Source organism: Paenibacillus naphthalenovorans, assembly GCF_001465255.1.
GTDB classification, from domain to species: domain Bacteria; phylum Bacillota; class Bacilli; order Paenibacillales; family NBRC-103111; genus Paenibacillus_G; species Paenibacillus_G naphthalenovorans.
Window position 1 is genome coordinate 1 of sequence record NZ_CP013652.1, and the last position, 57,671, is coordinate 57,671.

Below are 57,671 nucleotides of genomic sequence, written 5' to 3' on the forward strand. Positions count from 1 at the left end.
AGTTTTGAAAGGTGCAATGCCTTTCAAAACCGTTTGTTCCTTGAAAACTGGATATCGAAACAAAGCAAAATGCTGAATCATCCCGCTGCGATTTTTGTAAGAAAATCGTCAGCAGCCGATACGTAAGTGTCGGTACCGAATAACCAAATTGGTTAAGCTAATAAGAGCACACGGAGGATGCCTAGGCGCTAGGAGCCGATGAAGGACGTGGCGAACGACGAAATGCCTCGGGGAGCCGTAAGCAGGCTTTGATCCGGGGATGTCCGAATGGGGAAACCTGCGTATCGTAATAGATACGTACCATGCAGTGAATACATAGCTGCATTGGAGGCAGACGAGGGGAACTGAAACATCTAAGTACCCTCAGGAAAAGAAAACAAAAGTGATTCCGTCAGTAGCGGCGAGCGAAAGCGGATTAGCCCAAACCAGGGGGCAAGCCCCCTGGGGTTGTGGGACGTCAACGTGGGTTGAGCAGAGTAGGTGAAGCGGTCTGGAAAGGCCGGCCAGAGAAGGTAACAGCCCTGTAGCCGAAATTCTGCGAAAGCCCTAGACGGATCCCGAGTACCGCGAGACACGTGAAACCTCGTGGGAATCCGGCAGGACCATCTGCCAAGGCTAAATACTCCCTGGCGACCGATAGTGAAGCAGTACCGTGAGGGAAAGGTGAAAAGAACCGCGGGAGCGGAGTGAAAGAGAACCTGAAACCGTGTGCTTACAAGAAGTCAGAGCCCGTTAAAGGGTGATGGCGTGCCTTTTGTAGAATGAACCGGCGAGTTACGTTTGCAAGCGAGGTTAAGGTGAGAAGCCGAAGCCGCAGCGAAAGCGAGTCTGAATAGGGCGAATGAGTTTGCAGGCGTAGACCCGAAACCGTGTGATCTACCCCTGTCCAGGGTGAAGGTGCGGTAACACGCACTGGAGGCCCGAACCCACGAATGTTGAAAAATTCGGGGATGAGGTGGGGGTAGCGGAGAAATTCCAATCGAACTCGGAGATAGCTGGTTCTCCCCGAAATAGCTTTAGGGCTAGCCTCGGGAGATGCGTCGTGGAGGTAAAGCACTGATTGGGTGCGGGGCCCGCCAAGGGTTACCAAGTCCAGTCAAACTCTGAATGCCACAGACGTTAACCCGGGAGTCAGACAGTGAGTGCTAAGATCCATTGTCAAGAGGGAAACAGCCCAGATCATCAGCTAAGGTCCCCAAGTGTGTGTTAAGTGGGAAAGGATGTGGAGTTGCGCAGACAACCAGGATGTTGGCTTAGAAGCAGCCACCATTCAAAGAGTGCGTAATAGCTCACTGGTCGAGTGACTCTGCGCCGAAAATGTAACGGGGCTAAACACACCACCGAAGCTATGGGTCCAGCAATGGGCAGTAGGGGAGCGTTGTAATCGGGTTGAAGTCAGACCGTGAGGACTGGTGGACTGGTTACAAGTGAGAATGCCGGTATGAGTAACGAAAAGATCAGTGAGAATCTGATCCGCCGAAAGCCTAAGGGTTCCTGAGGAAGGTTCGTCCGCTCAGGGTAAGTCGGGACCTAAGGCGAGGCCGAAAGGCGTAGTCGAAGGACAACAGGTTGAAATTCCTGTACCACCGTGAACCGTTATGAGCGATGGGGTGACGCAGAAGGATAGTGACGCGAGCTGATGGATGCTCGTCCAAGCAGTGAGGCTGGTGTGCAGGCAAATCCGCACATCGAAAGGCTGGGCTGTGATGGGGAGGGAAAATTGGAGTACCGAAGGTCATGAGTTCAGGCTGCCAAGAAAAGCCTCTAGCCAGGGAGAAGGTGCCCGTACCGCAAACCGACACAGGTAGGCGAGCAGAGAATGCTAAGGCGCGCGGAAGAACTCTCGTTAAGGAACTCGGCAAAATGACCCCGTAACTTCGGGAGAAGGGGTGCCCCGGTAGGGTGAATAGCCCGAGGGGGCCGCAGTGAAAAGGCCCAAGCGACTGTTTAGCAAAAACACAGGTCTGTGCGAAGCCGCAAGGCGAAGTATACGGGCTGACGCCTGCCCGGTGCTGGAAGGTTAAGGGGAGCGGTTAGGGTAAGACCGAAGCTGTGAACCGAAGCCCCAGTAAACGGCGGCCGTAACTATAACGGTCCTAAGGTAGCGAAATTCCTTGTCAGGTAAATTCTGACCCGCACGAATGGCGTAACGACTTGGGCGCTGTCTCGACGAGAGATCCGGTGAAATTTTAATACCTGTGAAGATGCAGGTTACCCGCGACAAGACGGAAAGACCCCATGGAGCTTTACTGCAGCTTGATATTGGACTTTGGTACGATCTGTACAGGATAGGTGGGAGCCAGGGAAGCATGAGCGCCAGCTTGTGTGGAGGCGACGTTGGGATACCACCCTGATCGTATCGGAGTTCTAACCTGGTGCCCTAAGCGGGTATGGGGACAGTGTCAGGTGGGCAGTTTGACTGGGGCGGTCGCCTCCTAAAGCGTAACGGAGGCGCCCCAAGGTTCCCTCAGAATGGTTGGAAATCATTCGCAGAGTGCAAAGGCAAAAGGGAGCTTGACTGCGAGACAAACAGGTCGAGCAGGGACGAAAGTCGGGCTTAGTGATCCGGTGGTACCGAATGGAAGGGCCATCGCTCAACGGATAAAAGCTACCCTGGGGATAACAGGCTTATCTCCCCCAAGAGTCCACATCGACGGGGAGGTTTGGCACCTCGATGTCGGCTCATCGCATCCTGGGGCTGAAGTAGGTCCCAAGGGTTGGGCTGTTCGCCCATTAAAGCGGTACGCGAGCTGGGTTCAGAACGTCGTGAGACAGTTCGGTCCCTATCTGTCGCGGGCGCAGGAAATTTGAGAGGAGCTGTCCTTAGTACGAGAGGACCGGGATGGACGTACCGCTGGTGTACCAGTTGTCTCGCCAGAGGCACGGCTGGATAGCCAAGTACGGAAGGGATAAGCGCTGAAAGCATCTAAGCGTGAAGCCCCCCTCAAGATGAGATTTCCCAGTAAGTAAGACCCCTTGTAGACGACGAGGTAGATAGGTTCGGGGTGGAAGCACGGCAACGTGTGGAGCTGACGAATACTAATCGGTCGAGGGCTTATCCAAAAAGCACATGAAGATGATCAGCAGCTTGGTTTCGATCCAGTTTTCAGGGCGCAAGCCTTGAGAAATGAATACGTTTGGTGATGATGGCGGAAGGGAACCACGCGTACCCATACCGAACACGGCCGTTAAGCCTTCCAGCGTCGATGGTACTTGGACCGCAGGGTCCTGGGAGAGTAGAACGTCGCCAAGCGATATTCCCCGATAGCTCAGTTGGTAGAGCACTCGACTGTTAATCGAGTTGTCACAGGTTCGAGTCCTGTTCGGGGAGCCATCTATTCCATAAAGTAATCTCATAGAAATACATATTATCGGGGCCCGTTGGTCAAGGGGTTAAGACACCTCCCTTTCACGGAGGTAACAGGGGTTCGAATCCCCTACGGGTCATTATGTGAACGCTTAGCTCAGCTGGGAGAGCATTACCTTGACAGGGTAAGGGTCGGCGGTTCGATCCCGTCAGCGTTCACCATATCCTATCGCGGGGTGGAGCAGTCCGGTAGCTCGTCGGGCTCATAACCCGAAGGCCGCAGGTTCAAATCCTGCCCCCGCAACCAATACGCGGAAGTGGCTCAGGGGTAGAGCATCGCCTTGCCAAGGCGAGGGTCGCGGGTTCGAATCCCGTCTTCCGCTTCAGTAATGAATTTGGAGATCAGGATGAGAACCCAAATGGGTTCGTCGGAGCATCAACTTCGTTAAGAATACTCCGCAGTCTCGGAGTGTAACGGAGAGTATCCCGTCTTCCGCTCCATCGTCAATATGTGCCCTTAGCTCAGCTGGATAGAGCGTTTGACTACGAATCAAAAGGTCGGGAGTTCGAATCTCTCAGGGCACGTAGTGAAACAAAGTGAACTGAGATAGATGAGAAGGGTAAGAGTTCGTCGGAGCTCTGCTACGGTAGGAATCACATCACAGTCGGCCTGAAGGGCCGCATCTCTCAGGGCACGTAGTGAACTTAAGTATGATGAGAGTGTCGGTGCTGCAAGTTTTCGTAGAAAGCACATTGCTTCAGAAGGCTAGCGTTGCAATCTGTTGAAATGCTGCATTCTTAGGACACTAAGCGATCCATTTAAAATCGTGTGGAAAGCCGCAGCGGTACAAGTCCGTCTACCGGCATAAAATATATTATCGGGACGTAGCTCAGCTTGGTAGAGCACCTGGTTTGGGACCAGGGGGTCGCATGTTCGAATCGTGTCGTCCCGACCATTATTTTTAGATAAAAGATAAGCTGCGTATACACGCAGCTTTTATGTTTTTATATATGTCTGTTTATTCAGTCTTGATACAACATCTATTACTGTGTACTATACTGACCTCTATTGCGCTGATTTTCAAACTAACCGATGCCGCGCCCCCCTGGTTTCGCACCTGCCCGCTGGCTGCAGTCGCCCTCCCACAAAAAAGATGCCGTCCGAAGAGGACGGCATCTTCCATAGATATTAAGCTTTCTTCACTGACCATAAGGATTCGATTTTCTCGAGGGATTTGCCCTTTGTTTCGGGTACAATGCGCCAGGTGAAAATGAAAGTGAACAAAGACATCGCGCCAAAGATCCAGAAGGTAATCGCCGGCCCTGCGGAACTCAGCAGGGGTGGAAACGACTGGGATACAACGTAATCCGCCGCCCACAGCGCCATGGCCGCAATCGCCGTAGCTTTCCCGCGGATACGGTTCGGGAAAATTTCGGACATAATCACCCATACGACCGGCCCCAGAGAGATGGCGAAGGAGGCCACATAAAGCAAAATAAAGATCAATACCACTGGCCCGAAGGTATTACCCGTGTGAAAAGCCAAGCCTATAACAAGCAGGCACAGCGTCATTGAGGACGAACCGACCAGCAGCAGTACTTTGCGCCCAACTTTGTCAATCAGCCACAAGGCCAGAATGGTGGAAAGAAAATTGATCAAACCGACCAGAATGGTCTGGATCAGCGAGGCATTCGTACCTGCGCCTGTTGCTTTGAAAATTTCGGGGGCATAATACATAATGGCGTTAATTCCTGTGATCTGCTGAAGAATAGCCAGCCCTACCCCTACAATCAAGGCGATCCGCAGCCCGGGATTAAACAGCTGCCGGATCGATCCGCTTTCCTGCTTGAACGATTCCTTGATATCCAATACTTCCTGTCTGGCCAAATCTTCGCCATGAATCCTCAGCAGAATCGGCAGCGCTTCTACCGGTCTTCCCTGCTTGATTAGCCATCTGGGGCTTTCAGGTACGAAGAAGAGCAGAACCAGGAACAGGAATCCGGGAATGGCGCCTACGCCGAACATCCACCGCCAAGCTGTGGAGATTTGCCAAGCTTCGTCTCCGGATCCGGCAATCCACAAATTCACGAAATACGTAAGAAAAATGCCGGTAACGATGGCCAGCTGGTTCAGTGCGACCAGACGGCCCCGGTATTTGGCGGGTGCAATTTCCGCATTATAGAGCGGACATAAGGTGGATGTAATACCGATGCCGATTCCGCCGATGATCCGGGCAACAATATAACCGGTGAAAGTTGCCGGGATAGCGGAGCCGATCGAGCCGATGATAAAAAGAATCGCTGCGAAGATCAGCACTTTTTTCCGGCCAAAGCTGTCGCTCAGCACACCGGAGGCTGCAGCTCCGACAATACAACCGATAATTAGACTGGAAACGGCCCAGCCGACCTGCAGATTGTTTAAGTGAAATTTTTGTTCCATAAAACCAATCGCACCGGATACCACAGCCGTATCGAATCCGAATAATAAACCACCCAAGGCGGCAACCATGGAAACAAGCGTTACAAACTTTATGCTTACTTGTTCATTCGGTTTGTTGATCGTCAATTCCAAGTTTCTTATCTCCCTTCCAACATTCCGTTTTTTATATATCCCTTGGTTTGACTTTGACCTTGTCTCTTGTTCAGAAACGAACTTCATTATATCATGGGGAGCTTTGGACTAAGGGAGAAATCACCTTCACTAATCTGTGGTCTTTCCGCATTTAATTTGCACGAGCCGCTTTTTTTCGTGATTTGATGAAAAACTAGCACATTCTTGTCCTGCAAACATAAAAAAATCCATGCGTAATAGACATGGACGTTAAGATGAAGCCTTATCTGGATTGGCCGCGATACTCGGTCGGCGTAACGCCGGTGATTTTTTTGAAGACCCGGCTAAAATAGTTCGGGTCTTTATACCCTACCATAAAGCAGATTTCCTTAAGGCTCAAATGATCCGAAGCCATCAGCTCTTTGGCTTTAGCAATTCGCAAACCGGTGACAAAATCAATAAACGTTTCTCCAAACCGCTGTTTAAATATTTTGCTGAAATAATGGGGATTCAGATGGACGAAGTCCGCCACTTCTTCAAGGGATAGATCCTCGGTGTATTTTCCCTGTATATAGTTCTTGGCTCTTTCCAGAACGGTCAAGGTTTGCTGTTCGCGTTCTTCACGGATTCGCTGCAAAGCGGAAATGACGTAGGAGCGGTGAGGCGTTTCCATGGTTAAAGGCGACTTTTCCCGCTCGGAGATTCCATGGCCGTCTCCATGCTTCAACTCGTCAAAGTGGCATACCGTTCCGCCGTGTTCATAATAGGTAGATGCAAAAACCGCTTCAAAATAAGATTTGCGCAGTCCTTCCGCCCCGTTCCGGGCTGTTCCGATGCCGACTGAAACCGCCAAATCGAGCTGACGATCAGCCAAAGCACACAGCTTTTCTCCATACCGTTTCGTTTCCTCTTTCCATTGGTCATCCTGGATCCCGGGTGTTTTTCGCATGAAAATCGCCATATGACGGTCAATCAATGAGCTGACAATGCAGGTCGCTCCATGCGTCTTGGCGTAGCTGCGGATAATATCGTATATCTTCTTCTTGTCCAGAGTATAAACGTCCTCCGGAAAAGCGACCACGACCGCACAGCCTTGATCGAGAGGAAAGTCGAGCCAATCGGACAACTCCTCGACGCCCGTATCCAAAATTTGATCGACCATGAACATGAGCGCCAGCTCATTTTCTACCATCGGCAGCAGCTGCGATACTTTGTGCCTGAGTTCCAGTTCATCCGTTCGCTTGCGCTTCTCTAGCTCCAACTCCCCGACCAGCTGTTCGAGCGTTTTAACCACTTGTTCGCGCCGAACCGGTTTGACGAGGTATTCTTTGACGCCGAGCGAAAGCGCCTCTTTGGCATAAGCAAAATAATCATAGGCCGTGACCAGCACAAACTTCGTATCCGGAAGACGTTCCTTGATTTCCCGTATGGCCGCCAGCCCCTGGATACCGGGCATATTCACATCCATCATCACGATATGCGGACGATACTCCTCGGCCCGCTCTATAGCCATCCGGCCATTCTCGGCATGGATAACCTGGAATGTATCCGGCAGCATATGCTGAATGATCCATTCCAGTCCTTCCCGTTCCAAATCCTCGTCATCCGTGATCAATAGCCGATACATGTTTTGGAGCCACCTTCCTTTCGATAGGGAATGATCATCGTCACCGTTGTTCCTTTTCCCGGCTCGCTATCAATGTCGACAAGCGCTTGCTGTCCGTAAAATAACTGCAGCCGTTTGAACACATTTCGGGTTCCGATGCCTGCAGAGTTCTTTTTATCGCTCTCCGCTTCCATCCGCAGTAATGCCTGTCTGACTTCCTCACTCATTCCGCTCCCGTTGTCAGATACCGTGATGCGTATACCTTCCGGAGCACGCACAATGTGAAGACGGATGACGGCTCCTTTCTCCATGCCTCCAATCCCGTGTACGAACGCATTTTCTACAATGGGTTGAAGCGTCAGGGAGGGAATGGGCTCCTGCAGCACGGATTCGTCGATATCCATCTCGATGCGGATCCGGTCCCGAAAACGGGCCTTTTGAATCGTAATGTATTCCTTCACGTTTTCAAGCTCATCCTGAAGGGTGACCGGCTGATCGAGATTGCGCAAATTATAGCGCAGGAGATTCGACATGGAGATGATCAGATCACTTGTTTTTTCCGCACCTTCCAGCAGAGCCAGTTTGGAGAGCACGTTAAGCGAATTAAACAGAAAGTGGGGGTTTATCTGGCTTTGCAGCGCCTGCAGCTCTAATTCTTTGACCAACCGGTCTTTTTCCAGACTTTCTTTGTCTTTTTCGATCAACATTTTCAGATCGGTCGACATTTGCTTGAAGGCATTCGATAATAATCCCAGTTCATCGCTCGAGCGAATTGGCGCAGGATCTACAGGCAGGTTTCCCTTGGACATCTGTTTGGCCATATCGACAAGGCGGCCGACAGGAACGGTAATGCTGCGGGAAATCCAGACCGCAAGCACGATGCTCAACAGCGTATTGATGACGAAGACGGCCGCGCCCAAACGGTTCATGAGCGCATTCTCATTTTGAATTTGCTTGTAGACCGGCTGATAGTAGCCGAGCTCCAAATCGACGAGACGCTGCGCCTCCTCACGGATAAAACCGGTCGTCTTCTCCGCCTCCCCGTAGTGGTCCAGCGCGGCGCGCGGCGACTGGGCTTCCGCTGCGGTGAGTGCGGCCTGCTCCTGCTCCAGAAGTGTGTCCAGCATATGCACGTAGCCCGTCAGTGTCGAAGCAGGGAGAGAGGGGCTTGTTTTTGCGATAAAATCGGCGCGAATATGCTGCAGCTTGGTCCGCATTTGCCCCAGTTCGGCTCCGCTGCTTCCGCCGGGGTTGACCAGATAGCCGTAAAGCAGCCTGAGCGTGTCCTCGGACGTCTGAGCGGATTGTTTATATAACAGGATGCGGTCCATCATTACATCGTAGCTTTGCCGCACGATTTTTCCGCTCTCAAATAAAAAGAATGTGACCGAATTGGCCAGCAGCACCAGCAATGGAATAAACACCAGCAATTTTTGTCGAATGGTCATCGGCAGCTTCCTCCGGCTCCGTTACCGGCCGTATTCCGGTCGAGCACAGCGATCGCGGTATAATGCTGCCGTTGCAAATTATTTCCTTGGAAATAATCGTTCAGCATCGATACGGCATGATATCCCATTTCATGAGGCTGCTGTACAATCGTCGACACAATCCTGCACTGCCGGATGCCTTCCTTTGTTTCCTCCAAATCGTCGAATGCGAAAATACTCACTCCCTGCGGAATGACACGTTCGACAGCTTCCATCATTCCCGGTCCGTCCAGCGCGCTGAAACCGACCAGATACCGGATTTGGGGATGACTCAGAAGCATTTCTTCCGTTTGTCCCGCCGCCTGGAGCCGGGAGATATTCGACGAGCGCACATCGACAATGGCAAGCTCCGGATAGCGGCTGATGACCGAGCGGAAGCCTTCGAGCCGCATCCGCTGATTGTCCGCCTCCGCTTTACCGAGCAGTACACCTATACTGCCCTGACCTCCCGCCGCTTGTACAACAAGCTCGCCCATTTTTTTCCCTGCTTCCAGATTATCCGTGCCTACATAAGACAGTCTCCGACTTCCCGGTTCATCCGTATCCACGGTAATCACGGGAATTCCTTGGTTCATGGCCTTGTCAATCAGCGTCCGATAGTAAGGATCATTGATTCCCTGGATCAACACCGCGTCGGCTTTGGCGGCAATCGATTTCTCCAACAGCTTGATCTGCTCTGCCGGATTGATTCGGAACGGCCCCATATATTCGAGAGTCATTCCGTATGCCGCGGCCGCTTCCTTTGCTCCTTGCTCTACGGCCCGCCAGAACGGATTGTCCAGCTCTTGGGAGATTAACACGACATGCCGTGTGTCTATAACCACACCACCCGATTTTAAGGGCTGAACCAGCTCGCGGATGCGCAGCGCAGATAACAAAAAGCTCAAAAGCAGGCAGGCGAACAGGATAAAAAGAAGGAGAATTCCCAGATTCCATTTGCGATTCGACATTTGCAGCTCCTTTGGAACGTTCAGATATACGCTCATTATACAAAAACCTTGAAGCCAAACCAAAATGGCTTCGGCGGGACGAACCTTTTGTCTTATGAAGAATGGATTTGGAACCCATCCATGCTCAGAAGAGGCTTGGATCGTATTTTTTACTTTCTTTTTGGTAAATTAACGATAGGTTTACCCGAAAGTTACCGGGTCAGGTGAATCTGGTATAATGAAAGTATAGATTGAAGTGAAAAAGAGTGATCGGATGACCGGTTTCAGGAATAAATTAAGAAATGTAAGTTTAAGAAATAAACTTATTGCTGTTTTTTCATGCTTTATTGTGATTCCTTTTGTGATCATCGGCGGGACCTTGTCCTGGCTGTATGTGGATTCCAATCGGAGCATGATTTTGGACGCGGCAGTAGAAAATAACAAGCAAATTGTGAAAAATATGGACAGCTCTCTAAATCCATTATTACGGTTGGCGATGTATCCCGAGCATGATCCGAGCATCTTTCAAATTATGCGCAAGGATTATACCGCGTATCCTTATCCCCTGTATGAAAGGCAGAAGGATTTTGAAACGGTGGGCGGGATTATTAGAAACAGCATGCTGCTCTATACCGATTTGATTGAATCGGTTGTGATTTACCAAAGCAAAAATCATATCGTCATCGGCAGAAGCAACGACGATTACATGGATCATCATTATTTGGAGCATGAATTTTATCATGAACCGTTTGTACAAAACATTTTGCAGAACAAGGGACGATATGTTCCTGTCGGCATTCATCCCGAAAAATTGCTGTCTTTTCATGAAAAACCTGTTGTCTCGATCGGCCGGGCGATCATGGACCCTTATACGAAAGAAAATCTCGGGCTGATTCTGTTGAACGTCGGGGTCGATCAACTGAAAACATTATGGAGTGACATTCAATTTACGGAGCATACCCGTTTCTACCTGATCGATGAAAATGAAAATGTAGTGTACAGCAAAAACAGCAGCGAGATAGGCAAACCTTCAGCCGATGTACTGGGCCAGGATATGGCGGGCATCGGCGGAGAGGAACAAGAAACAAGAGAGAGCAAAGATCATTATTTAATCACTTCCACTTCCACCATCACCCCTTGGAAAGCCGTTACGCTGATTCCGAAGGATGAATTGTTTGGTTTTGTGGATATTATCGTAAGAACGATTGTTATTTCGTTGATCCTGCTGCTTGGATTGTCCATCGTTGCTTCGATTTATGTCGCTACGAGCATCACGAAGCCCCTTTCGGTTTTAAATGAGAAAATGAAGCTGGTCTCGCAGGGGAACCTGGACGTCGCCATCGACATTCAGCATGGGGAAGTAGGCAGAATCAGCATCACTATTGACCGCATGTTAAAGGAAATACGAAGGCTGATTCAGAGGATATATAAGGAAGAACAAGAAAAGCGGCAGCTTGAGCTTGTAGCGCTGCAATCGCAAATCCGGCCCCACTTTATGTACAACACCTTGAATGTTATCAAATGGATGGCCAAGATCCAGGGGGCAACCGGGATTGAAGAGGCGCTGACCGCGTTTTCCTCGGTGATTAAATTTACGGCCAAAACCGAGAGCGATTACGTCACCATCAGGGAGGAAGTCGAATTTATTCAAAACTACACGAAAATTCTGGACTTCCGTTATCTGAATAAATTTGAAGTTTTTTATGCCATCGATCCGAATGTACTTGAATACAAGACATTGAAGTTTCTTCTCCAGCCCTTGGTCGAAAATGCAATCTTTCACGGGTTCGATGAAATTCCGTATAAAGGGAAGCTGGAGATTCGAATCAATGAGGAAGCAGGCCGCATCATCATGCTCGTGACGGATAACGGAAGAGGGATGTCCAAGGCGGAGCAGCAGGAGCTTGAACAAGGAAGTGCGGCGGATCAGATGAATTCGATCGGCATCAAAAATATACGCAAAAGAATAGAGCTTCATTACGGGGAAGGCTATGGTTTATGGATCACAAGCGGGGAGAACAGCGGAACGACAGCAAAAATCGTGATTCCCGTCATTAAGAATGGAAAATCGGGTGAGTTTGAATGAGAGTCTTAATTGTGGATGATGAACCATTGGTCCGAATCGGACTTAAATCGGCCATCCGCTGGGAAGCGGGCGGAATGGAAATCGTGGGCGAAGCGGCTGACGGCGAAGAAGCCATGAAGCTGATTCTGGAACGAAAGCCGGATGCCATCATCCTGGATATCAAAATGCCGAAAAAAGACGGCCTTGAAGTGCTGGCTGAAATGAAAAAAATCGGAATTGAAGCCAAGGTGATCATCTTAAGCAGCTTTGATGACTTCACTTTGGTCAAAAAAGCCATGAAGCTGGGGGCATCGGATTATTTTCATAAGCCTGGTATGAATGAATTTGAAATCGAAAGCGCGCTGCAAAAAATAAAGGAGGAGATGGAAAGCCACCGGCATGCCGCAGATGACGTTCTAAACCGCTCGCCTCATGCCAAAGACGTCATCCTTCGAGCATGGCTTCATGAGAATACAGAGGGGATCCGGCAAACGAGATTAAAGGAAGGCAACATGTATGTTCTATTGTTTAGCATCAAAAAGTATGCGCAGGTCGTAAAACGATATACGAAAGATAATGCAGCTATACTGCCCAATACGATTTCGAATATTTTATCCGAGCTTCTGTCTAAAGAGAAAGAAGTGGAATTTGTACAGATCGAGGACAACTTGTTTGCCGTCTTCGTAAGCCATAGTGAAATCAAGAGCATGCAGGCCTCCTTTGCCCATGTGAACGATATCGTCTATCTGATCAGTTCTTCTCTGAAGCGGTTTGTGAATATCGATACGGTTTTTGGGGTTAGTGACATATTTCAAACCTATGATGAGGGTAAACAAGCAGCTGCACAAGCCAAGCAGGCATTGGAACGGAAGTTTTATCATCCAAGTGACCCGCTGTTTTATTATCAAAATCGAAACGAAGAGATGGAAGCATCCCTTGAACAGGTCAATCATTATATTGTAGCCATGAAAAACGGGCTAAAGGAAGAGAAGTACGATGAATTCGCGCTTAATTTAGCGGAATGGGAGCAGTATCTGCAAAATAAAGAGTGTATGAACGAAAAGGATGTCCATAAAATTTATCAGGGCTTGCTGTTTATGATGGAGGACGGCGAGGAATATTTGGAGAATGGAAACCTATTGGAGGAAATTGAGGATTTTAATGAACTGTCATCTTACTATCACGCGCGGTTTAATGAAAAACTGGAGGCCCGGATCTCCCAAAAAAATAAAGAGTACAGCCCGCTGATCCGCAATATCATGCAGTATATCGAAACCCATTATAAAGAAAATATATCCCTGAAAAGCCTCGGTGATCATTTCCATGTCAGCGCCAATTATATAAGCAGACTATTTAAACAAGAAGTGAACAGAGGGCTGTTTGATTATATTAATGAAATCCGCATTGAGAAAGCCAAAGAGCTGTTAAAGGATTACCGGTACAAAATATATGAGGTGGCGGAGCTGGTCGGCTTCAACAGTCAGGTTCATTTTGCGATCGTCTTTCATAAATACGTGGGGATGGCTCCGAAAGAATACAGGAAAGAAAAGGTTTGATTTTATTAAAGAAAAGTAAAAAATAATAATAAAAAGCCATCCTCCCGACAATGAACTACAATTGAAAGTACATTTTGTTAAATTAATCATCATTTGATTAATTTTTTTTTTGCCCCAATTTCGTTACCATCAAATTAGCATTAAGGATAAAACAATGATTTGGGGGAGTTGATATGATGAAAAGGCTTACGGGTATTATGCTGTTATCCTTCATATTGATCGCCGGTTTGGCGGCATGCGGCAGTGATGACAGCAGCAATCAAGCGGGAGATACTCCAAAGAAGACGACGATCACGATGGGATTTTGGGGAGCGGCCCAGGACCTGAAAGTATATCAGGATGCTGCGGCTTCCATCTCGGAAACCTATCCGAATATTGAGCTGAAAATTAAGCAGTATCCGAGCAGCGAGCAATTCTGGAACATCCTTCCCGGAGAAATTGCGGCCGGCGTAGCGCCGGATTTCATTAAAATCTCCAACGAAGGGGCCAATGAATATATCAGTAAAGATTTGTTCGCTTCATTGGATGAGCTGATTCCTGCCGCAGGCATCGATATGAATCGTTTCACGCCTGCTTCATTGGATATCTGGAAAAAAGACGGAAAACAATATGGCATTCCTAATATCAGTATGCCGGCCATGTTCTTTATTAACGAAGACCTGTGGAAAAAAGCAGGGCTTGGCGACTATCCGAAAACATGGGATGAAGTAGAAGCTGCCGCAAAAAAATTGAAGACCGACGATGTATATGGAATTACCATCAATCTGGACGCCTATCACATTACGAACTACGTGAAAAGCTACGGCGGCGATTGGGGCGGCGGAAAAACGATCAACTCCCCGGAAAACGTTCAAGCCTTGCAGAAGATCTTTGATATGTATAAAGAAGGCTTAGCCGTAACTCCGAAGTCGTTAGGTTACGGATGGGATGGAGAGGTATTTGCTAACGGCAAAGCGGCCATGACTACAGGCGGTTATTGGTACAAAGGATATTTGAAAGACGCGAATCCGAATCTGAAATATGCAGCCGTGCCGGTACCGAAAGGAACGGTGGAGGGCAGCACCATGATCTCGGATGCCTATGTGGTCTTAAAAGATGCCAAAAACAAGGAAGCGGCCCTGCAAGCTGCCTACTATTTGACGAATGACAAGACGCAGACGGAATTTTTGAAGCTTGGGTTTAACCCGGCCATTCCAAGTCTTTCTGCTCAATATTTTGAAGAAAATCCGGAGTTCAAAGCGGTGGAGCCTGCTCTAGAGTACAGCACCGATTTCAATTATCCGACAGAAACCAAGAAATTCATTGACGAGCTGGTTAAACAGCTGGAGGGATCGATTCTGGGCGGAACGAATAAATCGCCAAAAGAGATTCTCGACAGCGTTCAGCAACAATTTAAATAGTCCATCCGTTCCCGTTTCCGTCCGAGAAACGGGAACACTTTTATAATCGTTTTTTTTAACCAAATTTTGAGAATTCAGGAGGGTCATGATGGCTTCCTATGAGAATAGAAGCGTAAGTATAGGGCGAAATCGCCCCCCCAAGCAGTCATGGTTTCGTACGATTGCCGATTCGGATATGGTTGTCGGCTGGCTGTTCAGCTTACCGTTCCTGGTTCTGTGGGGATGGTGGTTTTTATATCCATTCGTGCAGTCCTTCGTAAGAAGTTTTCAGGAGGTAAGCTTCACGGCTTTAGACAAAGCCAAATTTATCGGATTACAAAACTATATTCAAATTTTGAACGATCCTGAATTTTACCGGGCGGTACTTCACTCCCTGCAGATCGTTGTGATCGCCGTACCGGTTCAAACGCTGCTGGGATTGCTCATGGCGATTCTGGTGAACCAGAAAATCAAAGGAAAAGGCATTTTTAGAACGGTCTTTTTTATCCCTTATATCACCTCTCAAATTGCGATTACGACCGTGTTTATGATGCTGTTTAAAAAAGGGACCTTCGTTACCGAATTTTTCTCTCTGTTTGGCTTCGGGAATGTGACCTGGTTTGCCGATACGAACTATGCCCTTCTATTCGTCAGTATTCTGTTTATATTTCAACAATGCGGATTCAGTATGATCGTTTATTTGTCCGCGCTCCAGGAAGTTCCTAAAGATTTATATGAAGCGGGTCAAATGGACGGCGCATCCAAATGGGCTCAATTTCGTTATATTACGGTTCCTTATTTAAAGCCGATCACGTTTTTCGTCGTTTCCGTCGCTACCATTCTAGGCTTTCAAATCTACGACCAGATTGCCGCGATTTCCAGATATGGGGCGTTAGGCTCGCCTGCCGGAGCAACCAGTACGGTCGTTACTTATTTCTATCAGCATGGTATCCGTTATATGAACATCGGCTACGGAAGCGCCGCGGTTGTCTTGTTCTTCTTCATTATTATGATCATTACCTTCCTTCAGAAAAAATGGTTGGACGATAAGGGGTGACACTGGTGCAGATCAATAAAAAATTCACTTTGCTGGGCATTTATGCCGTCATTACGATCGTTGGATGCATGTTCATCCTGCCTTTCGCCTATACGTTGTACACCTCTTTCGTTCCGATGCAGTACGTGAATAAAATAACGGGAATTTCGAACTGGACGTTGGATAATTACAAATTATTTTTTACGAATGAGGCTTACAACGTGCCCAAATGGTTCTTGAATACGGTCATTATGACGGGGATCGTCATTATCGGGAATTTGATGATTAATCCGATGGCCGGCTTTGCTCTTGCGAAGCTGGATTTTGCGGGAAAAAAAATCATCTATTGGATTGTCGTGGCCACCATGATGGTTCCCTATCACATGATCCTGATACCGGTATACGTTAATATGGCGCAGATTGGCTGGTTAAACTCTTTTGCGGCATTAACGGTTCCGTTTCTGTATCAATGTCTGTACATTTTCATGATGAGACAATTTTTTATCAGCGTACCGAACGAGTTCATTGAAGCGGCAAGGCTGGATGGATTGACGAAAATGGGGGCTTTCTGGCGCATTGTGTATCCTTTGGCCAAATCCCCGCTCATTACGATGTCGATCCTGGCGTTTGCAGGGACCTGGAACAGTTACCTGATCCCAAGCACCTTGGCTAACAGCCCGGATAAATATGTGCTCGTGGTGGGGCTCAACAGCGTGAAAGATATGTTTTTTGAAAATACGCCGCTGATCATGGCGGGGGTTGTTTTATCTATGCTGCCGATTTTGATCTTCTTCTTTTTCTTCCAGAAGCAATACATGGAGGGCATATCCAGCTCCGGGGTCAAAGGATAACCAGGGACAGGATCGGATGAAGGATTTCATAATCTGGTTATCATCGTCAATAAATTCATACGGAATGAGGCTTAGTCCATGGAATACAGTGTGATTAAAGAAGGCGACTTGTTTTTTCTGACGGATAAAAATGGAGAACTCACGGAAAATAATGAAAAGGGTTATGGCCTGTACACGAAAGATACCCGGTTCTTAAGCCGGATGGAACTGTTCGTCGATGGCGAGAAGCCTTCCCTGCTCTCATCATCGGCTAATCGAAGCTACTTCGCATCCATTCGGTTAATGAAGGATCGAAAGGATGAGGGAGCCATTGAAATTCATCGGGAGCGCTTTATATACGACGGGGTATTGTATGAAAGAGTGTCGTTAACGAACTTCTTTCCCCAAGCCGTCTCCTTTGATTTCTCGGCTGCCTTCGACGCCGATTTTCAGGATATGTTCATTGTCCGGAAGTACCGAACAGGGGAAGTCGGGAAGATCATCGGAAAGGTCACGGGTGAGCGGACCTTGTCGATCCGTTACCAAGGCGCGGATGACATGCTAAGAGAGACCTGCATCCGTTGGGATCAGAACGAGTCGGAAGTGGATGCCGACGGTATTGTCCATTATTCCATGACATTGGAACCCAAAGAAATAAAGCAGATTTGCTTCTTCATCATTCCCGTATTGGAGCAGAAATGGCCTGTTCTTCTTTCCTTTGAAGAAGGCTTGAAGCGTCTCGAAGCGTCATATGAACAATGGTACCGCGAGACGTCCCGTGTAACGACGAATGCCGATGTGTTTAACGGTTTATACCGGCGCGGGGTACAGGATTTGCGTATGTTAATGACCGACGTCGGATATGGAGAAACGCCTGTGGCCGGGCTGCCCTGGTTTGCGGTTCCCTTTGGAAGAGACAGTCTCATCACCTCTTTGTTCATGCTCCCGTTAAATCCGGAGAAGGTCAAGGGAACCCTGAGAACATTGGCCGCCTACCAAGGGGATTCTGTGGATGCTTGGCGGGACGAGCAGCCCGGAAAAATCATGCACGAAATCCGCTTTGGAGAACTGGTGAATACGCATCAGTCGCCTTTCGGCCCTTATTATGGATCGGTTGATTCCACACCTTTGTTTTTAGTATTATTAGGTGAATATGTCCGTTGGACGGGGGATCTTTCGATCGTTGAGGAATTAAAACCGAACGTTGCACGCGCGCTCGATTGGATTGACCGTGGAATCGAAGCGGGCTCGGGCTTTTTAACTTATCACCAGGAAGCGGAAAGGGGATTTCCTAACCAGGGCTGGAAGGATTCGAGCAACTCGATCGTTCACGCCTCCGGAGAGTATGCGAGATCGCCGATCGCTTTGGCCGAAGTGCAGGGCTACGTCTATCAGGCCAAGAAAAGCTTGGCGCCGATTTTTGAACGGATGGGTGAAATGGCGCTTGCAGAGAAGCTGGTCCAAGATGCCGAAGCGTTCCGGGCGAGGTTCGAACAGGCCTTTTGGATGGAGAATGAGAATTTCTACGCCATCGCACTCGACAAGGACCGGCGGCAAGTCCAATCCGTGACATCCAATCCGGGACATTTATTAATGACAGGTTTGCCGGCTGCCTCCCGTGCGGACCGGATCGCCAAGCGCCTGGTTGCCGATGACATGTTCAGCGGATTTGGCATTCGCACGATGAGTACGGAAGCCGCGGGCTATTATCCGATGAGCTACCACAATGGAAGCGTATGGCCGCATGATAACGGGATGATTCTGCTCGGGTTAAGCCGTTTGGGCTATAAGAAAGAAGCGGGAAAGGTCATCTCAAGCCTGCTTGCGGCATCCCGGTTCTTCGAATATCAGCGTCTGCCCGAATTGTTCTGCGGACATGGCTCGGAGCTCGGGTATCCCGTACCGTATCCAACCACTTGCTCTCCGCAAGCATGGGCGGCCGGGACCGCGATTGTTTTTATGCAGGCGTTGCTCGGATTACACCCGAACGCGCTGAAGAAGGAGATCCGTATCGATCCGTTTTTGCCTGAGATGATTGACGAGCTGCTGGCTGAGCATATTCCTATTGGCGCGGGGCATCTTTCTTTGAAGGTAACCCGAAGCCGGAGCGGTTCGGACCCGGTCAAGGTTGAGATTCTGGAGAATACGACCGGCTTTGAACTGATTCATTCATCGAAGTAAAACAAAGTGAGAGAGTGGGAGCATGAAAAAAACATGGTGGAAAGAAGCGGTCGTCTATCAGGTGTATTGGAGAAGCTTTTATGATACCGATGGAGACGGCTATGGGGATTTAGAGGGAGTCATTCAAAAGTTGGATTATATTCGCGAGCTTGGCGCCGATGTCATTTGGCTGAATCCGTGCTACGGCTCTCCTGATGTCGATAACGGTTACGATATTTCCGATTACCGGTCCATTATGCCCAAAGCAGGAACCATGGATACTTTCGACAGACTTCTCCAAGAGGTTCACGCCCGCGGTATGAAGCTCATTATGGATTTGGTCGTGAATCATACGTCCGACCGGCATCCGTGGTTTGTGGAATCGCGATCGTCCAAGGATCATCCGAAAAGAGACTATTATATCTGGCGGAAGGAGCCTAATAACTGGAGATCGTATTTTACGCCTTCGGCATGGGAATATGATGAAAAGACAGGGGAATATTATTTCCATTCTTTTGCCGTTGAACAGCCTGATTTAAACTGGGAAAACCCGAAGGTCAGGGAAGAAATTTACGACATGATGCGTTTTTGGCTGGATAAAGGAATCGACGGATTCCGGATGGATGTCATAAATCTTCTCGCCAAGCAGGCTGGTTTTCCTGATGCGGAGAATCCCGACAACATTTCTTATTTGGGAAATAATCCGGGGATCCATGAATATCTCCAAGAGATGCATGAGAAGGTTTTGAAGCATTACGATATTTTTACCGTGGGGGAAATTCCGTTTGTGACTCCGGAGGACGGGGTGCTTTACGTTGGAGAAGACCGCGGCGAGCTGCATACCTTGTTCCATTTTGAAGTGTGCGATTATATGGCGCATTGGGACATGCTGCGGTTCAAGGATATTCAGAAAAGATGGTACGATGACATGTGGGGAAAAGGCTGGAATTCGCAATTCTTAAATAACCATGACCACACCAGACTCGTTACCAGATTCGGCAACGATACGACGTATCGTGTGGAATCCGCCAAATGCTTCGCGACTCTGCTGCATACGCTGCCGGGGATGCCGTACATTTACCAAGGGGAAGAAATCGGGATGACCGGCGTCCGCTTCGATTCCATTGACGATTACAACGATATCGCGATGAAAAATAAATATAGGGAAGAAGTAGAGAAGGGAAGAGATCCCAAAGAAGTCTTTGAAAGTCTGCTTCATCTGTCAAGGGACAATTCAAGAACGCCCGTGCAGTGGGACGATTCGGAGAACGCCGGGTTTACGAGCGGCACGCCATGGATTAAGGTGAATCCCAATTATAAGGAAATTAACGTGGCTGCGGCTTTGGCCGATCCGAATTCGGTGTTTTATTACTACAAAAAGCTCATTCAGCTGAGAAAAGCTCATGAAGTGATGGTTTATGGAAGCTATGAGCCGCTGCTTGAGGATCATGAGCAAATATACGCTTACCTGCGCGAGCTCGGCGGCGAGAAATGGCTTGTCGTTCTGAATATCTCGGATCAGCCGGCCGTCTGTGAGCTTCCTGCATCCGTCATTTCATATCCAAGGGAGCTGTTGATCGCGAATTACCGGGAGCAGGCGAATCCAAGCGATGAATGGCAGCTGAGGCCCTATGAGTCCAGAGTATACCGTTTGAAATCATCTTAACGCAATAACCTTTATCGGGGATCTGAACGAATCGGTTCAATCCCGATGAAGGTTGGACAATCGCCGGCTATTCCGTTATCGGAATGGCCGGCGATCTTTTTGAGCGGGGAATAATTTTGCGGGGCAGGCTGTAAACGGGGAATTCGGCTTAGTTCAACTTCATGGCCGAAGCGAATATAGGCTTTGTAAAGCGAAGTTCGTTCGTGCGTTCGAATGCATATCCGGCCTTTAAAAGGGTACCTTCATCCAATGCCTTACCGATGAGCTGCAAGCCGACGGGAAGTCCATTGCTGAATCCGCAAGGGATTGTTAAGCTGGGCAGGCCGGTCAAGTTGCTCGGTGAAGTCAAACGAATCAAATCGTCGGTTACATCGGATTCGATTCCATTGACTATAGAAGTGTTGGCTCCGAAGCTTATACCCATCGGTCAAAGATTTTTATCAAAAGGTTGCTGCCTTACATGGGCATGAATAAAAGTGGAGAACGTGAAGAATCATCCGAGGCGCTGCAAACTTGCGGCGCTTCTTTGGGTTTTCAATGAATCTATCACGCAAAAAAACGTATTGTATTACTATTCAATTTGTATTACAATATGACTTAGTTGGTGGTGAAAACGCTTAAAAACCAAAACATTAGGGGGGTGATTGCGTGGTAAAAAATAATGCCAGCGTTTACATGGGCTTACTGATGCTGCTTTTTTCGGCCGTTATTTTTTGTCAGTCTCTTCAATTGGATTATTACACCGACACGGGTCCCGGTCCTGGGTTTTTTCCGCTTTGGTTAAGCGGAGGATTAGGCATTTTCTCTTTATCCTATATCGTAAGCTCTTTCAAGGAAAAAATTGCTTTTTCAGAAATTCTTCCGACGGGAAGCGGTTTATGGAATGTCGTCACTTTAGTGGGTTCACTTGTTTTTTTTCTTTTGACCGTTGAATATTTAGGTTTTCTTATGGCCTGTACGATCATGCTGTTTTTTATCCTGAGGAGATTATTTACATGGTATTCGGGTCTTATGATCTCCATAGCGATTTCCTTATGCTTATTTGTAGTATTTCACATATTTCTCGGGGTCCCGCTTCCGGTGAATGCCTTGGGATGGTAGGAGGATTCAATGGATTCATTGATGCAGTTATTACAAGGTTTTGAAACAGCGCTTACATGGTCGAACCTGCTGTATTGTTTACTCGGAGTTACCATCGGGATGCTGGTCGGCGTTTTGCCTGGATTGGGTCCGACTACAGGGACGGCGATCTTATTGCCGGTCACGTTCTCCATGGAGCCGGTTTCGGCCATCATTATGCTGGCGGGCATTTATTACGGCGCAATGTATGGCGGAACGATAACCTCCGTTCTGATCAATACACCGGGGGAAGCGGCTTCGGTAATTACGTGTCTGGACGGGCATCCTCTGGCCAAACAGGGAAGAGCGGGGACTGCCTTAGGGGTTGCCGGTATCGGTTCGTTTATCGGCGGAACCGTTTCCATCATTGGGCTCGTGGTGATCGGGCCGCCTTTAGCTCAATTCGCGTTAAGATTCGGTCCTCCGGAGTTTTTTGCCCTCATGCTGTTGGGACTGATCACGGTGGTTGGACTTATGGGAAAATCCATTGTGAAGGGAATCATTTCCGCGCTTTTGGGCCTGTGTCTGGCTCTCATAGGCATGGATGTCGTTTCAGGCGCCATCCGGTTTACCTTTGATGAGCCGAATTTAATGAACGGGATCGATTTTGTCATTATATCCATGGGATTGTTCGGTCTTTCCGAAATTATGATTGGCATGGAGAATATCACCAAACTGGAAGCTCCGCCGAAAGTAAAAGGGCTGCTTCCCCGCCGTGACGAATGGAGGCGGACGCTGTCCGCGATCGGAAGAGGAACCGGGTTAGGCTTCCTGGTAGGACTTGTACCGGGCTCGAACTCCGTCATACCGGCGATCCTGTCTTATTCTCTTGAGAAAAAAATGGCAAAAGATCCGTCGCGTTTCGGCAAAGGAGCCATCGAAGGGGTTGCCGGGCCGGAAACAGCGAACAATTCTTACAGCGGAGCGGCCTTAATTCCGCTGTTCACATTAGGAATCCCGAGCTCTCCTACGATTGCCGTATTGTTCGGAGCCTTTATCATGCATGGTTTAACTCCTGGCCCTACGTTATTCCAAAACAATCCCGACGTCGTATGGGGAATCATTGCCAGCATGTTCATCGGGAATCTGATTTTGCTGGTTTTAAATTTACCTTTGGCCGGCATGTGGGCCAAAATTGCCCTGATTCCCGCGAAGCTGTTATACCCGATTATTTTTGCAGTCGCCATTTTGGGCGCATTCAGTGTAAATAACAGCTTGTTTGATGTGTGGGTTATGCTGATTTTCGGAGTATTGGGTTATTTCATGAAAAAGCTCGATATCCCAATGGCGCCGATTGTTTTAACCTTTGTTCTTGGACAATTGCTGGAAAGCTCATTGCTGCAATCGATGATTTTATTTGAAGGCAGTTTTCTTGGATTTTTCTCCAGACCGATTTCACTTGTACTGCTGTCCATCTCTTTTATTATTCTTATTTTCAGCGTTTATGCAGGCATAAAGAATAAGAAGGGCATGCTGGCCAGCGACGTGGAAATGTAAAGAAATGTTTGTAATTTCATTTTATTTGTCATACAATTTTAAAATATGGCAAATAAAAAAGGAAGGTGGAATGAATTGATTAAGAAAAAACAAGAAATCGTGCTGGATTCTGTCCCTCGCAAAACATTGGCCAAAGAAGTGGCTGACAGGATCATTCAACTTCTTGCCTCCGGGCAATTAAAGCCCGGGGATAAGCTCTATCCCGAAACGGAACTGACGAAAATGCTGTCAGTCAGCAGACCTGTATTGCGTGAGGCTATGAGTTCCCTGGAATCTTTGGGGATTATTCACAGAAAAACGCGGGACGGCACGTATTTTTCTGAAAAAATCAGCAGTAAACCGTACACGAATATGCTGTCTCTGGCCGGGGATGATTTGCCGTCCATTATCGAGGCCAGGATGGCATTGGAGCTTGGTATGATTGCGATGGCTGCGGAGAAAATCACAGATCAGCAGCTTGATGAGCTCAACCAAACGATTAAGGCTCTTTCTGAACATCCGGGGGACTATTCTCAAGTGGATAAAGAGTTTCATCGAATTATTGCTTTTAGCGTAAACAATTACATTCTGGAAGGCATGATCGATTCCCTTTTGATGGCTTTTGACCGGATGAGTAAAAACATCCAATTTAGAGAACGGGATGTTGCGGTTGAACATCATAAAGCCATTTATGAGGCATTGAAAAAGAGATCGCCGTCCGAAGCTTTTGCACAAATGTACCGACATTTGGACTACGTAAGGAAAAAAATTTTAAAGCAAAGAAAAGAAAGCAAGGCCTAGAAAGTTAAGCTTTCACAAGAGCAGTGGCAATAAAAAAGCACCTCCTGTTACATGGTGTCCAGTCGTGCGGGCTGACACCATGTAACAGGAGGTGAAGAAGATATAAAAAAACAATTCCAAGTGAAGTATACACAAAAAAAGCGAATACTTCAAACCTGATGGGCAGACAGGAAACATGAAAAGGGAGGCCATTCCAAATGAAAAGCAGAAACAAAACGATTCTCTCCGCATTGTCTGTAGCAGCACTCGCAGGTTCCTTATTGGCAGGGTGCGGTACAGGAGCATCCTCGACTCAGGGTACGGATCCTGCGCCGGCCGCATCCAACAACACCGCTGAAGCTCCGAAGTCCAAGTTTCCTGAAAAACCGATTCAGCTGGTTGTTCCCTATGCCGCTGGCGGAGGTACGGATATCACGGCCCGCACACTTGCAAACGCCGTTTCTAAATATCTTCCGAACAAAGGTACCGTTGTAGTCGAAAATAAGCCGGGGGCCAGCGGCACGATCGGGTTGACCGGACTTACTCAAGCCAAGCCCGACGGCTATATGATCTCCATGGCGACGATCGGTAATTTGTCCATTCAGCCGAACTACGGTAAAACACCGTACTCCTTTGACAGCTTTGAACCGATCTTAATCGCAAACTCTGTACCTCACGTATTGGTTGTGAAAGCGGATGCGCCGTGGAAAACGATTGATGAGTGGTTTGATTATGTCAAAAATAACCCGAATGCATTTACTTATTCCACTCCGGGCGTAGGGAATACGCAGCATTTGAATTTGGAAGCCGTTGCACTCAAGGATAATCTTAAATTGAAGCATGTACCTTATGACGGTGCTGCGCCTGCCATTACGGCACTGCTTGGCGGACATGTGAAAGGCGCGGTTGTACAAGTTCATGAAGCCAAACCGCAAGTGGATTCCGGGGAACTGCGCATTCTGGCCAATATCGGAACCACCAAATCGGATGCGATTCCGGATGCACCTTTGCTTGCGGAAAGAGGTTATACCGGATACAACGCTTGGACCGGTATTGTCGCTCCGAAGGGGACGCCTAAAGAAGTCGTGACCATTTTGCATGACGCCTTCAAAAAGGCTTTGGAAGACCCTGAAGTCATTGAGGACTTCAAAAAGATCGGAATTTCGCCGGCCTATAGCGGTCCGGAGGATTTCAAGAAGATTGCCGAAGAAACGTATAAATCCACCGGGGATGTTGCGAAGAAGATCGGCCTGATCAAGTAATCGGCATGATAGGATACAGGGTATGTCATCTCCGGCATATGAGATGATATACCCTCATTATGTAACGGACGAAAGGGTGCAAACCAATGTTGACGGGTGAATTAAGCAATTTCGTTCCGCTTCCTAGAATGATCCCTGTACGTCAAGTTTTTGACGCGCCAACGATCAATGATATTGAAGGCGAACTGAGAAAGGAACTGAACAAAGAAGCGATAAGAAATTCAATTAAAGCCGGGTCCCGTGTGGCCGTAGGCGTTGGAAGCAGGGGAATTGCGAACCTTCCCAAACTGGTAGTTACACTGATTCATCAACTGAAGGAATGGGGAGCCCAACCGTTTATTGTTCCAGCCATGGGAAGCCATGGAGGAGGAACCACAGAAGGCCAGATCAAGATGCTGGCGGAGTTGGGCGTTACGGAAGAAAGCATGGGAGTACCCATCCTGAACTCCATGGATGTCGTTCAGATCGGCACCTTGGATGACGGCACCCCCATTTATCTGGATGAAGCCTCCTATCGTTCGGATGCCATTGTCTTCATCAATCGGGTGAAGCCTCATACGAGCTTTAAAGGGGATCATGAAAGCGGATTGCTGAAAATGATGGCGATCGGCTTGGGCCGGCACAAGGGGACGTTGGCAATCCATCAGCATCCGCTGGCTGAAATGCCCGTATTGCTGCCCAAAATAGCTGAGGTCTATCTGAAGCATGCCCCGATCGCCTTTGGGGTTGGAGTATTGGAGAATGCTTACGACAAGACCGCGCATATTGAAGCGGTCACGCCGGATGAGCTCATACTTAAAGATAAAGAACTGCTTATTCAAGCCAAAAAGTATATGCCCAGGATTGTACCGGAACAAGTCGATCTGCTTATGGTCAATGAAATAGGGAAAAACATCAGCGGTTCGGGAATGGATCCTAACATCACAGGACGGGCCGCATCGAAAGCACCGCAACAATTCAACGCGCCTCAAATTGAACGGATTTTCGTTCGCGGCCTGACAAAGGAAACGAAGGGGAATGCTTGCGGAATCGGGGTGGCCGATGTGATCACCAGACGGGTTTTTGAACAGATCAATCTGAGCTACACCTACGCCAACGTCATTACATCCAAAATTCTGGATTCCGCCAAAATTCCCGTCATTATGTCCAATGACCGGGAAGCCATAAGCACCGCTTTAAGGACGTGTTACCATATCGATCTTCAAAATCCGAGGGTGGTATGGATCAAAAATACATTGGAATTAGAAAATATTTTGATTTCCGAATCGGTTTTGGCGGATATGAAGGGAGATCCCCGCATACAAGTATTAGGCGAACCTTTGGAGATCGCCTTCGATTCAGACCATAACATAACAACAGATATATGGAGAGGAATGGAGCACGGATGAGTAAACCTGCCAATCAAATCAAAGGGATTCTGGGCTTTCCCGTCGCCCCCTTTAAAGACAACGATCAATTGGATGTACAAGCATTAGCCGCAAACATTACCTTTTTGATTGACGGAGGGCTGGATGCAATTTACGTTTCGGCCGGAGCGGGAGAGTTTCAGTCGCTGACACGCAGCGAGTATGAAGCGATTGTTGAGATCGCCGTTTCGCTGAGCAGGGGAAAAGTGCCCGTATACACGGGCGTCGGGGGAAACATCAAAGAGGCCGTCGAATTGGCGCGCATCACACAAGCCAAAGGGGCTGACGGATATTTAATTTTGCCTCCTTATTTAATCAACGGAGAACAATCCGGATTATACGAATACTTTAAGACCATTATCGAATCTACGGATCTGAATGCCATTGTTTATCAACGCGACAATGCCGTATTGTCTTTGGGTACCCTGACGAAATTAGCCGAGCTTCCCCAGTTCATCGGACTCAAAGACGGTGTCGGGAAGATGGAGAGCAACATCGAGTTCGTTCAGACCTTAGGAAACCGCCTGAGCTGGATCAATGGCATGCCGTTTGCCGAAGTGACGTACCCGGCTTATGTTCCGTTGGGCTTTACTTCCTATTCATCGGCGATTTCGAACTATATACCTCACATTTCGAGAATGTTTTATAGCGCAGTCCAAGAAAACAATCAAGCTTTACTGAACGAGCTGTATAAAGAAGTGATTTTCCCGATCAACAACATTCGCAAACAAAGAAAAGGCTATGCCGTTTCCCTAATCAAAGCCGGTATGGAGATCATGGGATTACCCGTCGGCGGCAGGGTACGTGCGCCCCTGATTCCCGTAGAGAAAGAGCATTACGCTCAGCTGGAGGTTATCTTGAAGCATGCGTTAGATCGGTTTCCCAAAAAAACAGCAATAGAATCCAGCAAATAAAGGAGTATGAGTATACCATGTCCGACATTCGAGTATCTCCGGAAAAATTGACGGCGTTTTGTAAACAAGTGTTGACCGCAGCCGGTATCCCCGAGCGCGATTCGGAAATTATCGCAGATTCTCTTGTTCACGCCAACCTGACAGGCGTTCATTCTCACGGTGTTTCCAAATTGAACGATTACCTGGTCAGACTGGACAATAACCTGGTGACGAAGGAAACGAACATCACCGTCGTTTCCGAAACGCCGACAACCGCACTGCTTGACGCGGGCAACGGCTGGGGCCAGATCGTATCCCAGAAAGCCGTCGACGTAGCGGTTAAGAAAGCGAAGGAGTACGGCAGCTCCTGGGTTGGCGTCCGGAATTCGAATCACTACGGGACAGCAGCCTATTGGACGGCTCAAATTGCAGCGCAGGGAATGATCGGCATCTCGATGACCAATACCTCTCCTGTCATGGTTCCGTTCGGTTCCAAGGTGCCTACTTTGGGAACGAATCCGATTTCCATTGCCGTGCCGTCTCCATCGGGCAAGCCGATTATGCTGGATATGGCTACAAGCAACCAGGCCAGAGGCAAAATCACCCTAGCCTCCAAGATGGGCAAACCGATTCCGACGGATTGGGCCATTACCGTCGACGGACGGGAAACAAGCGATCCTCATGAGGCGCTAAAAGGAAGTCTCCTGCCTTTCGGGGGAGCTAAAGGGTCCGGGTTGGCCATTATGGTTGATATTTTAACGGGCGTGTTGACCGGGGCTCTGTACGGATCGCAAATCCCGCGCTTTTATGATGATCCGGTTCCGCAAAATCTGGGACATATGTTTGCCGCCCTCGATGTCAGTGCAATGATGCCTCTTGATACCTTCCTTGAGCGCATGGCGGAAAAAGAGCGCGAAACCCGGGAGAGCGCACCAGCCAAAGGATTTGATAAAGTCTATATGCCGGGAGATCTGGAATATGCAAGAGCCGAGGAAGCCCGGAAAAACGGGATCGTATTGTCTAGTGAAATCCATAACGAGCTGTTAAGTGCGGCCCGGCGTTATGGTGCCAATGTGACTTTAGTGGACTGATAATTTCCAAAATTGCTCGTCATTACCTATGAACGCCATAGAAAGGATTGGAATACAGATGACTATAGGAGAGAAAACCACAACGAATACTTATTTGAATTATATAAATGGAAGCTGGACCGCTTCTTCGTCCGGTGAAGTGGATAAGAGTACGAATCCCGCCAATGCGCAGGAAATTGTAGGCTATATTCAAAAATCGACGGCAGCCGATTTGGATCGGGCAGTCCAAGCGGCGAAGGAAGCTCAGGTTCAATGGAGAAAGCTTTCAGGCGCCGCCAGAGGAGATTATCTTTTCAAAACGGCCAATATTCTTGAAGCCCGACTCAACGACATTGCCGAAACAATGACAAGAGAAATGGGCAAATCGCTTCCCGAAGCCAAAGGAGAAACGGCCAGAGGCGTGGCGATTCTCCGTTATTATGCGGGCGAAGGCATGCGCAAGGTAGGCGATGTGATTCCATCCACCGACAGTGAGGCGCTGATGTTTACGAATCGTGTTCCTCTCGGTGTGGTAGGCATTATTTCGCCTTGGAATTTCCCTGTTGCGATTCCGGTCTGGAAAATCGCGCCCGCACTGATTTATGGCAATGCCGTAGTGTTCAAGCCTGCGCAGGAAACCGCCGTAACGGCTGCTAAAGTGATAGAGTGCTTCGCCGAAGCGGGCCTACCGGCAGGCGTGCTCAATATGGTGACCGGCGCCGGCTCCGTGATTGGGCAGGGCATCATTGATCATAAGGATATTAAAGGGATCAGCTTCACGGGCTCCGATCAAGTCGGTAAGCTTGTAGCTCAGGGTGCGGTTGCCCGCGGAGCCAAGTATCAGCTTGAAATGGGAGGCAAAAACCCGGTGATCGTGGCAGAGGATGCGGATCTCGATCTGGCCGTCGAAGCCACCGTCAGCGGCGGTCTCCGCTCTACGGGACAAAAATGCACGGCCACCAGCCGTGTCATCGTACAAAGTAAAATTTATGACCTATTTAAAGAAAAGCTGCTGGCCAAAGTGAACGAAATCAAGGTTGGCGACGGATTAAACAGCGATACATGGATGGGGCCCTGCGCCAGTGAAAATCAATTAAACACCGTATTATCTTATATCGAGAAGGGGAAACAGGAAGGAGCCACACTGCTTGCAGGCGGAAAGCGGATCACCGGCGGCGGTCTGGAAAATGGCTTCTATGTTGAGCCTACCGTGTTTGAAAATGTGAATCGCAATATGGTCATTGCGCAGGAGGAGATTTTCGGTCCGGTGCTTGCTTTAATCAAGGTGGATACTATAGAAGAAGCGCTGGAAGTGGCGAATGATACAAAATATGGATTAAGCGCCTCTATTTTCACACAAAACATTGGAAATATGTTATCATTTATTCGAGAGATGGATGCGGGCCTGGTCCGCATTAATGCGGAATCGGCCGGGGTTGAGCTGCAAGCGCCGTTTGGCGGTATGAAACAATCCAGTTCCCATTCCAGGGAACAAGGTCAGGCGGCCATTGAATTTTATACGTCCATCAAAACCGTATTTGTGAAAGCATGATTCCTTTGAGTTAACACATATCACCGAAAGCCGGGATTCTTGACAGAAGAAACCGGCTTTTCTTAAGATATATGGAGCTTTTCTTACTGAAAGCCGGAGGCGAAATACCTGGTGCGAAGTTATTTGATTTTGGGCATGTGCGGACTATTCCTCATTCAATATTTTGTTCACGTTCAATGGCTGGAGTATCTGGTCATTTTTATGGCGCTTGCTGCCTTTATGGGAAGCGCTACCAAAGCGGATCCCGTGCCGCGATGGTTTGGGATCTGCATGCTGATGACCGGAATCGTTCTGGAGTTTCAAAAAGGGAGGGGGATCGACGGAGTCAGTGAAGGCGTATCGATGAATCTTCCTCTGCTTACGCTCGTCATTTTGGTGCCGCTGCTTTCGATTCCGTTAAAGCTCGGGGGATATTTTGATGCTATCGATACGCTGCTTCGGGGATTGCTGCATCATCCCCGTAAGCTTTTTGCGGGAATCACGAGCGTATTGTTTGTCCTGGGGCCGATTCTGAACCTCGGTTCGATCCGCATCGTCGATGAACTGCTTAAAGGCTTGAAGCTTCCTCCCGTGATGCTTGCCAAAAGCTATTTAGTGGGCTTCTCGACGACTATGCTGTGGTCGCCGTATTATGCATCCGTCGCTTTGATTCTCTATTACTTGAAAATTCCGACCATCGAATACATGGCCTATGGCATCGGGTTTGCCTTGCTCTTTATCTTGATTGGAAATGTGCTCTTTGCCTTTTGGTCCAAACGTCATCCCTTAAGCCCGGATTCTTTCGCCGAAGCGGCGTCCGCGGAAGAATCAAAAGACGGCACCTATCGCCGAAAGCTCGTTCGATTGGGTTTGATTGTCGCGGTTTTGATGAGTATGACCTTTCTGCTGGAAACGCTGACCCATTGGTCGATGCTTGTCATCGTGAGCCTTCTGTCCATTTCCTTTCCTTTATGCTGGGTAATCATAACCGGAAAATGGAGTCTATTGCGCACCCAGCTGGCTGATTTTCGAGACCGGTCCGTGCCCATTATGAATAATGAAATCCTATTGTTTACCAGCGCAGGATTATTAGGAAACGCTTTGCAGGGCACCGCCTTCGGAAGCGGGATGAAATGGGCCCTGATCAGCTTGGCCCAACAGTCGTTTTTTATTTTCGAGATATCGATTATTGTTACTGTCGTTGTCGTTGCCTTCATAGGCATTCATCCGATGGTGATCGTTACCGCGCTGGTTACCCAAATGGATGCCCAGGCATTGGGGACGACTCCCATTGCGCTTGCGATACTGCTGATGCTCGCCTGGTCCACCTCAGCCGTACTAAGTCCGGTTAACCCATTGAATTTGCTGGTAAGCCGGCTGTCCGGCATTACGGGGCTTGCCGCAGGGGTTCGCGCCAACGGGATTCACCTGTTAATTGTCGCCATCCTCGGATTATCGATTATCACGATCATTCAATAGAGCATCAAACCGAATGAGAGGCCTTCGAGGCCTCTTATTTTGTTGCCCCTCCTTTTCCATGGTTTAACAGTAATGATACTCAACAAAAAGGTGACACAATGTCATTCTGTGAGGAAATGACGGGATGAATCGCCTGAATGCATCTTTTCGGGGAAAAATGCCTGTATTTAAGGATTTCCAATGCCTGCTTTTTTTGATATAGTTCATGTATAAAAATTTAGTGACACGAAATATATAGTCTTAAAATATTTATAAGTATCATTTTTAATGATTTATGTAATATGAAAACGACAACTTAAATGGGGGTGTACCCATGGGTCTGGAGGGTGAGATCGTCAAGCTGCTGAAAGATTTAATTCGCAGCCACAATGAAATCTTAAGCAAGAAGATGAGAGATGACAGCATAACGCCTCCCCAATGGATGACACTGCATCAAATTTATCAGCAGCCCAAGACGATTGGACAGATTGTTGATGCGGTGCAGCTTTCCTACAGCACGGTTTCGGGCATTATTGACCGGCTGGAGCGGGACGGTTGGATTCGGCGCGAAAGGGATGAGCGGGACCGCCGCATCATTTGGATCTATAAAACGAATAAGCTTCAGGAAAGAATGGCGGGAAACACGATCTTTCAGGAAACGTTTTATACCGAGCTCCTGAGCGGGCTGCCGGAGCATGAACTGAACATGATTGTGAAATCTATCAGATTGCTGAACAAACAAATAGAAATGAAGGTTGGGGAGAAGACATGAAGCGCAAAGCGGTATTGTATGTTATTTTAACGTGCCTGGTGGTCGTTGGAGGGGGAATCGGCGGTTACTTCTGGTATGAAGGGCAAAATTATGTCTCAACCGAAGATTCAAGGCTTGCCGGAGATATTTATAAAGTCATGCCCCGCATTACGGGGAAGGTCATATCGCTGCAAGTGAATGAAGGGGATCATGTGATGGCCGATCAAATTATCGGACAGCAGGACAGCAATAATTTGCCTACGAGCAGCCTCGATCAAGCGGCACTAAGATCCCCTATTGAAGGCACGGTGATCAAAACCTTGGTCAAGGCGGGAGAAGTCGCCTCTCCGGGCCAAACCGTTGCTATGGTGGTGGATAAGAGACAATTGTACGTCACGGCCAATATCGAGGAGACAGAGATTTATAAAATCCATGAAGGGCAAAGGGTAGATATCCGCGTCGATACGTTTCCCGGCCAACCGTTGACGGGTCATGTGAAAGAAATAAGCAAGGCCACGGCTTCGACCTTTTCGCTGCTTCCTTCAACGAATACCAGCGGTAACTTTACCAAAGTAACCCAGCGCATTCCCGTCAAAATTTCAATTGATGATCAGCTGGGGCTGGATTTATCGCCTGGCATGAGTACTACGATCAAAATTCATTTGAAAAGCAACTGAAAAGGGGTTAGTTATCCATGAAAAAAATACATAAATGGCTTATTCCAACGGTTCTTACAACGGTTTTCGTTGGAATTTTGCCGGGATGCAGCGATACATCGGACGCAAGCGGTGCGAATCCCGCGAGTGTGCCGGTAAAGGTCATCAAGCTTGGTCAATTCACGGATCCGGGGTTAAGCGGTAAAATTATCCCCGATCAAGATATCAAAATCGTATCGAAGGTATCCGGCAAAGTGGCCGGGGTGAATGTGCAGGAAGGCGATAAAGTGAAAAAAGGCGACGTGCTGGTCCAATTGGAAACGGACGACTTGCTTCAGCAAGTGAGGCAGGCCCAATCCGGCGTGGCTGCGGCGGAGGCGAAGCTGGCCGATACGCAGGCAGGAGCCCGCACGCAGGAGATACAGGGGCTGGAGAGCGCCGTGAAAATGGCGCAGGGCGCTTATGAACAAGCCACGGCTGCCCTGCAGCAAGCCAGCGCTGCCTTGGACCTGAGCACCAAAACCTATAACCGCCTGCGGAACATGTTTGACAGCAGCTCAAGCGTGACGCAGGAGGAACTGGATAAGGGTACGCTCGATTATGAGAAAGCCAAAGCGGGCTACGAGCAGGCGCAGGCCGCGCAAAAATCGGCGGCGGCCCAGGTAGAGGCGGCCAAGGCCAAGCTCGAACAGGCCCGGATCGGGCCTACGGACAATACGCTCAAAGCGCTTCAGGCGGAGGTTGACCGGTTACACGCGGGATTGGAGCTGGCGAACAGCAGCCTGAACAATGCAACGATTACGGCACCGATCGACGGCGTCGTCGTGAAGAAAAGCATATCGCCGGGCGAGATGGCTCAGGCAGGGGTGCCGATCATCTCCCTGGTCAATATGGATCAGGTACAAGTGGAGTTGAGCGTAGCGGACAATCAAATTTCCAAGGTAAACGTAGGGACACCTGTACAAGTGAAGGTTCAAAGCATACCGGATCAATTGTTCCAGGGTACAATCTCGTTTGTCAGTCCCGTTTCTAACCCGAACAGCAATACATTCCCGGTCAAAGTAAAGGTGGATAACAAGGACGGCCTGCTGTTTGCCGGTATGGTGGCCGAAGTCCATATTGATGGTGCCGGGGATAACCGGATCGAGGTGCCGAAAAGCGCCATCGTGAAAAAAGAGAACAAGGAATATCTGTTCATTATGGATAACGATGCGGCTCGCCTCGTAGAAGTGAAAACGGAAGAAAAAAATCAGGATTGGGTTTATGTGCAGCCGAATGACAAGCTCAAGGGAGACCGACAAATTGTCGTGAACCCCGGGGATAAGCTGGCGGATGGCACCAAGGTGAAAGCTCAATAGGAGGTGCTTGCAGCTATGGCCGATGCATCGGCGGTCAATCAACAACAAAAATCGGGAGATAGCGGGATGTGGTTTGCACTGATCGCCATCGTGCTGGGCACCTTTGTCTCTGTACTTAACAGCAGCCTGATGAATGTAGCGATGAATAAATTCGTCGCGGTGTTCGGCTCCGATATCAATACGATCCAGTGGGTTATCACCGGATATACGCTGGCTTCCGCCATGGTCATTCCCATGTGCGGCTTTCTGGGGGCGCGATTCGGGAATAAAACCGTGTTTATCTATTCCGTTGCCGGTTTTACTCTGGGGTCGGTCGTTTGCGGGCTTGCGTGGAGCGACAGCACGCTCATTTTATTCCGTGTGCTTCAAGGCTTCGCCGGCGGATTTATTATGCCGATCGGGATGTCCATTATTTATTCGAACTTCCCTAGAGATAAGGTCGGTACCGCCATCGGGCTGTGGGGCGTGGCCGCCATGGTAGCTCCCGCACTCGGGCCGACGTTCGGCGGATATTTGATTCAATACTACAGCTGGCGTCTGCTGTTTTTCATCAATATTCCTATCGGTATCCTTGCCGTTATACTCGGAAAGATCCTGCTGAAAGACACACCGCGTGAAGAAGGGTTGAAATTCGATACGACCGGCGCGGTGCTTTCCATGATATTCTTTGGAACGCTGCTGCTGGCCTTAAGCAAGGGCCAAGCGGAAGGATGGACATCGTTGTACATCGTCAGCCTGCTGTTTATCGCCTTTTTCAGCTTTTTGCTGCTGCTCTGGGTCGAGCTTGGTGTGGAGCAGCCCGTGCTCGATTTGAGAATTTTCAAAAATGCCAAATTTACGATCAGCGTGATTTCGGGCAGTCTGGTCATGATGGGCATGATGGGCGGTACGTTCTTAACGCCGCTGTACCTGCAAAATATCCAGGGGCTTACCGCGATGCAGACCGGTATACTCATGATGCCCCAGTCGGTTGCCATGGCTTTGATGATGCCGCTCAGCGGGAAGCTGGCGGACCGGTTCGGTATTGTTCCATTAAGTGTCGTCGGACTGTCTATCCTGGGTATAATGACGATGGAGCTGCACCATTTGACGACAGATACACCGAATCATTGGTTGAATTTTATCTTAACAATACGCGGAATCGGGATCGGGCTTTGCATGATGCCGCTGACCACAGCCGGCATGATGGCTGTGGCTCCTCAGCAGGTCGGCAACGCTTCTCCGCTGTCCAACGTTTGCCGTCAGGTGGCCGGGTCTTTGGGGATCGCGCTTTTCGCCGCCATCATGAGCAACCGTCAAATTCTTCATTATCAGCATATTTCCGACAGTGTGTCTGTCGACTCCATTACGGCCAATGATACGCTTTCGATGCTCTCCGGAGCGATTTATTCCTGGGCGGTGGATATGGCGACAGCATCGGGAACCGCAGCCTCATACTTGGCCGGTTTTATGCAAAGAGAAGCCATGGTAAGGTCGATCGCCGATACATTTTACCTCTCGGCTATACCTGCTTTTCTCTGCATCCCGTTTGTGTTTTTCCTGAGCGGCAAGAAAAAATCCCCTGCTGCAAAAAAGTGAATGCAGCCGGCGGCCCAGTGATTTCGGGAGGTTTACAAAAATGAAAAAAAGGTTATCTATTCTATTGAGTGCGGCTATGGCGTTTTCGATGCTTTCAACCGCAGCATTCGGTGCCGGTACATCGAAGTCATCGGCTGACTTCAGCGATTTAAAGGATTTGGATGCTTCTGCGAAAGCGAAATTCGATACGATGATATCCGCAGGCATTTTCGATGGAGTCGGGGAAGGAAGATTTGGTTTAAAAGACAAAATGAACCGCGCTCAATTCGCGAAGGTCGCTGCGTTGATTTTCGGCTTGAAGGTGGACACTTCCTTGAAGGCTTCCAGCTTTAGCGACGTAAGTGCCGACGACCCTGCGAACGGCTACGCCCTTCCCTATATCGAAGCGCTCAGAGGGGCTAATCTCACGGACGGCTTTGCTCAGAATGCGTACAACCCGGCCGGTGAAGTGACAAAGGAGCAGCTCGCCGCCTTTTTGATCCGCGGTTTGAATAAAGATGCTGAAGCCAAATCGACAGCGGGCTTGAACGATCCGACCGTCTCGGATTGGGCCAAAGGCTACGCTGCTCTGGCTATCCGGCTAAAGCTTATGGACAGCGAAACGGACGGTACATTCGGAGGTACTTCTGCTGCCACCCGCGAGCTGTTGGTTACCTCTTCTTATGAAGCAAAGCAGCAATATATACCTGGCTCCAGAAATACGAATGAACCCGGCGGAGGAGCAGTTACGCTGACCATGGATATGCCAAGCTACGACATTACGGGCAGCACGCAAGCACAAGTTAAAAGCGTACTGCAGGAAAAGACTGATGAGGGTTGGAGAATCGGCGCTGTCGTGAAGCTGAAGAACACATCGGGCTCAGCGGTTCGGATTCCTGATTATGAGCTTCGGGCCAAAGCTTCGGACGGCACGGTATACGTTCTGCAATCAAGCGCAAGCAACCCGCATTCGATTCCGCCTCAGAGCTATGTGGAATTAAGCTATATGACCGTGATTGAAGTGAAAACGGAGCTGGATTTAACGGATTTGCTTTGGATTGATGTAGATCAGAATGTGTATCCGAAGCAGGAGACCCTGCTGGCTGATGCTCCAATCGGATCGATCGTATGGCGCGGCAAGGATGCAGTTATTGAGGATTCGGCTTTGTTGGGAAATTGGGGCGTAACGTTCTCCGTTCCGGGAGAGTCCTCTGCTTTGAAGTATACGGCTTCGCGATTGAACCGACAATTTACAGGACAAGCGCCGACCTATATCGTGCAGCTCATCGTGGAAAACCCGGGCAGCTATACGGAAACCGTTCCGGATTTTACCCTCGGGGGAAAAGCGGAGGGACAGACGTTTATCGGGAAGCGGATCGAACAGGAACCCGTTACTCTCCATCCCGGCGAGAGGAAGTATTTACATTACGCGGTCACTACCGACCTGAACACACAGCTTACTGCGTTCTATGTTCTATCGCCTGAAAGCTTCCTGAAGCAAGGGCAGAGCACGCCAATAGTGTACTATACCGGAAGGATCGGCTTCAGATTCCCGTCATCTTACGGAACGCCGATGGCATTGCCGGCTTATGAGTTTGGCAAACCTATTGCCATCGACTCGCTAAGTCAAGCCGTTAGTCCGCAGTTGGGCGTGTCGCTGATGAGTCTGGATTGGTTTGAAAATGAAGGACAAAGCTTCAAGACGGCGGTGGCACAGCTGAAATTCAAGAACCCGAGCGGCAGCCCGCTTTCGGTTCCTGATCTGACGGCCGAGCTGCAGAATGCCCAGGGCATCCTATACAGCGGCACCCGGACTGCGAGCTCCGTGAAAGAAGTGCTGCCTGGAATGGGGACGGTAGTCACGTTCACCTTTACCGTACCTTTATCCGAGGATGCGGCCCGGTTCACCTTCCGTCTTTTGGAGCAGCAGGGGCAGCAAACGTACAAATTTCCGGTTGCTGAAACCAGTGTGGCTGTAAATCCGCCTGCAGCCGATTCTACTTTGCTCACGTTCTATCCTTTTGAATTGAAGCTGTCTTCCTGGTCTTTATCCGCCGTTACGATGGCGAACCCTACGACCCGGGCATACACCTTTAATTATAAATTCAAGATGGACCTTGACGTTCATACGACCGATGAGGTGATCGTAGACCCTGGCAATCCGAAGCTGTATATGCAGCTGGAGAACAGTGAAGGCACGCGGATAGCCTCCAAGGTGTACACGTTGGCAGGAGAAAACCGGTTGATGAGCGGGAGCCAGATCATTAATTTTGATAATGTAAGCTCGGATCAGCTGGAAATTCCCGTGACGCTGAAAATTTATGAAACCATAAACACCCCTGCCGGCGATGCCAAACGGTTATTAGCTGTATTGAAGCAATGATCATCCCTTTGATTTTCAGGCTGTCTTATGAGCCCGTTTGTAAAAAAAGTGTTGACGATCCAATCATCCGATGGTACTGTTTAATTCATAGTAAGTATATATGAATGGTTGTTTTGGCGAATGCGGTAATTCGGCGGTAAACCCCGACACTCGGGGGCAGGCATGTCCGGCGCAAATCATAACACCGTTTTGCTGACCATATGTATGGAAGCCTTCTTCTCTCCTGTTCATGAGAGTTAAGAAGGCTTTTTTGATGAAGGAGATGCTTTCTCCTTGATGAGACAGGCAGGTATATGGGCAGAGCGGGACCCCGCAATGACCGGGAATGAGATGGATGGTTTCCAACCATGAGAGGGAGGTAAATATGGCAAATTCGGTAATCCTTTATCCGCTTGGTGTTGGAGATGCCTTCACTGCGCGACATTTTTTTGTGAACTGCTTCATCAGCGTGGACGGCCGTGAGTTTTTTATTGACTGCCCGGCTTATCTCGGAAAAATGTTTCATTCTAACAATAAGCACGGGGAACTGAAACTCGATCTTCACCGTTATCGCGAGCTTTTCATTACTCATATGCATGCAGACCATGTCGGCGGACTTGAGGAACTCGCATACTTTCAGTATTACAAAACCGAGAATCCGGTTAAACTCTATGGTCCCGAATGGCTGCTTCAAGACATCTGGACTCATTTGCGCCCGGCCCTTGAGCCATCTGTGCGCGAAGGAGGCGGGCTTGCTGCCTTTGACTGGTATTTTGACCCGGTTCCGATTCCGCATTTCCATGATTTCGGAGACTTCAAAGTCAGCTATAAAACCACTCGCCACATCCCGCGCACGCTCGCCTTCCGGTTCGACTTTGGCAATTTCAGGCTTGGTTATGCCCCGGATACGGGATTTGATCCTGATTTGATCGCATGGCTTAATGAATGCGATTTAATCATACACGATGCATGGTTCGGCAAAACCGAAGCATTAGGAGGAGATATTCGCAGCCTACACACGCCCATTGCCGATTTGTTGACGCTGCCGGAGGATTTTCAACGTAAAACGCTCTTATGCCATTATGCGGACACGGCATATCGTGACAGTCCGGAGAATCCAAGTGAAAACATTGGCGCCTATCGTTTATTGCAGCAAGGAAAAGTATACCGGTTGGTATAGGCCGGAAATTTGCAGAGCGGCGGGCAACCTCCGCGAAGAAACGGCTTATTCGGAAATTGACATAACATCCGCACGAAAATGTTCGAAATGCAAAAAAACAAACAAAAGAAACCGAACAATAGCTTGCCAAACTTTACTTATTTAGGTAATATGGTGATATGCTGGTTTAGAAGGTGATAGCGTGCTTCCGATAGATTCTAATGAAAGTAAGAAGAAGCTTGCCCATCTTTATAACGAAGTATCCAAGAGTTTGTTCGGATTCGGTACGATTTCGCTTAAAGTATCGATTGATGGCAATATAATCACTTTCAAAGCCAAACATCGCCGGTCTCCGCGTTCGGAAGCTTTGGAGGGAGAAGCCCCCAATTTGAAGTATGAAGTTGACTTTTATATGTCGAACATTTACAAGAAGAAGATGAGGGAACGGTTGGAGGAAAGATTCGAATTGGACATTGAGGCGGTGCTGCGGGACTATGATCCTGCCACCCAGTGGGCCATCACGAATGTTATTTTGGCCGAATCCTGACGGAATATCCGGTACGTTCCCTTTTTGATATATCTTAAGGGGAGCTACCCCACGGAAACCAACGGATAACGCCTGACTTTGTTTACGAAGGGAAAGCGCTTTGGTTAGAAGATTTTTTCTAGCTGAAGCGCTTTCCTTTTTTTTTATTTAACCACATAAAACAAGGGGAGGAATAGGATGTGAAGAAAAAATGGATTAGCGGCCTGGTTTCAGTATCTCTTTTGGGACTGGCTCTGGCCGGGTGCGGAACGGAAAAGCAAGAACCAAGCGGTACGGCGTCGGAGGGCGGTGGGGAACCGACCAAACTCGTTATTTCCACCTGGGGCTTCTCGGAGGATTTTTTCAAGAAAGAAGTCTATGAACCGTTCGAAAAACGGCATCATGCCCGAATCGTCGTTGAAATTGGTAACAATGCGGAACGTTTGAGCAAAGTAAAGCAGGGCAGCTCTCAAGTGGACCTCATTTATTTGTCGGATTACTATGCGCAGCAGGCGATTGAAGCCGGCTTGTTCGAGAAGATCGACCGGAGCAGAATACCTAATATCGAGCAGATTTACGATATAGCCAAAGCGCCGCTCGGCGAGGAGTACGGTCCGGCGTATACGATCGGCCAACTGGGCATTGCATACAATCCGAAAACGGCGGGCAAGGAGCTGAAATCCTGGAGTGATCTATGGAGTCCTGAGCTGGCCAAGAAGCTGACGCTGCCGTCGATCACCTCGACGAGCGGCCCGATGGTTCTTGATGCCGCATCGCATGTGGCCGGCTCCTCCTCATTCGATGAAGAGCAGGCGTTCGCCAAGCTGAAAGAGCTGAACCCCCATGTAGTCAAGTATTACAGCAAGACGTCCGAATTCGTGAATATGTTCGCCCAAGGTGAAATCGTCGCGGGACCGATTTTGGAGATGTACGTGAAAGATCTGAAGGCCGCTGTTCCGGACGCGAAGTTCATCGCCCCGCAGGAAGGGGCTTACGCTGTAATCAACACCGTGAATGTAGTGAAGGGCAGCAAGAACAAACCGTTGGCCGAAGAGTTCATTAACTGGCATCTGAGCAAGGAAGTTCAGGAGAAGGCGGCCAAAGCGGCTGTCGATTCTCCGGTGAATAAAACATTGCAGCTGAAACCGGAGGAAGTACAAGGAATCACCTATGGTATAGAGGTTGTGGAGAAACTGCGTATGCTGGATATGAAATTCGTCAATGAACGCTTGAAAGCCTGGACCGACCGTTGGAACCGGGAAATCACGCAATAAGGCGAATGAACGGATAAACAAGGATATGCGGTTTTCCAGTGTATCCTTGTTTTTTCTTGACGGGAGCTTATGCGGAAGAAAGGGGACGGTTATGCAAAAGAAAGTTATCCTGGATGTGGATACCGGTATTGATGACGCGCTCGGGATTGTGCTTGCGGTTCGCAGCCGGCAGCTCGATATTCTGGGGATTACCACAGTGAGCGGAAACGTTTCTTTAGCCAAAGCGACCGAGAATACATGCAAAATCTTGGAGCTGCTGGATGCGGCAGAGCGGATTCCCGTCATCCGGGGGGCGGACCGGCCTTTGTTCCGGCCGGCCGTGTTTGAACACAGAGTGCATGGGGAAGACGGTCTAGGCGGCGCGTTATCCGCAATGCAGCTTGAGAAAACGGCTGCGGACGGCTTTGCTCCCGATTTCATGATCGCGAGTGCGGTTCGGTTTCCGGGCGAGGTTACGCTGGTCATGACGGGGCCTCTCACCAATCTGGCCCATGCCGTCAGGAAAGATCCGGGCTTGGTCCATCGCGTGAAGGAGGTGATCTTCATGGGAGGAGCAGTCCAAAGCTTCGGCAACGTGACGCCCACCGCCGAGTACAACATGTACGTCGATCCGGAAGCAGCGAAGATCGTTATGCATGCGGGCTTTCGTTCATTAACGCTGGTCGGGCTGGACGTCACACGCCGTGCGCTGCTGACAGAAGAGCACATCGGGCAACTGGCCGGCTCTCCCTTAGGTGATTATGTCCGGCAGAGCACGGCAGATTATATGAAGCGTTACTATGAACGGTACGGAGTGCGTGCTTGCGCCATGCACGATCCGCTGGCCGTCGGCGTAGCCATAAACCGCGACCTGGTCACAACCGGATATTATTACGTGGATGTGGAGACCCGAAGCGACTTGTGCGACGGGCAGACGGTCTGCGATTTTCAGAACCGGCTTCACAAGCAGCCGAACGTCCATGTATGCCTGGAAGTCGATACCGGCGCTTTCTTCCGGCTGTTTATCCGTGCTCTTCGCAGCATCTAGTACCGGCGAAACAAGGAACGGAACAGGGGATTGCTTTTTATGAAAAAAAAGTATACTTATCTGCTGCTGCTGCCCGGCCTATTGTTTTTGGCGGTATTTATGCTCATGCCTATCCTGCTGACGATCGGTTCGACCTTCTTTCCGGAAGGGAGCTTTACGCTCGGCGGGTATATGCAGTTTTTCAAGGATCCGTATTTTCTCAAAATATTGCTCACGACGCTGCGGGTGAGTCTTGTGACAACCGCAATGTGCGTTATTGTGGGATTCCCGGTGGCGTATTACATCTCCAGGCAGTCTCCCCGTACAAAAGCAGTGCTGCTGGCTTTGGCCATCTTTCCGCTGCTGACGAGCCCGGTCGTCCGCTCGTTCAGCTGGATGATCATTCTAGGCAAGAACGGACTTCTGAATCGTTCTCTGTCGGCTCTGGGCATGATCGATCAGCCGCTCGAAATTCTGTATACTCCTGCGGCGATGATGATCGGCATGGTTCATCTGTTTCTGCCGCTGATTGTGATCACTCTCGTCGGCGTGCTGGAGAACATCGATCCCGATTTGTTGAAGGCCGCGGAGAGCCTGGGGGCATCCAGGCTGAAAGCCTTTTTCAGAGTCGTCGTGCCGCTGAGCGTGCCCGGTCTGATCGTAGGGAGCATTCTGGTGTTCGTAGGCAGCCTGACGGCTTATACGACGCCTGCCCTGCTCGGAGGCAAGCAGCTTGTCGTCTCCACCTTTTTGTACCAAAATGCAATTACGCTGAATGATTGGTATTCGGCATCGGTGATCGCCGCGATTATGATTGTCGTGACATTGGCTGTCATCGTCCTGATGAATGCCGTCGCCAATAAATTGAATCCGAAGGGGTAGCTTGATGTGCGGGAGAACCATCGCGGACTGGGTTTGTTTACGCTGCTGGTCTATATCTTTCTGCTCGGGCCCCTGCTGATTATCGGGGTGGCTTCCTTTGAACCGGGCACAATTCTGAAATTTCCTCCCCAGGGATTTTCATTCAAATGGTATCAACATATCTTTGAAGTCGAGATGTTCATGAAGACCTTCTGGACATCCGTGCTTGTTTCGTTTGTCGGCAACGTATTGGCGCTTCTGCTGGGCATTCCCGCGGCGTACGCGTTAAGCCGGTTTAGCTTCAAAGGCAGGGACACCTGGAATGCGGTCTTTATTTTGCCGGTGCTCATCCCCGGCATTGTGCTCGGCTTTATCATGCTGAAGTATTTGATCGTCGCTTATCAACTGCCGATTTATACGGCCTTGTTCGCGGGGCATACCGTCATTATGCTTCCGTTTATGATCCGCGTCATCGCTTCCAGCTTGTCCAATTTCGATTTTGCCGTCGAGGAAGCGGCGCATAGTCTTGGGGCGGGGCCTCTCCGCACCTTTTTCACCATCGTGCTGCCCAATATCAAGTCGGGCCTTATCGCAGCTGTACTCATTGCGTTTTTGGAGTCGTTCAACAATGTGGACATTTCCGTCTTTATGACGGGACCGGGCGTCAGCACGCTGCCGATCCAGATGCTGACTTATGTGGAAAATAACTTTGACCCGACGATCGCGGCGATTTCCGTGCTGCTCATGATCTTTACGGCCATGCTGATGTTTGTGATCGAGCGATTGATGGGATTATCTTATTTTACCAAAAAATAACGGAGGCTATTATCATGGCATTGCTTATGCTGGACAACGTATCGGTCGCTTACGATCAGCAAAATATATTGCAAAATTTCAGTCTGGACATAGACAAGGGGCAGTTTGTGTCGCTGCTCGGTCCGAGCGGCTGCGGGAAAACGACGACCTTGAGATTGATCGCCGGATTCCTGGAAGCCAGGGCTGGGCGATTCATATTTAACGGAAAAGACTACACCCGGGTTCCGGTCAGCAAACGGAATTTTGGCTTTGTGTTTCAAAGCTATGCTTTATTCCCGCACCTGAACGTTTACGATAATGTCGCTTTTGGCCTGCAGATGCGCAAGGTTCCCAGGGAAGACATCGACCGGCGGGTCAAAAAAATATTGGACATTGTCAGTCTCGGAGGCCTAGACAAGCGAATGCCCAAAGCTTTATCGGGAGGGCAGAGGCAGAGGGTAGCGATCGCCCGCGCGCTGGTGATCGAGCCCGACCTGCTACTGTTTGACGAGCCGCTCAGCAACCTCGACGCCAATCTCCGGATCAACATGAGGGTGGAAATCCGCCGCATTCAGCAGGAGCTCGGCATTACTACCGTCTATGTTTCGCATGATCAGGAGGAGTGCTTTTCGATTTCGGATCAGGTGGCCATTATGAACAAAGGGTTAATCGAACAGCTCGATACACCGGCCGCCATATTTAAATACCCTAAAACCGAATTTGTCGCCAAGTTCACCGGCTTTACCAACTTTATCGATTTCGAAGCGCGCAGAGACCGCGGCGGAGACATTGAGCTGAAGCACCGGGACGGGCATACATTCACGGTCGCTCCGAATCCGAAGTATGCGCAGCATGCCGGCCGGAAAGGCGCCATACGTCCTGACGATATCGTCCTTCACGGCGTTGGCGAGGCTTACTCCTCCGGCGGGAACAGCCTGACGGGAACCGTCAAGGTGAGCACATTCCTGGGACGAAGCTACCAATATATCGTTGAAACGGAGCTCGGGAATTTTACGGTCAACAAAGAAATGGATTTACCTTATGTCAACGGGCGGCAGGTTCATCTGCATTTCCCTAAGGACAAGCTGGTATTGGTTAAATAATGAACTTGGAGGTGCCCGGCATGCGAGCGGATCTGCTGATCCAAAACATTCATATCTACAACAGTTATTTTAAATCATTCATTCAGGGAAACGCGGCTGTCGCGGACGGCAGGTTTTTGTACATCGGCCCCCGCGGAGCGGAAGACCTTGAAAGCGATGAAGTGATGGACGGGAGCGGACGCTATCTGATTCCGGGACTGATTGACATTCATCTTCATATCGAAAGCACGATGGTGACGCCCCGGACGTTCTCTTACGGGCTCCTCCCGAACGGCGTCACGACCATTGTGCCCGAGCCCCATGAGATGGCCAATGTATTCGGGATGGACGGCGTGAAGCAGATGATCCGGGCGAGTGAAGGCTGTATGGTCGATATGTTCTATGCCGTCCCCAGCTCGGTTCCTGCAACTTCGCTGGAAACGTCGGGAGGCTCTCTGGACATTCCCGAATTGGACGAGCTGCTGCAATCGGAGAACATCATTTGCTTGGGCGAAATCATGAACTACGTCGATGTCGTGACCGCTCCCGACAGCAAGACGAATCGGATTCTGAAGCATGTCCGCAGCCATTATCCCGATTTGATCATTGAGGGGCACTGCCCGAGGCTGCTGGATCTGGATTTGCAGCGCGTCATTTATGCCGGAGTCGATTCGGACCATACGCATCAGACCGTGGAAGGGTTGAAAGCGCGTATCGGCGCAGGGATGTTTATCGAAATTCAGGAAAAATCGATGAGCGAAGAGGTGATGGACTTTTTGATTGCCAACGACGTCTCGGAGCATTTTTGCTTTGTAACCGACGACGTCATGGCCGATTCCCTTCAGCGGCGGGGCCATTTGAACCATCTGGTGCGCAAAGCGATCTGTATGGGCATGAGCCCCGAGCGGGCCATTTACGCGAGTACATTCACCCCGTCCAGGAGGATGCGGCTTCACGATCGGGGGGCGATCGCCCCAGGGAAGATCGCAGATTTCCTGGTCGTATCCGATATCCGGGAGTTCGCCATTGATCAGGTGTACAAGAACGGGCGGCTAGCGTTCGATGTTAACGATGATTACCGGCAGCAGGAGTTTCCGCCGGCATTCCCGGCCCATTATTACGAAAGCGTCAAACTTCCTCTGCTGACCGAAGCCGATTTCGCGATCCGCACGGAGGAGGCCGACGGCCGGTATGCCTGCCGGGTGATGATGGTCAATAAAGATTCGACGTTCACCCGGGAGCACCGCGGGGAGGTGGACATCCGGGGCGGGGAGCTCCTATGGCAGGAAAGCCCCTATGGCCTGATCGCTACCTTCGAGCGCTACGGCAAGACTGGCAATCGGGCGTACGGTTTGATCGGCGGAGATACGATCCAGCGCGGCGCGGTGGCGACGACTTACTCCCACGATAACCACAACCTGCTTGTCGTCGGTCATCATCCGCAGGACATGATGCTGGCGGCCAATGAGGTGATCCGTTGCCACGGAGGCTTCTGTGTAGTGGAGGACGGCCGTGTGCTGGCCCATCTCCGGCTGTCCGTCGGCGGCATCTTGACCGAGGCCCCGCTGGAGCAGGTGGCTAAGGAAGTGGAGCGGCTGTGCCAAGCGATGGAATCGCTCGGATACCGCCATTATAATCCGATTATGTCGATCAGCACGCACTCGCTGCCTGTCAGCCCGCATTTGAAAATAACCGACCGGGGTTTGATCGATGTAAACGCGGGAAAGATCGTATCATTGATAACAGGAAAATAAGGAATTGACAAAAAAACGGATCAATTTTATAATTTAAATTATTCCAATTGAATTAATATGATTTGACCGGTACGCCGGAAAATCCATTCTCGCTGCGAGAATGGATTTTTTTATTCTTATGAGAAGATAGGAGGATGTAAAATATGATTCGAATTGCAGGTCCTAGGTTTGGAGTATGGACACCGGTTTATGGAACATGGGGGGCTACGACGCATCCGGAGGACCCCTTTGACGCTTCCTGGGAAAGAGCTAAACGGCTGGTGCTGTCCGCCGAAAAGCTCGGCTACGATTCAACGCTTATAGCCCAGCATATCGTCAATCCGTACGGGCATGAATTTGATATTTTGGAGACCTGGACCGCAGCCGCCGGTCTGGCCTCATTAACCTCAAGCATTGAAATTATCGCCGCGATAAAGCCGACGCTCTTCCACCCGGTGGTGCTCGCCAAGCAAGCTCTCGGCATCGAGGAGATCAGCGGCGGACGGTTCTCGATCAATGTGGTCAATGCCTGGTACAAACCGGAGCTGCTCCAATCGGGCATTCCTTTTGCCGAACATGACGAGCGTTATATTTACGGAACCGAATGGCTCACGATTGTCCGTTCGCTGCTGTCCGGGGAGAAAACCAGCTTTGAAGGCAAGTACTTCCACGTGGATGGAATTGAATTGAACCCGAAACCGAAAACAAGGCAGCGTCCTGCCATTTATGTGGGTGGAGAGTCGGAGCCGGCGAGAGATTTGGCTGCGGGTCTGGGCGACGTCTGGTTTATTAACGGGCAGCCGCTTGAGAATGTCGAGAGGCTCATCCGTTCCGTTGCCGGGCGGAAACGGGAAGGCGTCCCCGTCCGCTTTGGGCTGTCCGCTTTTGTCATTGCGCGTGAGACGGAGGAGGAAGCGCAGGCCGAGCTGGCTAAAGCCTGGGAATATGCCAAGGCCGACCAGCCTCTGAATGAACAGCTTTTCGGACATGCAGACCAGAAAGCAGTCATGTTTCAAACGATTGCCAAGTATCCGGCTATAGGTACGAACGGGGGCACGGCAGCGGGGCTGGTCGGTTCATATGACCAGGTAGCCGAGCGGATCGCAGCGTTTCACGAGATTGGCGTCGAACTGTTTATGCTGCAGTTCCAACCGCTTGAATCCGAGCTGGAACGCTTTGCGAGGGAGGTTTTCCCGCGTGTTCGCAGCTTGAACCCGGTCGCGCTTTAATCTGAATGGGAATGTACAACAAATAAAAATCCTTGAAGCGGCCTTGGTCCTGAATTTTTTTGGACTAAGGCCGTTTCATTTTGCCCGTAATGTTATTGTCAAAGCCTTTTTGGCGGGGATTTTTTTGTAATAAAAATATATTGATATCAGTTCAAAAATGTAGTAAAACTACATTATACTGAAAGAGAGGACTGCAGGTATGGCTACTTTTCAGCATCGCGTCAAAGCCATTGAAAAGGAGATGACCAATTCCGAGAAAAAGATTTACAGCATTTTGTCCCAAACGGAGAAGCCTTTTCTGCTTTCCATGAATGAGCTGTCCAAATTGAGCGAAGTCAGCGAGCCCAGCGTAGTCCGGTTTTACCGAAGACTCGGGTATGCCAGTTATCAAGAGCTCAAGGTGGCGCTGGTTCAGGAAAATGCAAACGATAACGCGGCCGGCAGCATTTATGAAGAGATCGATTTATCGGATTCCGCCGATCAAATTTTTCATAAAATTATCGATCAAACCATGGTCGCTCTGCATACAACCAAGGAATTGATTAACTATGAAGCCGTTGAGCGTGCAGGCGCCATGATGGCCGCGGCCAAACGTCTTTTCTTTTTCGGACAAGGGGTTTCGGGGATTATGGCCAGCGATGCGGCTCACAAATTTCTCAGGCTTGGGGAGACGGTGATGCCGATTATCGACCTTCATATGGAAGCCATTGCGGCCTCCCATATGAACGAGGGCGATGTCATTGTCGCCATATCGCACTCCGGCGAAAGCGAAGGGCTGCTCAAGGTGCTCCAATTGGCTAAAGAAAAACAAGCCCGCATTATCGTCATTACGGGCTTCAGCAAGTCGTCGATCGCCCAGATCGCAGACGAGTTGCTGGTCACCAGTGCGAATGAGACCAACTACCGGCCGGACGCCATGGTAAGCCGAATCGTGCAAATGACGATTATCGATTGCCTTTACGTGATTACGGTGCTGCATAAAGGAAATCATGCGATTGAAGCCGTGAACCTTTCCCGCCTTGCGGTGGCCAAATTAAAAACATAATGGAGGGTGCAACATGAAGATACTTACTTTTGGAGACGCGATGATCAGCGGCAAGCAGTTTACGGAGGCCGCACGCTTATTGGGGGACCATGAAATCGTTACGACGGATTGGGAAACCGATTGGGGACGGCTGCAGAACAGACGGCTTGTCATCGAGCAGCAGGGGCCGGCGGTGGAGGAAGTTCCCGCGGTGTTTCGAGAGAACAAGGACGCCGATATGGTGCTCGGTTTGTTCGGACCCTTCTCTGCCGACGGGATGGATGCCTTTGATCATTTAAAGCTGATCGGCGTGGCAAGGGCGGGAACGGAGAACGTCGATGTGAAAGCGGCTACGCAGCGCGGGATTATCGTCGTCCATGTCATGGGCAGAAATGCACAGGCCGTTTCGGATTTTACCATAGGCTTGATGCTGAGCGAGTCGAGAAACATCGCCCGTGCGCATCTGTCGATCAAGAATGGGGAATGGCGGAAGGTGTTCAGCAACTCGGATTACATTCCGGAGCTGAAAGGCAAAAAAATCGGTATCGTCGGCTTCGGTTATATCGGACGCCTGGTGGCAAAGAAGCTGGCCGGATTCGATGTTCAAATCCTGGTGTATGATCCATACGTCAAAGCGGAATCCGTCGATATGCCGGGCGTGACTTTGGTCGGGAAGGAAACGCTGTTTGCCGAATCCGATTTTATCTCCATCCACGCGAGATTGACCGAGGAAAACCATCATTTCGTCAGCCATGCGGAGCTGTCCATGATGAAGCCTACGGCCTATTTGATCAATTGCGCCCGATCCGGGCTGATCGATACGGAGGCGTTGGTTCAAGCGCTGTCCGAGAAGAAGATTGCCGGCGCCGGACTCGATGTGTTCGATATCGAACCGATTCCTGCGGATCATCCGCTGCTTGCGCTCGATAACGTAACGCTGACCACGCATATTGCCGGAACGACTTCGGACGCTTTGACTCAATCGCCTTATTTGCTGGCAGAAGAAGTGAAAAAGGTGCTTGACGGGGAGAAAGCCAACTGGATCAAAAACCCCGAGGTTCTGGAGCATCCCAAAGTGAAGGAATGGCTTACCCTACTGAAATCATAAACGTATGGTGATCATGAAACCGGGAGCAGACGAGGTCATGACCCTTTTTGTCCGCTCTCCGGTGTATGCAGATGATTATCATCATCGGTTCACCTTGCAGCCATCGCTTCCGGCAATACCTGCACGTTGAACTATAGCATAAGCGGAGGAGACCCGTATGACCCATCACATGACCGACGGTCCATTGGTGCTCGTCTTGGATATCGGAACAACCGGCGGGCGCGTCATTCTTATAGACCAGGCCGGGGAAATCCTTGGTATGGCCTATCGTGAATATCAGAGTGTGTTTCATGCTCCGACCGTGATTGACCATGATCCTGCGACCTGGCTGCTGGCGATCGAGCAGGGGATTGCCGAATTGCGGCAAACGGCCGCGCAGCTATGGAACAAGGTTCGGGCAATCTCCATTGCCACGCAGCGGGCGACGATCGTTCCGGTTGACGAGAACGGCATCCCTTTGGCTCATGCGATTCTGTGGCAGGATAAGCGTCCGATCGAGGAAAGCAAACAAATTGAAGAACGCTTGGGACAAAAGATGATTTATGAGCGGACGGGACTCAAGATCGATCCGTACTTTTCACTGCCCAAAATCATGTGGTTCCGGAATCATAAACCGGAGATATACGCCCGGACGGCCTGCTTCCTAACGGTCCACGATTATCTTGTCCACGCCTTGACCGGCGAATTTAAGACCGATTGGACCCAGGCGTCCCGCACGATGCTGTTCAATATTCACGAGTTCGCCTGGGATCGGACCATTGCCGAGGCGATGAATGTGGATCTTCACAAGATGCCGGAAGCTTATCCGACGGGTACCATTGCCGGCAATGTAACGAACGCGGCGGCGGACCGGTTCGGCCTGCAGGCGGGAACGCCGGTTGTAATGGCAGGCGGGGATCAGCAGTGCGCGGCGGTCGGGCTTGGCGCGATCCGTCCCGGCATCGTGAAAGTAACGACAGGCACCGGATCTTTTGTCGTCGCCCCGACAGCCCGGCCGATTCGCAGCGCCGATCAGAAGGTCGTGTGCAGCGCATCCGCGGTTTTGGGCCAGTGGGTCATTGAAGCGGGCATCTTTACGACCGGCTCCACCTATCGCTGGCTGAGGGATTTCCTTGGGACGGACGGATCTTACGATGCCCTGAATCAGCAGGCGGAGATGTCCGCCCCCGGGGCGAACGGTCTGTTTCATATTCCGCATTATGCAGGCAGCGCCGCACCATATTGGAATGCCAACGCCTCGGGAATTTTGTTCAATTTGTCGCTGGGGACTAAGAAGAGCGATGTCGTTCGCGCCTATCTGGAGGGCATCTGCTTTGAAATTCAAAAAAATCTGAATGTGATCGATTCCCTGCTTTCGCAGGATCAGAAGGCGGACCATATCCGGCTCACGGCGGTTCATGTCAGCGGGGGGTTGGCCCGGTTGGACTTATTCAATCAAATTCAGGCGGATATTTACGGTCTGGTCGTCATTCCCGACCAAACGGAGCAGGCGACCTCCCTCGGAGCTGCCATGATCGCCTTCACCGCATTGGGCCTGTTTCCCGACTTGAACGAGGCGCATAAAAAGATGGGCAGGCTCGATCTGCAAAGGATGAAAACGGCGAACCGCGAGATGAAAGACATCTACCGGGAAATGGCCGAGCTTCATCATGCCATCTACGAGACTTTGAATAAAGAGCGAATTTATGAACGGGCAAGACGCGTGACGGAAAAGCTGAATGCTTTGCATAAACGGGAATAAACGAAAAAAGCCCCGAACGCCCCCGGGGCTTTTCCGCTTTGCGAAAAAGTGTGTTATAATAGGGGCTAATTATGACGTGAGGGGACTGCTATGGACTTTATAAGCACACGAGGCAAAGTGGAAAAAACGGGTTTTATCCGAACCTTTTTGATGGGGCTTGGAGATGACGGGGGGCTCATGCTTCCGACGGATATTCCGGCCGTTCCGCAAGAAGTGTTCAAACAATGGGAGCAATTAAGCTATCGGGACCTGATGCTCGAAATTTTCTCCTATTTCACCAACGGTGAGATTCCGCGGGAAGAGCTGAAGCAATTAATTGACGAAAGCTACTCGGGCTTCCGCAGCCCTGAAGTGACGCCGGTGAAACAAATTCACGATTCGCTGTATGTGCTTGAGCTGTTTCACGGACCGACGTTCGCATTCAAGGATATCGCCCTGCAATTTATGGGCAACCTGTATTCGTACGTCTCCCGCAAGGAGAACGAAATCATTAACATTCTGGGGGCAACATCCGGGGATACGGGGGCTGCCGCCATTCAAGGGGTCAGGGGGAAAGAAGGCATCCGCATCTGCATTCTGCATCCGCATCAAAAGGTAAGCAAGGTGCAGGAGCTGCAAATGACCACGGTCGACGACGAGAACGTCCTGAACTTATCGGTTCATGGCAATTTCGACGATTGTCAGCGGATCATTAAAGAGCTGTTCGCCGATGTGGAGTATAAAAACAAATATCATCTGCGGGCGATCAATTCGATTAATTTCGTTCGCATATTGGCGCAGACGGTATATTATTTTTACGCCTATTTCCAAATTTCCAGGAGGACCCAAGCGGAGAAAATCAGCTTTAGCGTTCCTACCGGTAATTTCGGCAATATTTTCTCGGCCTATCTGGCGAAGCGGATGGGACTTCCGATTCACCGCCTCGTGCTGGCTACCAACGAGAACAATATTTTGGAGCGTTTTGTAAAAGAGGGCGTGTATCGTCCGGGAGATTTCCGGGTTACTCACAGCCCGTCTATGGATATTCAGATTGCAAGCAATTTCGAGCGATATTTGTATTACCTGCTGGATCAAAATCAGGAGAAGGTTACGTCTCTCATGCAGCAGTTCCAGTCGGAAGGCCAAATCGTCATCGACCCGCAGCTGCTGAAGAAAGTACAGTCGGACTTCTCGGCTCACGGGGTGAAGAACGAGGAATGCCTGCAAATCATCAGCAAATATTCCGGGGAATACGACTATTTGGCCGATCCGCATACGGCCTGCGGCATCGCGGCTTACGAGGCCTGCTGCGACAAGGATGAGGTGTGCGTAACGCTGGCTACCGCTCACCCGGCCAAGTTTAACGAATCCATTCAGCTTTGCGATATCTCCCAGAAGTTCCCTGCCGAAATTCAAGCGCTTTTCGACAAGCCCCAGCATATGACTGTGGTTGAAAACTCGAAGCAGGAAGTAGCCGAACAACTGAAACGTTTCTTTTAATATCTGATCAAGCCACCGTCCGGGAAGTTCCGGGCGGTTTTATTTTGTTTTGAGTCACGAGTCGGGATAAATCATCGGCCGATCAAAAAAATAGTTGTAAAAAATTCTGCAACTGGTTATTATGGCATTAAGAGCAGTATACACTACTGTAGTAGTAACTATTGTTGGAATTAGAAATGAGGGAGAGGGATGGAGGATCTGCTGCAAAAGATTCAATCGACGGGATTGACCCAGTACGAGGCCAAGGTGTACCTGACGCTGGTTTCCCGCGGACCTTCGAATGCCTATCAGGTAAGCAAAGCCTCGGGTGTGCCGCGGGCACGCGTGTATGAAGTATTGGACGGCTTGGTGCAGCATGGACTGGTGATGAAGGAAGACGTGGACGGAGGAGCCCATTATTCCTCCTTGCCGGTCGAGGTTTTCCTGGAGTCGATGAAAACGAAATGGGAAGCGACCTACAGCCGTTTGGAAACCGAATTGAAGCTTCTTGAAAAACAAAGCCCCGAACCGGAAGTCTATGTGACGACGATTAAAGGAGAGGACAACATCTTATCCTTTTGCCGCGTTCTTATCCGGCGTGCGGAGAAGCGAATTCTGCTGTCTTTGTGGGAGCCCATGTATCGGAGGCTTAAGGAGGATCTGGAGGCCAAGCGGGATCAATGTCTGCTGAGCGGGCTTCTGTTCCAGGTAAAGGACCCGTTGCCGGGCCTGGAGGTTCACCGTAAAACCCATTACGTGGAGCATGTGGACCATCCGTGGTTTATTCTGTCCATAGATGGCAAGGAGCTGTTCTATGGCCATTCTCCTGAACAGAGCGGCGGCGCCTTCTATACCGACGACCCGGTTCATATTTACCTGCTGGAGGATTATATTTGGCACGATGTGCTGGTCAACCGGTTGGTCACGGAAGATAAGCGGGAAGAAATGGATCAATGGATCACTCCGGCAAGGAAGCGCTTTTTCGGGGAACAATGAATCGGCGCCCTGACCTGATCACATGTGCTCTTGAAGCAAATCAAATGAGAGAGGATAGATGACCATGAGAACCGTTCATGTCGATCAAATTCGTGATTCTATCGCCGTTTTGTGCTGGGAAGCCTGTTATTATCTGCCTGATGATATCCTTGCAGGCTTTCATAGGGCCAGTGAAAGCGAGAAATCGCCCCTGGGCAAAAGTATTTTGGATCAGTTGATTGAAAACGCTCAATTGGCTGCTGAAGAAAATCGGCCTTATTGTCATGATACGGGACTTACGGTGGTTTTTGCCGAAGTGGGCCAGGATGTTCATATTCAAGGCGGCAGCTTCACCGACGCGATTCATGAGGGCATTCGCAAAGGATACAAAGAAGGGTATCTGCGTAATTCCATTGTAGGCGATCCGCTGCTGCGCAATAATACGAACGATAACACACCCGGCGTGATTCATACCAAGATTGTGCCCGGGGATAAAATCCAATTCACCGTTCTTCCGAAAGGAGGCGGAAGCGAGAACATGAGCGCCATGAAGTTTTTGCTTCCCGGAGACGGCGTCGCCGGCGTGAAGAAGTTCGTCCTGGATACGATCCAGGCCGCGGGAGGAAGGGCATGCCCGCCATTGGTCGTAGGTGTAGGTATTGGCGGAAGCTTCGATAAGGTCACTGAAATCGCGAAGGAAGCCGTTTTGCGGGAAGTGGGGGTTTATCATCATGAGCCCCATATCGCTCAGCTGGAGAAAGAGCTGCTGGAGGATATCAACAAGACGGGCATCGGACCTCAAGGACTGGGAGGCACGAGTACGGCTCTATGGGTTGCCGTGGAAACCTACGGCTGTCATATTACCGCTCTTCCGGTGGCCGTGAATCTTCAATGTCATGCTGCGCGCAAAAAAACGTGTATCATCTAAACTAGATCGGGAAGGTGATTGGTTATGGCAAAAGTTCGTCTGGAAACTCCTCTGACCCGAGAGGCGGTAATCCAGCTTAAAGCGGGCGACGAAGTGCTCCTCAATGGAACGATTTATGTGGCCCGGGATGCGGCACATAAGAGGCTGTTGGAATTGCTGGCTCAACACCGCGATTTTCCGGTCGATTTAAAAAATGAAATTGTATTTTATGCCGGCCCCACCCCTCCGAAGCCGGGACAAATTATAGGATCGATTGCGCCGACGACAGCGTCGCGTATGGATCCTTATACACCCGCAATGTATAAGTACGGAGTCAAAGGCACCATCGGGAAAGGGCCGCGGAGCAAGGAAGTCAAGGAGGCCTGCATAAAGGAACAAGCCGTATGCTTCTCGGCGATCGGCGGTTTATCCGCGCTGTTGGCGCAGAGAGTCAAATCGGCTGAAATTATCGCTTACGAAGATCTGGGGCCGGAAGCCATCCGTAAGCTGACGGTAGAGGATTTTCCGGTACTGGTGGTGTACGATGCACATGGAGGAGACCTGTACGAGCAGGAGATAGCCAAATATAGAACGCTCGATTCTTGATGGACAAACAAGCTGATGCCTGTACAAACAGACAATCAGCTTGTTTGATTTATGCATTAAGAGGCCGCGACTGGGGCTTCTTCCTTACGCTGAACACAAATAAAGTCGCTACAATGCACAGGAGTCCGGCAAAGATAAAGGAAAGCGTATAGCTATGGTATTGCTCGTAAATGTATCCTCCTAAGTAAGCGGCTGCGCCGGAACCTAACTGATGTGCGGCGAACAGCCAGCCATAGATGACAATGCCGCGCTCTTTGCCGAAATGATCCGCAGCCAAGCGGACGGTAGGAGGAACGGTGGCGATCCAATCCAGACCGTAAAATACAGCGAAAACCATAAAAAGAACATACGATTTCAGGTCAAAAAGATAGGGCAGCAAAAGCAGGGACAAGCCTCTCAATCCATAAAACCAAAACAGAAGCCAGCGGTTGTCAAACCGGTCGGACAGCCATCCGGAAAAGATCGTTCCGATAATATTAAAAATACCCATGAAAGCAAATAGACCGGCAGCCTGAACCTCCGGAATACCGTGATGGGAGGATGCGGGTATGAAATGAGTGCCGATGAGACCTGTCGATGATGCGCCGCAAATAAAAAAGCTTGCTGCCAGCAGCCAAAAGGGCACGGAGCGAACCCCGGCCCATAAACCTTCAAAAGCCGCAGAAACGGGGTCTTTCTTCCTTGTATCCGATGGCATTGGCGGTTTGTCATCCGCTGCTCCATAGGGCAGAAGCCCTTTATCCGAAGGACGCTCCCTCATCCAAAATGCGATAAGCGGAATCATCAAAACCCCTAAACCAAGAAATAGGGATAAAGCGATACGCCAGGAATAGGCTTGAATCAGATAGGAGAGCAGAGGAAGAAACACCATTTGCCCCGCGGCCGTACTTGCCATCAGCAGCCCCAGCACCATCCCCCGCTTTTGCTCGAACCAGCGGTTGGCCACGGTTGCCGAAAGGACGGTGAGAAATACACCGGAGCCCAGGCTTATAATGATCCCCCATATCAGGTGAAGCTGCCAGATGTGCGTCATGACAAGGCTTGCAGCAATACTGGAAACCAAAAGGATCATGCCGTACACCATCATCTTGCGGACGCCGAACCGTTCCATTCCTGCCGCAATAAAGGGACCGGAGAATCCGTATAACGTCAAATTGACCGCAAAAGCGAGAGAAATGGCTGAACGGCTCCATTCGAATTCTTGTTCCAACGGAATGATTAGCACCCCTGTAGTGGAACGGATTCCTGCCACAATCAGTATGGTAATAAAGGTGATCGATACGATAATCCATCCATAATGCATAGAAAACCCTCCCCGAAGCATTGGTTTTAGTTCGACTTCCGAATGGCGAATGGTTCGATAGGCTTGGAGAGCGGTTTTATCGATTCGTGAAAAACCCGTCGTCCGTTGGCTGGTTCGCAGCTCTTTTCCATGATTGTACAATATTTGGATAAAATAAAATATAGTAATTACTCCGTATTTTTATAAAACCGTTCTTTAATGCGAGCGCCCCGCCGTTCGGATACACGCAGTATCCAAACGGCGGGGCGGACCGGATGAGGCTGATACGGGAATGGTTAAACCGGCAGTCTCCAACGATTATATAAAATAAGGCAGAACCAATCCTCCGTAAGCGAAGGCGCCGATAATGACTAGGGCGGGATGAATTTTGCGCCGTTCCATCGCCCAATAAGCAATGGCGGCAATCGCAAGGGATTGCCACAGGCCGAGCGATTGCCAACTGGTGGATGCCATTTGCCAGGTGAGGATGACCATCATGACGGCAATCACAGGTTGGACAAGCAGCGTCATTCCTTTGACGACCGGCGATTGGCGATGCTTGTTCAGTATTCTCAGCATCAGAATGAGCGCGGCCGCTGTGGGAACCACGGTTGCGGCCAAAGCAATCGTCATGCCGAGCCACCCGACGGTGTC

At 49.8% G+C, this 57,671-nt stretch carries 44 protein-coding genes, 7 tRNA genes and 2 rRNA genes (1 of these 53 running past the window's edge); 46 read left to right on the forward strand and 7 right to left on the reverse strand.

The window, feature by feature from the left end; all coding sequences use genetic code 11:
• The first annotated feature begins 150 nt into the window (after nt 1-150).
• The 9 genes from IJ22_RS00010 (at nt 151) to IJ22_RS00050 (ending at nt 4,263) form a co-directional block, all read left to right on the forward strand.
• A 23S ribosomal RNA gene (locus IJ22_RS00010) occupies nt 151-3,063 on the forward strand.
• Between the two features lie 73 nt (nt 3,064-3,136).
• Nucleotides 3,137-3,253: ribosomal RNA gene (gene rrf, locus IJ22_RS00015) — 5S ribosomal RNA — on the forward strand.
• A 5-nt stretch (nt 3,254-3,258) separates the two neighbouring features.
• Nucleotides 3,259-3,334: transfer RNA gene (locus IJ22_RS00020), tRNA-Asn, on the forward strand.
• A gap of 41 nt (nt 3,335-3,375) precedes the next feature.
• A tRNA-Glu gene (locus IJ22_RS00025) sits at nt 3,376-3,447 on the forward strand.
• A gap of 6 nt (nt 3,448-3,453) precedes the next feature.
• Nucleotides 3,454-3,529, forward strand: a tRNA-Val gene (locus tag IJ22_RS00030).
• 8 nt (nt 3,530-3,537) lie between these two features.
• A tRNA-Met gene (locus IJ22_RS00035) sits at nt 3,538-3,614 on the forward strand.
• Between the two features lie 4 nt (nt 3,615-3,618).
• Nucleotides 3,619-3,690 (forward strand) — tRNA-Gly (locus tag IJ22_RS00040).
• A 128-nt stretch (nt 3,691-3,818) separates the two neighbouring features.
• Nucleotides 3,819-3,892, forward strand: a tRNA-Arg gene (locus tag IJ22_RS00045).
• Between the two features lie 294 nt (nt 3,893-4,186).
• Nucleotides 4,187-4,263 (forward strand) — tRNA-Pro (locus IJ22_RS00050).
• 233 nt (nt 4,264-4,496) lie between these two features.
• On the opposite strand, the gene IJ22_RS00055 is transcribed toward IJ22_RS00050, so the two are convergent.
• The 4 genes from IJ22_RS00055 to IJ22_RS00070 all read right to left on the reverse strand — a co-directional run bounded on the left by IJ22_RS00055 (nt 4,497) and on the right by IJ22_RS00070 (nt 9,901).
• Entirely contained in the window at nt 4,497-5,966 is a 1,470-nt protein-coding gene (locus IJ22_RS00055) for a sugar porter family MFS transporter (protein ID WP_062406262.1), read from the reverse strand.
• Between the two features lie 175 nt (nt 5,967-6,141).
• Nucleotides 6,142-7,485 carry an AraC family transcriptional regulator gene (locus IJ22_RS00060; protein WP_062406264.1) on the reverse strand — a complete coding sequence of 448 codons (1,344 nt, stop codon included), beginning with the start codon at nt 7,483-7,485 and terminating at the stop codon, nt 6,142-6,144.
• Complete coding sequence (locus tag IJ22_RS00065; protein WP_062406265.1) at nt 7,470-8,912, reverse strand: sensor histidine kinase; 1,443 nt, start codon at nt 8,910-8,912, stop codon at nt 7,470-7,472. The genes IJ22_RS00060 and IJ22_RS00065 overlap by 16 nt, the downstream gene beginning before the upstream one ends.
• Nucleotides 8,909-9,901, reverse strand: coding sequence for a sugar-binding protein (locus IJ22_RS00070; RefSeq protein WP_062406266.1), 993 nt, complete (start codon nt 9,899-9,901; stop codon nt 8,909-8,911). Before IJ22_RS00070 ends, IJ22_RS00065 begins: the two co-directional genes overlap by 4 nt.
• A gap of 253 nt (nt 9,902-10,154) precedes the next feature.
• On the opposite strand from IJ22_RS00070, the gene IJ22_RS00080 reads away from it, so the two are divergent.
• From IJ22_RS00080 to IJ22_RS00110, 7 genes are all read left to right on the forward strand, one after another.
• The gene (locus IJ22_RS00080; RefSeq protein ID WP_062406270.1) at nt 10,155-11,966 is read left to right on the forward strand and encodes a sensor histidine kinase; all 1,812 of its coding nucleotides are present in this window, start codon (nt 10,155-10,157) and stop codon (nt 11,964-11,966) included.
• Complete coding sequence (locus IJ22_RS00085; protein ID WP_062406272.1) at nt 11,963-13,501, forward strand: response regulator transcription factor; 1,539 nt, start codon at nt 11,963-11,965, stop codon at nt 13,499-13,501. Before IJ22_RS00080 ends, IJ22_RS00085 begins: the two co-directional genes overlap by 4 nt.
• A gap of 173 nt (nt 13,502-13,674) precedes the next feature.
• The gene (locus IJ22_RS00090) at nt 13,675-14,901 is read left to right on the forward strand and encodes an ABC transporter substrate-binding protein (RefSeq protein WP_139170810.1); all 1,227 of its coding nucleotides are present in this window, start codon (nt 13,675-13,677) and stop codon (nt 14,899-14,901) included.
• 88 nt (nt 14,902-14,989) lie between these two features.
• A complete protein-coding gene (locus IJ22_RS00095) occupies nt 14,990-15,937 on the forward strand; it encodes a carbohydrate ABC transporter permease (protein ID WP_062406274.1) in 948 nt (315 codons plus the stop codon).
• Nucleotides 15,938-15,942: 5 nt separating this feature from the next.
• Nucleotides 15,943-16,767 carry a carbohydrate ABC transporter permease gene (locus IJ22_RS00100; protein WP_062406276.1) on the forward strand — a complete coding sequence of 275 codons (825 nt, stop codon included), beginning with the start codon at nt 15,943-15,945 and terminating at the stop codon, nt 16,765-16,767.
• Nucleotides 16,768-16,845: 78 nt separating this feature from the next.
• A complete protein-coding gene (locus tag IJ22_RS00105) occupies nt 16,846-18,927 on the forward strand; it encodes an amylo-alpha-1,6-glucosidase (protein ID WP_062406278.1) in 2,082 nt (693 codons plus the stop codon).
• Nucleotides 18,928-18,949: 22 nt separating this feature from the next.
• Nucleotides 18,950-20,572 carry a glycoside hydrolase family 13 protein gene (locus IJ22_RS00110; protein WP_062406280.1) on the forward strand — a complete coding sequence of 541 codons (1,623 nt, stop codon included), beginning with the start codon at nt 18,950-18,952 and terminating at the stop codon, nt 20,570-20,572.
• 148 nt (nt 20,573-20,720) lie between these two features.
• On the opposite strand, the gene IJ22_RS00115 is transcribed toward IJ22_RS00110, so the two are convergent.
• Nucleotides 20,721-20,996 carry an amidase family protein gene (locus IJ22_RS00115; protein ID WP_062406281.1) on the reverse strand — a complete coding sequence of 92 codons (276 nt, stop codon included), beginning with the start codon at nt 20,994-20,996 and terminating at the stop codon, nt 20,721-20,723.
• A 224-nt stretch (nt 20,997-21,220) separates the two neighbouring features.
• Here IJ22_RS00115 and IJ22_RS00120 point away from each other — a divergent pair, with 224 nt between their 5' ends.
• The 30 genes from IJ22_RS00120 (at nt 21,221) to IJ22_RS00265 (ending at nt 55,735) form a co-directional block, all read left to right on the forward strand.
• Nucleotides 21,221-21,673: a tripartite tricarboxylate transporter TctB family protein gene (locus IJ22_RS00120; RefSeq protein WP_062406283.1), complete on the forward strand. Its 453-nt coding sequence runs from the start codon at nt 21,221-21,223 to the stop codon at nt 21,671-21,673.
• 9 nt (nt 21,674-21,682) lie between these two features.
• Nucleotides 21,683-23,188, forward strand: coding sequence for a tripartite tricarboxylate transporter permease (locus IJ22_RS00125; protein WP_062406285.1), 1,506 nt, complete (start codon nt 21,683-21,685; stop codon nt 23,186-23,188).
• 75 nt (nt 23,189-23,263) lie between these two features.
• Nucleotides 23,264-23,968 (forward strand): FadR/GntR family transcriptional regulator, encoded by a 705-nt coding sequence (locus IJ22_RS00130; protein WP_062406287.1) that lies wholly within the window; start codon nt 23,264-23,266, stop codon nt 23,966-23,968.
• Between the two features lie 197 nt (nt 23,969-24,165).
• Nucleotides 24,166-25,209: a Bug family tripartite tricarboxylate transporter substrate binding protein gene (locus IJ22_RS00135; protein ID WP_062406289.1), complete on the forward strand. Its 1,044-nt coding sequence runs from the start codon at nt 24,166-24,168 to the stop codon at nt 25,207-25,209.
• An 86-nt stretch (nt 25,210-25,295) separates the two neighbouring features.
• Nucleotides 25,296-26,597 carry a nickel pincer cofactor-dependent isomerase, group 22 gene (locus IJ22_RS00140; RefSeq protein WP_062406291.1) on the forward strand — a complete coding sequence of 434 codons (1,302 nt, stop codon included), beginning with the start codon at nt 25,296-25,298 and terminating at the stop codon, nt 26,595-26,597.
• Nucleotides 26,594-27,529 (forward strand): 5-dehydro-4-deoxyglucarate dehydratase, encoded by a 936-nt coding sequence (gene kdgD, locus IJ22_RS00145; protein ID WP_062406293.1) that lies wholly within the window; start codon nt 26,594-26,596, stop codon nt 27,527-27,529. Before IJ22_RS00140 ends, kdgD begins: the two co-directional genes overlap by 4 nt.
• A gap of 17 nt (nt 27,530-27,546) precedes the next feature.
• A complete protein-coding gene (locus tag IJ22_RS00150; RefSeq protein ID WP_062406295.1) occupies nt 27,547-28,599 on the forward strand; it encodes an Ldh family oxidoreductase in 1,053 nt (350 codons plus the stop codon).
• Between the two features lie 58 nt (nt 28,600-28,657).
• Nucleotides 28,658-30,130 (forward strand): alpha-ketoglutaric semialdehyde dehydrogenase GucD, encoded by a 1,473-nt coding sequence (gene gucD, locus IJ22_RS00155; protein WP_062406296.1) that lies wholly within the window; start codon nt 28,658-28,660, stop codon nt 30,128-30,130.
• A 111-nt stretch (nt 30,131-30,241) separates the two neighbouring features.
• Nucleotides 30,242-31,588 carry a hypothetical protein gene (locus IJ22_RS00160; RefSeq protein ID WP_062406298.1) on the forward strand — a complete coding sequence of 449 codons (1,347 nt, stop codon included), beginning with the start codon at nt 30,242-30,244 and terminating at the stop codon, nt 31,586-31,588.
• A gap of 313 nt (nt 31,589-31,901) precedes the next feature.
• Nucleotides 31,902-32,339, forward strand: coding sequence for a MarR family winged helix-turn-helix transcriptional regulator (locus IJ22_RS00165; RefSeq protein ID WP_054819139.1), 438 nt, complete (start codon nt 31,902-31,904; stop codon nt 32,337-32,339).
• Complete coding sequence (locus IJ22_RS00170) at nt 32,336-32,995, forward strand: HlyD family secretion protein (protein WP_062406300.1); 660 nt, start codon at nt 32,336-32,338, stop codon at nt 32,993-32,995. The genes IJ22_RS00165 and IJ22_RS00170 overlap by 4 nt, the downstream gene beginning before the upstream one ends.
• Before the next feature lie 17 nt (nt 32,996-33,012).
• Entirely contained in the window at nt 33,013-34,332 is a 1,320-nt protein-coding gene (locus IJ22_RS00175) for an efflux RND transporter periplasmic adaptor subunit (protein ID WP_062406302.1), read from the forward strand.
• A 15-nt stretch (nt 34,333-34,347) separates the two neighbouring features.
• The gene (locus IJ22_RS00180) at nt 34,348-35,910 is read left to right on the forward strand and encodes a DHA2 family efflux MFS transporter permease subunit (RefSeq protein WP_062406304.1); all 1,563 of its coding nucleotides are present in this window, start codon (nt 34,348-34,350) and stop codon (nt 35,908-35,910) included.
• Between the two features lie 40 nt (nt 35,911-35,950).
• The gene (locus IJ22_RS00185; protein WP_062406306.1) at nt 35,951-38,272 is read left to right on the forward strand and encodes an S-layer homology domain-containing protein; all 2,322 of its coding nucleotides are present in this window, start codon (nt 35,951-35,953) and stop codon (nt 38,270-38,272) included.
• 364 nt (nt 38,273-38,636) lie between these two features.
• Nucleotides 38,637-39,431, forward strand: a complete 795-nt coding sequence (locus tag IJ22_RS00190; RefSeq protein WP_062406308.1) for an MBL fold metallo-hydrolase — start codon at nt 38,637-38,639, stop codon at nt 39,429-39,431.
• 181 nt (nt 39,432-39,612) lie between these two features.
• Complete coding sequence (locus IJ22_RS00195; RefSeq protein ID WP_054817573.1) at nt 39,613-39,957, forward strand: hypothetical protein; 345 nt, start codon at nt 39,613-39,615, stop codon at nt 39,955-39,957.
• Nucleotides 39,958-40,136: 179 nt separating this feature from the next.
• Nucleotides 40,137-41,210 carry an ABC transporter substrate-binding protein gene (locus IJ22_RS00200; protein ID WP_062406309.1) on the forward strand — a complete coding sequence of 358 codons (1,074 nt, stop codon included), beginning with the start codon at nt 40,137-40,139 and terminating at the stop codon, nt 41,208-41,210.
• 91 nt (nt 41,211-41,301) lie between these two features.
• The gene (locus tag IJ22_RS00205) at nt 41,302-42,237 is read left to right on the forward strand and encodes a nucleoside hydrolase (RefSeq protein WP_062410804.1); all 936 of its coding nucleotides are present in this window, start codon (nt 41,302-41,304) and stop codon (nt 42,235-42,237) included.
• A gap of 39 nt (nt 42,238-42,276) precedes the next feature.
• Nucleotides 42,277-43,098 carry an ABC transporter permease gene (locus IJ22_RS00210; protein ID WP_062406311.1) on the forward strand — a complete coding sequence of 274 codons (822 nt, stop codon included), beginning with the start codon at nt 42,277-42,279 and terminating at the stop codon, nt 43,096-43,098.
• Nucleotides 43,099-43,104: 6 nt separating this feature from the next.
• Nucleotides 43,105-43,893, forward strand: a complete 789-nt coding sequence (locus IJ22_RS00215) for an ABC transporter permease (protein ID WP_062406313.1) — start codon at nt 43,105-43,107, stop codon at nt 43,891-43,893.
• 14 nt (nt 43,894-43,907) lie between these two features.
• Nucleotides 43,908-44,975, forward strand: coding sequence for an ABC transporter ATP-binding protein (locus IJ22_RS00220; RefSeq protein WP_062406314.1), 1,068 nt, complete (start codon nt 43,908-43,910; stop codon nt 44,973-44,975).
• A 20-nt stretch (nt 44,976-44,995) separates the two neighbouring features.
• Nucleotides 44,996-46,708 carry an adenine deaminase gene (locus tag IJ22_RS00225; protein ID WP_062406317.1) on the forward strand — a complete coding sequence of 571 codons (1,713 nt, stop codon included), beginning with the start codon at nt 44,996-44,998 and terminating at the stop codon, nt 46,706-46,708.
• A 143-nt stretch (nt 46,709-46,851) separates the two neighbouring features.
• Nucleotides 46,852-47,916, forward strand: a complete 1,065-nt coding sequence (locus IJ22_RS00230) for an LLM class flavin-dependent oxidoreductase (RefSeq protein WP_062406320.1) — start codon at nt 46,852-46,854, stop codon at nt 47,914-47,916.
• Nucleotides 47,917-48,115: 199 nt separating this feature from the next.
• A complete protein-coding gene (locus IJ22_RS00235) occupies nt 48,116-48,961 on the forward strand; it encodes a MurR/RpiR family transcriptional regulator (protein WP_062406321.1) in 846 nt (281 codons plus the stop codon).
• Between the two features lie 13 nt (nt 48,962-48,974).
• On the forward strand, nt 48,975-50,048 hold the full coding sequence (locus tag IJ22_RS00240; RefSeq protein ID WP_054817577.1) for a 2-hydroxyacid dehydrogenase: 1,074 nt from the start codon (nt 48,975-48,977) through the stop codon (nt 50,046-50,048).
• Between the two features lie 157 nt (nt 50,049-50,205).
• On the forward strand, nt 50,206-51,789 hold the full coding sequence (locus tag IJ22_RS00245) for an FGGY-family carbohydrate kinase (RefSeq protein WP_062406322.1): 1,584 nt from the start codon (nt 50,206-50,208) through the stop codon (nt 51,787-51,789).
• A gap of 90 nt (nt 51,790-51,879) precedes the next feature.
• A complete protein-coding gene (gene thrC, locus IJ22_RS00250) occupies nt 51,880-53,268 on the forward strand; it encodes a threonine synthase (RefSeq protein WP_062406324.1) in 1,389 nt (462 codons plus the stop codon).
• A 189-nt stretch (nt 53,269-53,457) separates the two neighbouring features.
• A complete protein-coding gene (locus IJ22_RS00255; protein WP_062406326.1) occupies nt 53,458-54,243 on the forward strand; it encodes a TrmB family transcriptional regulator in 786 nt (261 codons plus the stop codon).
• A 64-nt stretch (nt 54,244-54,307) separates the two neighbouring features.
• Nucleotides 54,308-55,150 carry a fumarate hydratase gene (locus IJ22_RS00260; protein WP_062406328.1) on the forward strand — a complete coding sequence of 281 codons (843 nt, stop codon included), beginning with the start codon at nt 54,308-54,310 and terminating at the stop codon, nt 55,148-55,150.
• A 24-nt stretch (nt 55,151-55,174) separates the two neighbouring features.
• Nucleotides 55,175-55,735, forward strand: coding sequence for a Fe-S-containing hydro-lyase (locus tag IJ22_RS00265; RefSeq protein ID WP_062406330.1), 561 nt, complete (start codon nt 55,175-55,177; stop codon nt 55,733-55,735).
• A 49-nt stretch (nt 55,736-55,784) separates the two neighbouring features.
• Here the strand turns inward: IJ22_RS00265 and IJ22_RS00270 are convergent, their stop codons facing one another.
• Together IJ22_RS00270 and IJ22_RS00275 are read right to left on the reverse strand one after the other, a co-directional pair.
• A complete protein-coding gene (locus tag IJ22_RS00270) occupies nt 55,785-57,038 on the reverse strand; it encodes an MFS transporter (protein ID WP_137670643.1) in 1,254 nt (417 codons plus the stop codon).
• A 297-nt stretch (nt 57,039-57,335) separates the two neighbouring features.
• A protein-coding gene (locus IJ22_RS00275) for a chromate efflux transporter ChrA (RefSeq protein WP_062406334.1) crosses the window boundary here: on the reverse strand, nt 57,336-57,671 show its 3' portion. 204 nt of this gene lie beyond the right edge of the window; the window shows 336 of its 540 coding nt (coding positions 205-540); its start codon lies beyond the right edge, outside the window; the stop codon is at nt 57,336-57,338.

Bases quoted from the DNA above. Each gene is read 5' to 3' on its own strand.
- IJ22_RS00105 (WP_062406278.1), top strand. From the start codon at position 16,846: ATGGAATACAGTGTGATTAAAGAAGGCGACTTGTTTTTTCTGACGGAT.
- thrC (WP_062406324.1), top strand. From the start codon at position 51,880: ATGGACTTTATAAGCACACGAGGCAAAGTGGAAAAAACGGGTTTTATC.
- IJ22_RS00220 (WP_062406314.1), top strand. From the start codon at position 43,908: ATGGCATTGCTTATGCTGGACAACGTATCGGTCGCTTACGATCAGCAA.
- IJ22_RS00180 (WP_062406304.1), top strand. From the start codon at position 34,348: ATGGCCGATGCATCGGCGGTCAATCAACAACAAAAATCGGGAGATAGC.
- IJ22_RS00095 (WP_062406274.1), top strand. From the start codon at position 14,990: ATGGCTTCCTATGAGAATAGAAGCGTAAGTATAGGGCGAAATCGCCCC.
- IJ22_RS00085 (WP_062406272.1), top strand. From the start codon at position 11,963: ATGAGAGTCTTAATTGTGGATGATGAACCATTGGTCCGAATCGGACTT.
- IJ22_RS00260 (WP_062406328.1), top strand. From the start codon at position 54,308: ATGAGAACCGTTCATGTCGATCAAATTCGTGATTCTATCGCCGTTTTG.
- IJ22_RS00090 (WP_139170810.1), top strand. From the start codon at position 13,675: ATGATGAAAAGGCTTACGGGTATTATGCTGTTATCCTTCATATTGATC.
- IJ22_RS00135 (WP_062406289.1), top strand. From the start codon at position 24,166: ATGAAAAGCAGAAACAAAACGATTCTCTCCGCATTGTCTGTAGCAGCA.
- IJ22_RS00235 (WP_062406321.1), top strand. From the start codon at position 48,116: ATGGCTACTTTTCAGCATCGCGTCAAAGCCATTGAAAAGGAGATGACC.
- IJ22_RS00225 (WP_062406317.1), top strand. From the start codon at position 44,996: ATGCGAGCGGATCTGCTGATCCAAAACATTCATATCTACAACAGTTAT.
- IJ22_RS00245 (WP_062406322.1), top strand. From the start codon at position 50,206: ATGACCCATCACATGACCGACGGTCCATTGGTGCTCGTCTTGGATATC.
- IJ22_RS00140 (WP_062406291.1), top strand. From the start codon at position 25,296: ATGTTGACGGGTGAATTAAGCAATTTCGTTCCGCTTCCTAGAATGATC.
- IJ22_RS00255 (WP_062406326.1), top strand. From the start codon at position 53,458: ATGGAGGATCTGCTGCAAAAGATTCAATCGACGGGATTGACCCAGTAC.
- IJ22_RS00125 (WP_062406285.1), top strand. From the start codon at position 21,683: ATGGATTCATTGATGCAGTTATTACAAGGTTTTGAAACAGCGCTTACA.
- IJ22_RS00230 (WP_062406320.1), top strand. From the start codon at position 46,852: ATGATTCGAATTGCAGGTCCTAGGTTTGGAGTATGGACACCGGTTTAT.
- IJ22_RS00170 (WP_062406300.1), top strand. From the start codon at position 32,336: ATGAAGCGCAAAGCGGTATTGTATGTTATTTTAACGTGCCTGGTGGTC.
- kdgD (WP_062406293.1), top strand. From the start codon at position 26,594: ATGAGTAAACCTGCCAATCAAATCAAAGGGATTCTGGGCTTTCCCGTC.
- IJ22_RS00270 (WP_137670643.1), bottom strand. From the start codon at position 57,038: ATGCATTATGGATGGATTATCGTATCGATCACCTTTATTACCATACTG.
- IJ22_RS00185 (WP_062406306.1), top strand. From the start codon at position 35,951: ATGAAAAAAAGGTTATCTATTCTATTGAGTGCGGCTATGGCGTTTTCG.
- IJ22_RS00115 (WP_062406281.1), bottom strand. From the start codon at position 20,996: ATGGGTATAAGCTTCGGAGCCAACACTTCTATAGTCAATGGAATCGAA.
- IJ22_RS00060 (WP_062406264.1), bottom strand. From the start codon at position 7,485: ATGTATCGGCTATTGATCACGGATGACGAGGATTTGGAACGGGAAGGA.
- IJ22_RS00240 (WP_054817577.1), top strand. From the start codon at position 48,975: ATGAAGATACTTACTTTTGGAGACGCGATGATCAGCGGCAAGCAGTTT.
- IJ22_RS00080 (WP_062406270.1), top strand. From the start codon at position 10,155: ATGACCGGTTTCAGGAATAAATTAAGAAATGTAAGTTTAAGAAATAAA.
- IJ22_RS00175 (WP_062406302.1), top strand. From the start codon at position 33,013: ATGAAAAAAATACATAAATGGCTTATTCCAACGGTTCTTACAACGGTT.
- IJ22_RS00210 (WP_062406311.1), top strand. From the start codon at position 42,277: ATGAAAAAAAAGTATACTTATCTGCTGCTGCTGCCCGGCCTATTGTTT.
- IJ22_RS00065 (WP_062406265.1), bottom strand. From the start codon at position 8,912: ATGACCATTCGACAAAAATTGCTGGTGTTTATTCCATTGCTGGTGCTG.
- IJ22_RS00165 (WP_054819139.1), top strand. From the start codon at position 31,902: ATGGGTCTGGAGGGTGAGATCGTCAAGCTGCTGAAAGATTTAATTCGC.
- IJ22_RS00110 (WP_062406280.1), top strand. From the start codon at position 18,950: ATGAAAAAAACATGGTGGAAAGAAGCGGTCGTCTATCAGGTGTATTGG.
- IJ22_RS00055 (WP_062406262.1), bottom strand. From the start codon at position 5,966: ATGAAGTTCGTTTCTGAACAAGAGACAAGGTCAAAGTCAAACCAAGGG.
- gucD (WP_062406296.1), top strand. From the start codon at position 28,658: ATGACTATAGGAGAGAAAACCACAACGAATACTTATTTGAATTATATA.
- IJ22_RS00150 (WP_062406295.1), top strand. From the start codon at position 27,547: ATGTCCGACATTCGAGTATCTCCGGAAAAATTGACGGCGTTTTGTAAA.
- IJ22_RS00190 (WP_062406308.1), top strand. From the start codon at position 38,637: ATGGCAAATTCGGTAATCCTTTATCCGCTTGGTGTTGGAGATGCCTTC.
- IJ22_RS00205 (WP_062410804.1), top strand. From the start codon at position 41,302: ATGCAAAAGAAAGTTATCCTGGATGTGGATACCGGTATTGATGACGCG.
- IJ22_RS00070 (WP_062406266.1), bottom strand. From the start codon at position 9,901: ATGTCGAATCGCAAATGGAATCTGGGAATTCTCCTTCTTTTTATCCTG.
- IJ22_RS00265 (WP_062406330.1), top strand. From the start codon at position 55,175: ATGGCAAAAGTTCGTCTGGAAACTCCTCTGACCCGAGAGGCGGTAATC.